44 protein-coding genes are annotated in these 51,045 nt (G+C 67.9%); 17 read left to right on the top strand and 27 right to left on the bottom strand.

The annotated features are described in order from the left end of the window. Positions 1-127: 127 nt before the first annotated feature. The gene (gene hisD, locus ABF821_RS04385; protein ID WP_415529165.1) at positions 128-1,441 is read right to left on the bottom strand and encodes a histidinol dehydrogenase; all 1,314 of its coding nucleotides are present in this window, start codon (positions 1,439-1,441) and stop codon (positions 128-130) included. Continuing rightward, positions 1,438-2,148: an ATP phosphoribosyltransferase gene (gene hisG / locus ABF821_RS04380; protein WP_183008304.1), complete on the bottom strand. Its 711-nt coding sequence runs from the start codon at positions 2,146-2,148 to the stop codon at positions 1,438-1,440. Before hisG ends, hisD begins: the two co-directional genes overlap by 4 nt. 232 nt (positions 2,149-2,380) lie before the next feature. Between hisG and ABF821_RS04375 the strand changes: the two genes are divergently transcribed. The 3 genes from ABF821_RS04375 to eat are packed head-to-tail and all read left to right on the top strand — an operon-like array spanning position 2,381 to position 5,942. After that, positions 2,381-3,766 (top strand): ethanolamine ammonia-lyase subunit EutB, encoded by a 1,386-nt coding sequence (locus tag ABF821_RS04375; RefSeq protein ID WP_415529164.1) that lies wholly within the window; start codon positions 2,381-2,383, stop codon positions 3,764-3,766. A 47-nt stretch (positions 3,767-3,813) separates the two neighbouring features. Further along, entirely contained in the window at positions 3,814-4,566 is a 753-nt protein-coding gene (eutC, locus tag ABF821_RS04370; RefSeq protein ID WP_415529163.1) for an ethanolamine ammonia-lyase subunit EutC, read from the top strand. Then, complete coding sequence (eat, locus tag ABF821_RS04365) at positions 4,563-5,942, top strand: ethanolamine permease (protein WP_415529162.1); 1,380 nt, start codon at positions 4,563-4,565, stop codon at positions 5,940-5,942. Before eutC ends, eat begins: the two co-directional genes overlap by 4 nt. A 58-nt stretch (positions 5,943-6,000) precedes the next feature. Here eat and ABF821_RS04360 read toward each other — a convergent pair whose 3' ends face one another. The 7 genes from ABF821_RS04360 to ABF821_RS04330 all read right to left on the bottom strand — a co-directional run bounded on the left by ABF821_RS04360 (position 6,001) and on the right by ABF821_RS04330 (position 13,250). After that, positions 6,001-7,803: a porin gene (locus ABF821_RS04360; protein WP_415529161.1), complete on the bottom strand. Its 1,803-nt coding sequence runs from the start codon at positions 7,801-7,803 to the stop codon at positions 6,001-6,003. Positions 7,804-7,818: 15 nt separating this feature from the next. Beyond that, positions 7,819-9,069 carry an MFS transporter gene (locus ABF821_RS04355; protein ID WP_183008308.1) on the bottom strand — a complete coding sequence of 417 codons (1,251 nt, stop codon included), beginning with the start codon at positions 9,067-9,069 and terminating at the stop codon, positions 7,819-7,821. A gap of 535 nt (positions 9,070-9,604) precedes the next feature. After that, positions 9,605-10,867, bottom strand: coding sequence for a UDP-N-acetylglucosamine 1-carboxyvinyltransferase (gene murA / locus ABF821_RS04350; RefSeq protein WP_415529160.1), 1,263 nt, complete (start codon positions 10,865-10,867; stop codon positions 9,605-9,607). 10 nt (positions 10,868-10,877) lie between these two features. After that, entirely contained in the window at positions 10,878-11,432 is a 555-nt protein-coding gene (gene dcd, locus ABF821_RS04345) for a dCTP deaminase (protein WP_114725515.1), read from the bottom strand. A gap of 80 nt (positions 11,433-11,512) precedes the next feature. Beyond that, on the bottom strand, positions 11,513-11,707 hold the full coding sequence (locus ABF821_RS04340; protein ID WP_415529159.1) for a hypothetical protein: 195 nt from the start codon (positions 11,705-11,707) through the stop codon (positions 11,513-11,515). A 33-nt stretch (positions 11,708-11,740) separates the two neighbouring features. Next, positions 11,741-11,980 carry a hypothetical protein gene (locus ABF821_RS04335; protein WP_415529158.1) on the bottom strand — a complete coding sequence of 80 codons (240 nt, stop codon included), beginning with the start codon at positions 11,978-11,980 and terminating at the stop codon, positions 11,741-11,743. After that, complete coding sequence (locus ABF821_RS04330; RefSeq protein WP_415529157.1) at positions 11,970-13,250, bottom strand: glycosyltransferase family 4 protein; 1,281 nt, start codon at positions 13,248-13,250, stop codon at positions 11,970-11,972. Before ABF821_RS04330 ends, ABF821_RS04335 begins: the two co-directional genes overlap by 11 nt. A gap of 392 nt (positions 13,251-13,642) precedes the next feature. On the opposite strand from ABF821_RS04330, the gene ABF821_RS04325 reads away from it, so the two are divergent. The 3 genes from ABF821_RS04325 to infC all read left to right on the top strand — a co-directional run bounded on the left by ABF821_RS04325 (position 13,643) and on the right by infC (position 17,789). Next, entirely contained in the window at positions 13,643-14,545 is a 903-nt protein-coding gene (locus tag ABF821_RS04325; RefSeq protein ID WP_415529156.1) for a glycosyltransferase family 9 protein, read from the top strand. Positions 14,546-14,586: 41 nt separating this feature from the next. Beyond that, the gene (gene thrS / locus ABF821_RS04320; RefSeq protein ID WP_415529155.1) at positions 14,587-16,518 is read left to right on the top strand and encodes a threonine--tRNA ligase; all 1,932 of its coding nucleotides are present in this window, start codon (positions 14,587-14,589) and stop codon (positions 16,516-16,518) included. A gap of 749 nt (positions 16,519-17,267) precedes the next feature. Continuing rightward, positions 17,268-17,789 (top strand): translation initiation factor IF-3, encoded by a 522-nt coding sequence (infC, locus tag ABF821_RS04315; RefSeq protein ID WP_114725527.1) that lies wholly within the window; start codon positions 17,268-17,270, stop codon positions 17,787-17,789. A 54-nt stretch (positions 17,790-17,843) separates the two neighbouring features. On the opposite strand, the gene ABF821_RS04310 is transcribed toward infC, so the two are convergent. The 7 genes from ABF821_RS04310 to hrpB form a co-directional block, all read right to left on the bottom strand. Then, entirely contained in the window at positions 17,844-18,347 is a 504-nt protein-coding gene (locus tag ABF821_RS04310) for a YaiI/YqxD family protein (protein WP_182973279.1), read from the bottom strand. A 10-nt stretch (positions 18,348-18,357) separates the two neighbouring features. After that, positions 18,358-19,101, bottom strand: coding sequence for an SIMPL domain-containing protein (locus ABF821_RS04305; RefSeq protein WP_182973204.1), 744 nt, complete (start codon positions 19,099-19,101; stop codon positions 18,358-18,360). After that, complete coding sequence (locus ABF821_RS04300; protein ID WP_114726011.1) at positions 19,098-19,427, bottom strand: hypothetical protein; 330 nt, start codon at positions 19,425-19,427, stop codon at positions 19,098-19,100. The genes ABF821_RS04305 and ABF821_RS04300 overlap by 4 nt, the downstream gene beginning before the upstream one ends. A gap of 20 nt (positions 19,428-19,447) precedes the next feature. Beyond that, positions 19,448-20,989, bottom strand: coding sequence for a sensor histidine kinase (locus tag ABF821_RS04295; RefSeq protein ID WP_415529154.1), 1,542 nt, complete (start codon positions 20,987-20,989; stop codon positions 19,448-19,450). Between the two features lie 124 nt (positions 20,990-21,113). Continuing rightward, a complete protein-coding gene (locus ABF821_RS04290) occupies positions 21,114-21,794 on the bottom strand; it encodes a winged helix-turn-helix domain-containing protein (RefSeq protein WP_415529153.1) in 681 nt (226 codons plus the stop codon). A 111-nt stretch (positions 21,795-21,905) separates the two neighbouring features. Further along, a complete protein-coding gene (locus tag ABF821_RS04285; RefSeq protein WP_415529152.1) occupies positions 21,906-23,027 on the bottom strand; it encodes a S1C family serine protease in 1,122 nt (373 codons plus the stop codon). Between the two features lie 74 nt (positions 23,028-23,101). Further along, a complete protein-coding gene (gene hrpB, locus ABF821_RS04280) occupies positions 23,102-25,660 on the bottom strand; it encodes an ATP-dependent helicase HrpB (RefSeq protein WP_415529151.1) in 2,559 nt (852 codons plus the stop codon). 186 nt (positions 25,661-25,846) lie between these two features. On the opposite strand from hrpB, the gene ABF821_RS04275 reads away from it, so the two are divergent. Then, a complete protein-coding gene (locus ABF821_RS04275) occupies positions 25,847-27,979 on the top strand; it encodes a protein-disulfide reductase DsbD family protein (RefSeq protein ID WP_415529172.1) in 2,133 nt (710 codons plus the stop codon). A gap of 146 nt (positions 27,980-28,125) precedes the next feature. On the opposite strand, the gene ABF821_RS04270 is transcribed toward ABF821_RS04275, so the two are convergent. From ABF821_RS04270 to ABF821_RS04240, 7 genes are all read right to left on the bottom strand, one after another. After that, positions 28,126-29,001 (bottom strand): hypothetical protein, encoded by an 876-nt coding sequence (locus tag ABF821_RS04270; protein ID WP_415529150.1) that lies wholly within the window; start codon positions 28,999-29,001, stop codon positions 28,126-28,128. Positions 29,002-29,070: 69 nt separating this feature from the next. Further along, the gene (locus ABF821_RS04265; RefSeq protein ID WP_182973209.1) at positions 29,071-30,030 is read right to left on the bottom strand and encodes an Hsp33 family molecular chaperone HslO; all 960 of its coding nucleotides are present in this window, start codon (positions 30,028-30,030) and stop codon (positions 29,071-29,073) included. Between the two features lie 39 nt (positions 30,031-30,069). Beyond that, positions 30,070-30,390 carry a hypothetical protein gene (locus ABF821_RS04260; RefSeq protein WP_182973210.1) on the bottom strand — a complete coding sequence of 107 codons (321 nt, stop codon included), beginning with the start codon at positions 30,388-30,390 and terminating at the stop codon, positions 30,070-30,072. Then, complete coding sequence (gene argF, locus ABF821_RS04255; protein WP_415529149.1) at positions 30,387-31,382, bottom strand: ornithine carbamoyltransferase; 996 nt, start codon at positions 31,380-31,382, stop codon at positions 30,387-30,389. The genes ABF821_RS04260 and argF overlap by 4 nt, the downstream gene beginning before the upstream one ends. Then, positions 31,379-32,590 carry an aspartate aminotransferase family protein gene (locus ABF821_RS04250; RefSeq protein ID WP_415529148.1) on the bottom strand — a complete coding sequence of 404 codons (1,212 nt, stop codon included), beginning with the start codon at positions 32,588-32,590 and terminating at the stop codon, positions 31,379-31,381. Before ABF821_RS04250 ends, argF begins: the two co-directional genes overlap by 4 nt. Positions 32,591-32,809: 219 nt before the next feature. Further along, the gene (locus ABF821_RS04245; RefSeq protein ID WP_415529171.1) at positions 32,810-34,306 is read right to left on the bottom strand and encodes a carbohydrate porin; all 1,497 of its coding nucleotides are present in this window, start codon (positions 34,304-34,306) and stop codon (positions 32,810-32,812) included. 339 nt (positions 34,307-34,645) lie between these two features. After that, entirely contained in the window at positions 34,646-34,813 is a 168-nt protein-coding gene (locus ABF821_RS04240) for a hypothetical protein (protein WP_415529147.1), read from the bottom strand. A gap of 606 nt (positions 34,814-35,419) precedes the next feature. Here ABF821_RS04240 and ABF821_RS04235 point away from each other — a divergent pair. Beyond that, positions 35,420-37,849 (top strand): membrane-bound PQQ-dependent dehydrogenase, glucose/quinate/shikimate family, encoded by a 2,430-nt coding sequence (locus ABF821_RS04235; RefSeq protein WP_415529146.1) that lies wholly within the window; start codon positions 35,420-35,422, stop codon positions 37,847-37,849. A 69-nt stretch (positions 37,850-37,918) separates the two neighbouring features. On the opposite strand, the gene ABF821_RS04230 is transcribed toward ABF821_RS04235, so the two are convergent. Further along, positions 37,919-38,872 carry a LysR family transcriptional regulator gene (locus ABF821_RS04230; RefSeq protein ID WP_415529145.1) on the bottom strand — a complete coding sequence of 318 codons (954 nt, stop codon included), beginning with the start codon at positions 38,870-38,872 and terminating at the stop codon, positions 37,919-37,921. 104 nt (positions 38,873-38,976) lie between these two features. On the opposite strand from ABF821_RS04230, the gene ABF821_RS04225 reads away from it, so the two are divergent. The 4 genes from ABF821_RS04225 (at position 38,977) to ABF821_RS04210 (ending at position 41,903) form a co-directional block, all read left to right on the top strand. Next, a complete protein-coding gene (locus ABF821_RS04225) occupies positions 38,977-39,756 on the top strand; it encodes an NAD(P)H-dependent oxidoreductase (RefSeq protein WP_183008323.1) in 780 nt (259 codons plus the stop codon). 162 nt (positions 39,757-39,918) lie between these two features. After that, complete coding sequence (locus ABF821_RS04220; RefSeq protein WP_415529144.1) at positions 39,919-40,224, top strand: c-type cytochrome; 306 nt, start codon at positions 39,919-39,921, stop codon at positions 40,222-40,224. Between the two features lie 51 nt (positions 40,225-40,275). Continuing rightward, entirely contained in the window at positions 40,276-41,124 is an 849-nt protein-coding gene (locus ABF821_RS04215; RefSeq protein ID WP_415529143.1) for an alpha/beta hydrolase, read from the top strand. A 92-nt stretch (positions 41,125-41,216) separates the two neighbouring features. Further along, positions 41,217-41,903, top strand: a complete 687-nt coding sequence (locus ABF821_RS04210) for an extensin family protein (protein ID WP_415529142.1) — start codon at positions 41,217-41,219, stop codon at positions 41,901-41,903. A gap of 40 nt (positions 41,904-41,943) precedes the next feature. Here the strand turns inward: ABF821_RS04210 and ABF821_RS04205 are convergent, their stop codons facing one another. From ABF821_RS04205 to ABF821_RS04195, 3 genes are all read right to left on the bottom strand, one after another. After that, positions 41,944-42,900, bottom strand: a complete 957-nt coding sequence (locus tag ABF821_RS04205; protein ID WP_415529141.1) for an aldo/keto reductase — start codon at positions 42,898-42,900, stop codon at positions 41,944-41,946. A 95-nt stretch (positions 42,901-42,995) separates the two neighbouring features. Then, positions 42,996-44,576, bottom strand: coding sequence for a carbohydrate porin (locus ABF821_RS04200; RefSeq protein ID WP_415529140.1), 1,581 nt, complete (start codon positions 44,574-44,576; stop codon positions 42,996-42,998). 345 nt (positions 44,577-44,921) lie between these two features. Further along, positions 44,922-45,137, bottom strand: coding sequence for a hypothetical protein (locus tag ABF821_RS04195; RefSeq protein ID WP_415529139.1), 216 nt, complete (start codon positions 45,135-45,137; stop codon positions 44,922-44,924). A 224-nt stretch (positions 45,138-45,361) separates the two neighbouring features. Here ABF821_RS04195 and ABF821_RS04190 point away from each other — a divergent pair, with 224 nt between their 5' ends. From ABF821_RS04190 to ABF821_RS04170, 5 genes are all read left to right on the top strand, one after another. Further along, a complete protein-coding gene (locus ABF821_RS04190) occupies positions 45,362-45,985 on the top strand; it encodes a hypothetical protein (protein WP_182973221.1) in 624 nt (207 codons plus the stop codon). A gap of 6 nt (positions 45,986-45,991) precedes the next feature. Beyond that, positions 45,992-46,303, top strand: coding sequence for a winged helix-turn-helix domain-containing protein (locus ABF821_RS04185; protein WP_415529138.1), 312 nt, complete (start codon positions 45,992-45,994; stop codon positions 46,301-46,303). Positions 46,304-46,371: 68 nt separating this feature from the next. Continuing rightward, the gene (locus ABF821_RS04180; protein WP_182973223.1) at positions 46,372-47,802 is read left to right on the top strand and encodes a DUF2252 domain-containing protein; all 1,431 of its coding nucleotides are present in this window, start codon (positions 46,372-46,374) and stop codon (positions 47,800-47,802) included. 3 nt (positions 47,803-47,805) lie between these two features. Next, a complete protein-coding gene (locus ABF821_RS04175; protein WP_415529137.1) occupies positions 47,806-49,509 on the top strand; it encodes a SulP family inorganic anion transporter in 1,704 nt (567 codons plus the stop codon). Positions 49,510-49,605: 96 nt separating this feature from the next. Beyond that, a complete protein-coding gene (locus ABF821_RS04170; protein ID WP_415529136.1) occupies positions 49,606-50,907 on the top strand; it encodes a diguanylate cyclase in 1,302 nt (433 codons plus the stop codon). Positions 50,908-51,045: the final 138 nt, after the last annotated feature.

Here is a 51,045-nt window from a genome sequence, read left to right as displayed (position 1 = left end):
TGGGGGTGGCCGGCCCGGGGCGGGTATGGCGGACCCCGGCCCGGCCCGGGGCGCCCCCATTTGGGGGGGCCCCCGCGTCCGGGCGGATGAAATGCAGGCGGATATGTGCGGTCTGTCGGGGCTGCGGTCAAGCTTTGTCCGTGCCGGGGCGTAGCGCGTCCAGCCGGGTCGACACGCTCAACGCATGGGCATCCAGCCCTTCGGCCCGCGCCAGGGCCACCGCCGCCGGGCCGATCCGCCGCAGCGCATCCGGCCCCGCACCGATGAACGTGGTGCGCTTGAGGAAGTCGAACACCGACAGGCCGGAGGCGAAACGCGCCGTCCGGCTGGTCGGCAGCACATGGTTGGGGCCGCCCACGTAATCGCCGATCGCCTCGGCGCACTGATAGCCCAGGAACACCGCGCCGGCATGGCGGACGCGCGCGAACAGTGCCTCGGGCTCGGCCAGCAGCAGTTCCAGATGCTCGGGCGCGATCTCGTTGATCAGCGCCGCCGCCTCGTCCAGATCGCGCACAAGGATGATGGCGCCATGCGTCGCCCAGCTTGCCCCGGCGATGGCGGCGCGCGGCAGGGTGCGCAGTTCGGCCTCGACCGCCGCCGCCACGCGGTCGGCCAAGGTGGCGTCGGTGGTGATCAGGATCGACTGGGCCAGCGCGTCATGCTCGGCCTGCGCCAGCAGGTCCAGCGCCACGATGCGCGCATCGGCACCCGCATCGGCCACCACCACCACCTCGGACGGGCCGGCGATGCTGTCGATGCCCACCCGGCCGAAGACCTGGCGCTTGGCCTCGGCCACATAGGCATTGCCGGGGCCGACCACGCGATCCACCGGCCGGATGGTGGCGGTGCCGTAGGCCAGCGCCGCCACGGCCTGCGCCCCGCCGACGCGATAGATTTCGCTGACGCCGGCCCGGCGGGCGGCGGCCAGCACCAGCGGGTTCAGCACACCGTCGGGCGTCGGCACGCACATGGCCAGCCGCTCGACGCCTGCCACCCGCGCCGGCACCGCGTTCATCAGCACCGAGGACGGATAGGCCGCCGTGCCGCCGGGCACATACAGCCCCACCGCGTCCAGCGGCGTCCAGCGCATGCCCAGTTCCACGCCCTCGGCGTCGGTATAGCGCAGGTCGGCGGGCAACTGGGCGCGATGGAAGGATTCGATCCGTGTCGCGGCCACGTCCAGCGCATCCAGCAGGGCGGGCGGAACCTGGGCGCAGGCCGCCGCGACCTCGGCTTCGGTCACCCGCAGCCGGTCGGGCGTGATCGCCATGCGGTCGAACCGCTCGGTATAGGCGCACAGGGCCGTATCGCCTTCGGCCCGCACCCTGGCCAGGATCTCCGTGACAGGGGCGTCGACGCGGGCGGTGTCGCCCTCGCGGTCGGCCAGCAGGCGGGTGAAGGCGGCGCGGAAATCGGGCTGGGTGCTGTCGAGGCGTTTCATGCGGGCTGGGTCTCGGCGGTGGTGGGCGTGGCCAGCGCCTGGCGGAAGCGCGCGATCAGCGCGCCGATCCGTTCCGGCTGGGTCTTCAGCGCCGTGCGGTTGACGATCAGCCGGCTGGTGACGGTGGCGATCGTCTCGGTTTCCTCCAGCCCGTTGGCGCGCAGGGTGGACCCGGTATCGACCAGATCGACGATCAGGTGCGACAGGTCCAGCACCGGGGCCAGTTCCATCGCGCCATGCAGATGCACGATATCGGCATTGATGCCGCGCGCCGCGAAATGGCGGCGGGTGATGGCCGGATACTTGGTGGCCACCCGCACGCGCGACCAGCGGGCGGGGTTGTCGCCCTCGCCCTGGCCCTTGGGGCGGGCGACGGAAACGCGGCAGGCGCCGATGCGCAGGTCCAGCGGCGCATAGATTTCGGGATAGTCGAATTCCATCAGCACGTCGGCGCCGCAGATGCCCAGTTGCGCCCCGCCGAAGGCCACGAAGGTCGCGACATCGAACGAGCGCACGCGCACCACGTCCAGCGTCGGGTCGTCGGTAGGGAAGCGCAGGCGGCGGCTGCCTTCGTCCAGGCAATCCGGGGCGGGCAGGATGCCGGCGCCGGCCAGCAGCGGGGCGGCGGCCTTCAGGATGCGGCCCTTGGGCAGGGCGAGGACCAGCTTCGTGTCCTGAAGCGTCGTGTCCTGGGTTGGGGCGGTCATGCGAACTCCGGCTACAAGCGCGCCCCCGTGCGGTGGCGGCAGGTCCGCCAGGGCCGCGTCCAGGCGCCAGGTGCGGTGCGGCTTATCACATTCCCTCCCCCGACAGGAAGGGCCGCGCGGCCACGGCTGGCGGAATACGGCGCTTGCCGCCCTGCCAACGGGCCGCTTACAGAGGAATGACGAGGGGCGCGCCACGCCCTGGCTTAAGGATCTGACGACGACGGACGGCTCCATGGTGTTTCACGCGACCCTTCAGGGCGAACGCTATCGGTTCGACGATCTGCGCACCCTGCTTGCCAGGGCCTCGCCGCTGAGATCGGGCGACGAACTGATCGGCGTGGCCGCCGCCGATCCTGTCGAGCGGGTGGCGGCGCGCGAGGCCCTGGCCAATGTGCCGCTGCGGCATTTTCTGAACGAGGCCGTCATTCCCTTCGAACAGTGCGACGTCACGCGGCTGGTCGTCGAACGGCACGATGCGGCGGCCTTCGCGCCCGTCGCGCATATGACCGTCGGGCAGTGGCGCGACTGGCTGCTGGGCTACGAGGCCGACGCGGCCGCCCTGGGGGCGCTCGCGCGCGGCCTGACGCCGGAAATGGTGTCGGCGGTCAGCAAGCTGATGCGCAACCAGGACCTGATCGCGGTGGCCCGCAAGGTGCGCGTCGTGACCGCCTTTCGCAACACGCAGGGGCTGACGGGGCGGCTGGGGTCGCGGCTGCAACCCAATCACCCGACCGACGATGCGCGCGGCATCGCGGCCGCGCTGCTGGACGGGCTGTTGCTGGGGGCGGGCGATGCGGTGCTGGGCATCAACCCGGCCACCGACTCGATCGAGACCGGGATGATGCTCGTGCGGATGCTCGACGACGTGCGCCTGCGCTACGACATCCCGACGCAGAGCTGCGTCCTGACCCACATCACCAACAACCTGGCGATGATCGAGCGCGGGGCGCCGGTCGATCTGGTCTTTCAGTCCATTGCCGGCACCCAGCGCGCGAACGAGGGTTTCGGCGTCTCGCTGGCTCTGCTGGACGAGGCCCATCACGCGGCACGCAGCCTGCGGCGCGGCAGCGTGGGCGAGAACGTGATGTATTTCGAGACCGGCCAGGGGGCGGCGATTTCCGCCGATGCGCATTTCGGGGTGGACCAGCAGACGCTGGAAGTGCGCGCCTATGCCGTGGCGCGGGAATATGCGCCGCTGCTGGTCAACACCGTCGTGGGCTTCATCGGCCCCGAATATCTTTATGACGGCAAGCAGATCATTCGCGCTGGCCTGGAAGATCATTTCTGCGGCAAACTGATGGGCCTGCCGATGGGCTGCGACGTCTGCTACACCAACCATGCGGAAGCCGACCAGGACGACAGCGACGACCTGATGATGCTGCTGGCGGCGGCCGGGGTGAATTTCCTGATTGCCGTGCCGGGAGGCGATGACGTGATGCTGAATTACCAGAGCCTCTCCTACCACGATATCCTGACCCTGCGTTCCATCTATGGCGTCGCGCCCGCGCCGGAATTCGAACATTGGCTGGACCGGATGGCCCTGCTGGACGGCGCGCGCCGCCTGAGCGCCAATCCGCCACGCGCGCTCCCCGGCTTCATGAATGACGCGCGCGAATGACCCACGCGATGACTGGCCCGCTTGATTGGCCCGCATGAGTGGCTCGCATGACTGAGGGACGCGGGACAGGTCTCGCCGCCGACCCATGGGCCACGCTGCGTGGCCTGACGCATGCCCGCATCGGCCTCGGCCGGACGGGCGACGCCCTGGCGGGCAGGGAGGTGCGCGCGTTGCAGGCGGCGCATGCGGCCGCCCGCCGCGCGGTTCATGCCACGCTCGACCCCGCGCGGCTTGCGCTGGGCGAACCGTTTATCGAGGTGAAAAGCCGCGCGCCCGATCGTGGCGTCTTCGTGCGCCGCCCGGATCTGGGGCGCCGCCTGCGCGCGCAGGATGCGACGCGCCTGCCGCATGCGCCCTGCGACGTTGTGTTCGTCATCGCCGACGGGCTTTCGGCGCTGGCGGCGGCGCGGCAGGCGCCCGGCGTGCTGGAGGCCGGGCGGGTGGCGTTGCCGGAATGGACCATCGGCCCCGTCATCGTCGCCCACAATGCGCGGGTCGCGCTGGGCGACGAGATCGGCGCCCTGATCGGCGCACGCTGCGTCGTCATGATGATCGGCGAGCGGCCGGGCCTGAGTGCCGCGGACAGTCTCAGCCTCTACCTGACCTGGGGCCCGCGAATCGGCCGCATGGATTCCGAACGCAACTGCCTCTCCAACATCCATGCCCATGGCGGCATGAATCATGACGAAGCCGCCTTTCGCCTCGCCGGGCTGCTGCGCGGCGCGCGGGCGCTGGGGCGCAGCGGCGTTGCCCTCAAGGATGACAGCATGTCGGCACGCCTGCCGCCCGCCACGCCATGACGACCGAGGGCGATGCGCTGCCCCGGCATCTGGGCGTGATCCATCTCTGGTCCATCGCCGTCGGGCTGGTCATTTCGGGCGAATATTTCGGCTGGAGCTATGGCTGGGCCAGTGCGGGCACGCTCGGCTTTCTGGTTGCGACCCTCGCCGTCGCGCTGATGTATCTGTCGCTGATCTTCTCCTACACCGAACTGACGACCGCCATGCCGCGCGCGGGCGGCCCGTTCGTCTATGTCACCGCCGCGTTCGGGCGGCGGGCGGGGCTGGTCGCGGGCATCGCCTCGGTCATGGAATTCGTCTTCGCCCCGCCCGCCATCGCGCTGGCCATCGGGGCCTATCTGCATGTGCAATATCCTTCTCTGTCGCCGACCCTGGCGGCGGCGGGGGCGTTCTGCGCCTTCATGGCGCTGAACGTCGCTGGGGTGCATCTGGCCGCGCGGTTCGAACTGTTCGTGACGGTGGCGGCAATTATCGAGCTTCTGGTCTTCATGGGCGTCGTCTGGCCCGGATTTTCGATGGCGCGTTTCAGCGATGGCGGCTGGGCGGGCAGCGGGCACCTGTCATTCGCGGCGCTTGGCGGCATCGCGCAGTCGGTGCCGTTCGCCATCTGGTTCTTCCTCGCGATCGAGGGCGTGGCGTTGACGGCCGAGGAGGCACGCGACCCGCACCGTACCCTGCCGCTGGCCTATGTCGCCGCGATCTTCACGCTGGTTGCCCTGGCGCTGGGCGTCATGGTGCTGGCCGGTGGCGTGGGCGACTGGCGCGCGCTGGCTGATCGCAACGACCCGCTGCCGGAGGCGATGCGGATCGTCGTCGGGCCGCACAGCGGCTATGTCCACATGCTGGTCTGGCTGGGCCTGTTCGGGCTCATCGCATCGCTGCATGGCATCATCATGGGCTATTCGCGACAGATCTATGCCCTGGCGCGTGATGGCGGGCTGCCGCGCCTGCTCGCGCGACGGCACGCGCGGCTCGGCACGCCGTGGGTCGCCACCCTGGCGGGCGGTGCGGTCGGCATTGCCGCCATTCTCTGCGACGATTTCGCCAGCTTCGGCGGACAGTCACTGACGGCGTCACTCGTCACATTGTCCGTATTCGGCGCGCTGATCGTCTATGTGCTGACCATGGCCAGCCTGTTCCGGCTGCGCCGGCGCGACGGCAGCGCGCATCTGGCCTGGACGGTGCCGGGGTTTCCCTACGTGCCCGCGTTCGCCTTGCTGGCGGCTTCCGGCGCCCTGGTGCTGATGGGGGTGTTTCATCCGCTGGCATTGGGAATCGCCGTGGCGTTCGTCGGCAGCGCCATCGCGCTGCCGGGCAGGAGCGACGGCGCCCCGTCGCAGGAAGGACCGTCGCAGGAAAGAACGGGAAAATCCTGATTCCTTCAGGCGTTTCGTCTCGGGGCGTGCGATGCCGCCCGCGCGACGGTTTTTGGCTTCAGAACGTGATCCCCATGCGCATGCCCACGATATTGCCGCCGGTGGCTCCCGGATAGGGGCCGGACTTATTGTTCACATGGGCATGGGTATAATTGAGCATCATCCGCATGTAATTCACGAGGTACCAGTTGATGCCGGCCGTTACGGATGACGAGCGACTGCCGCCCGGTACGGACCAAGCATCCAACCAGTCTCCGCGGAGCGCGACCTCCCAGGCACCCCAGCCGCCATCCGTGACCGGATCGAGAACGCGCGGTGCCGCCCATTGGCCGGTATGGGCGAAATAATTGGGGGTTTCACCGGTCAGGAACAGCCCTGCCTGCACACTCGCGGCCTGGACGGTTCCTGTATGATCGCCGAATGACACGTCCCCGAAGCTGCGACGAAACTGCATGTGGCGTACCCCGTATTCGCCCAGAATCCACGAGGTTTTCCAGATGCCGAACAGTTCCAGGCCGCCGGCTGCGGAGTTTGCCAGGGGGATCGTATTGATCCGCGCGGCAAAGGCGTCGTCGGTGCGGGCCAGTATCCGGATCCGCTGCGAAAATTTCGCGCCGGGTTTGACATCTTCGTAAAAACCCCACGCACCGAGATGGATCAGGCCATCCTTGTTCCGCCACGGAATCCAGTGGGTCCGCAGTTCATAGGTCAGATCGTCCCGCAGGTTCTGGTCGGCATTCGCGGAATTGACGTCGTCGCCGGTAATCTGTGCCGCAACATGCCAGGATTTGCCGAATATCTTGAACGCCCCGCCCAGCCCGTACCAGCCTTTGACCGGCAGGATGGCATTCGCGACGATATCCCGATCCAGGAACACGGATTCCGCCGAGCCCGTCGACCCGTCAAACCCGCGTTCGTTGAATTTGTTGCCCAGGGTATATTCGACCAGATGTCCGGCCATCCGGTCGCTCCATGTGGCGTAGGCGCTGACGACGGTCACGTCATTGTCGGAATAATCGCCTTCGAACACCCATGAAAGCTGCTTGGCTCGTCCTTCGACGCCCAGGCGGACGGCACGCAGGATCGTGCGTGACACATTCTGGTCCTGGTAGCGCGATCCGAAGGCCCCACCATAATCCGCCAGAATCCGGCCGCGCATCTTGAAGGAATACTGGTCGTCCGGCGTCGTGATTTCAGGCAGGCCCTTGCCCCATTTCAGTATGAGGCCACCGACCTTTGTCGTCCGGCCCGAATACGGAATCGAGGATTCCACGCCCATTACCGGCGACGATCCCGACGGCATGGCCGACACGGCCCCCAGACTGCCCGGAGGGGCGGCTTGCAGCGGATAGACCATATGGATCGACGTGCCATCGTTTCCGATGCGCGGCTGGACCCATCCGTCAGGTGTCGCGGCGGCCGTCATGACCGCCGGCGGCGCCGTCCGCCCCTGTTGGGCACCGGTCGGTACGGTCCGTGGCCCCGGCCGTGATGCGGCATCGACCAGCCGCGCAGGGGCCGCCTGCGCTCCCGCCGTGGTTTCGGGACGGTACGAGGCAGGGTGGCTTACGGCGTGTCTTCCCGGTTCTTCCCCATGGCGTGTCCGGGTTTCGACCGCCGCCAGCCTGGCTTGCAGATCATGGATCTGTCTGGCTTGTGCCCGTACCAGATTGGCAAGCGCCACCACATCCACGCCGGAAGGCGATGTCGCGTCTGCGGCATGTGCGCCGCGTGCATGCAGGGCATTTTCTCCGGTCAGTACCAGCATCACGCCTGTCACGGCCAGAAAAGGCCGGTACACCGATCGCCGGCAACGGAGGCAAGGGGCGTGCTCGTTCAGCGGCCCGGTCGGATCCTTCATGATGACGCGACCGTGTCAGCGCGCGTACGGCCGGGAGACCAGGGCCGCGACCAGCCCGCAGATCGCCGCCAGGGACAACCACGCTCCCGGCATGGCCCGGTCGCCGGTCGTATGGATCAGCCAGGTGCAGATCGTGGGTGTAAAGCCGCCGATGCAGGTCGCCAGGCTGTATGCCAGGGAAAACCCGGTCGTCCGGATACGCGGCGGCACGATTTCGGTCAGGTAGACGACCGCGGCCCCGTTATAGGCACTGTAGATGACCGCCAGCCAGATTTCGGCCGCCAGCAGATGTTCGAAGCTCGGGGCGGCCACCAGCCAGTGCATCACGGGCCATGCCGTCAGCAAGGCCAGCACCGTGGATGCGATCAGCAGCCGGCGCCGCCCGATACGATCGGACAAGGCGCCGAAAGCCGGCAGAAGAATGAAATTGGCAAGCCCGACGCACAGCGTGACGAGCAGGCTGGCCCGTGTCGACAGATGCAGGACGCGGCTGCCGAAGGCCGGCGTATAGGCCGTGATGACGTAGAAAGATGTCGTCGTCATCAGGACCATCAGGATTCCCGTCCCGATGATGCGCCATTCGACGAGAATGGTCCGGAGGACTTCGGCCATGCGCGGCGGGGTGCGGGTGTGCTTGAAGGTTTCCGTTTCCTGAAGGTTGCGCCGCAGGAAAAACAGGACGGGAACGATCAGGCACCCGATCAGAAGCGGGATGCGCCATCCCCAGGCCGTCATATGATCGGGGCTCAGGATGGTTGTCAGCGCGACGCCGATCGCGGCCGCCGCCGCAACGGCGACCTGCTGCGACGCCGACTGGAACGACACGACGAACCCCCGGGTCTTCGGCGTGGCGATTTCCGCCAGATACACCGAGGTCGATCCCAGTTCGACGCCAGCCGAGAACCCCTGCAACAGGCGCCCGCACAGCACCAGGAGCGGAGCGAGCAGGCCGATCTGGACGTAGGCCGGGGTCAGGGCCAGCGTCAGCGTGCCGATCGACATCAGTGCCAGTGTCAGGATCAGCCCCTTCCGCCGGCCGATGCGATCGACATAGGCCCCCAGAATCACGGCCCCCAGCGGCCGCATGAGAAAACCCGCGCCGAAGGTCGCGAACGACATCATCAGTTCGGCATACGCATCCCCGGACGGAAAGAACGCACGGCCGATCGCGGCGGCGTAATAGCCGAACACCATGAAGTCGTACATTTCCAGCATGTTGCCGCTGGCAACCTGCGCGGCCGCCCGGATCCTGCCTCGTGCTGTCATCACAGGAGCCCCTGCCGTCCCTTCAGCGGATTCAGTCTTCGTATTCTGAAGGGTTTCGGCGACATGGGTCATGGAGCGGATTCTTCTTCGTTCTTGAATTATGCCAATTGTGCATAGCAAGGATGCGCATTCAAAAAACAAACATGTGTTCGCGCAATTTTGTAATAAAATTACAATGGGTTTACGCCCTGAGAATGATACGCCTCAGTTTATGCACTTTTGAATAATAAATGGGATAATTTCGTATTCTGTTCCCGTGGCTTGAAAGGGCGCCGGTTTCCGACGCTCCCTCGTCCATCCCGCTACGGAACTGACCCCGGTGCCAGTGCCTTTTGGCCTGCGGGTGCGCCATTCGGATGCCCCCTGGTCCCGCCGCTGCCGATCGGAACACGCAGCAGGCTTCCGACGGAAAGGGCGGGGCCACACAGGGTCTTCGGTGGGCAGCGGTCTGGACGGCGGCCTCGCCGGATCAAAGCGGACCGTCGGTCATGGCACGCTTCGCCGGCACCGCGTCATGGGGAAGGTCAGGAGGCCGCTATTCCCGCACCCGTTCGATATGCGCTCCGCACTGCGCCAGCTTGCGCTCCACGGCTTCGTAGCCGCGATCCAGATGATAGACCCGGCTCAGGATCGTCTCGCCATGCGCCGCCAGTCCGGCGAGGATCAGCGAGAACGAGGCCCGCAGGTCCGTCGCCATGACGGGCGCGCCCGACAGCGAATGCACGCCGCGAATGATGGCGGACGAGCCGTGGACGTTGATGCGTGCGCCCATGCGGTTGAGTTCCGGCACATGCATGAAGCGGTTTTCGAAGATGGTCTCCGTCACCATCGAGGCCCCCTCGGCAACCGACAGCAGCGCCATGAACTGGGCCTGCATGTCGGTCGGGAAGCCGGGATAGGGCTCGGTCATGATATCCACGCCGCGCAGCGCCCCGGTGCGGCGCACGCGCAGGGCGTCGTCTTCCTGGAACACTTCCACGCCCGCTTCCTCCAGCGTGCGGACGACCGCGCCCAGATGGTCGGCCCGGCCGCCGATCAGGCGCAGGTCGCCGCCGGTGATGGCGGCGGCGCAGGCATAGGTGCCGCATTCGATGCGGTCGGGCATCACGCTATGGGTGGTGCCGTGCAGGGCTTCCACGCCCTCGATCGTCAGCGTGCCGGAGTCCGAGCCGGTGATGCGCGCGCCCATGCTGTTGAGGCAGGTGATGAGGTCGGCGATTTCCGGCTCGCGCGCCGCGTTGATGATCTCGGTGCGCCCGCGCGCCAGGCAGGAGGCCATCAGCAGGTTTTCGGTGGCCCCCACCGAGGCGAAGGGCAGCACGATGCGATCGCCCACCAGTCCGCGCGGGGCGCGGGCGTTGATATAGCCGCCTTCCAGCGCAATCTCGGCGCCCAGCGCCTCCAGTCCCTTCAGGTGCATGTCCACCGGGCGGGTGCCGATGGCGCAGCCGCCGGGCAGCGACACGCGGGCCTCGCCGCAGCGGGCCAGCAGCGGCCCGAGTACCAGGATCGAGGCGCGCATCTGCGACACGATGTCGTAGGGGGCCACCGTGTTGGTGATGCTGCCGCCGACGGCCAGCGTGCCGCCGTCGCCTTCGATATCCTCGACCGTGACACCGTGCTGTTCCAGCAGGCGGCGCATGGTCGTGATGTCGGCGATGCGCGGCACGTTGCGCAGCACCAGCCGCTCCGAGGTCAGCAGGCCGGCGACCAGCAGCTTCAGCGCCGCGTTCTTGGCGCCGCCGATGACGATGTTGCCGCGCAGCCGGTGGCCGCCGTGAATGATGAAACGGTCCATGGCGGGTGTCCTACATCCGGGGGGTGGCGACGCCGCGCTGGCCCATATATTTGCCCGCGCGATCGGCATAGCTGACCTCGCAGGGCGAAGCGCCCTGGAAGAACAGGAACTGGCAGATGCCTTCATTGGCGTAGATGCGCGCCGGCAGCGGGGTGGTATTGCTGATCTCGATCGTCACCTGGCCCTCCCATTCGGGCTCCAGCGGCGTGACGTTGACGATGATGCCGCAGCGCGCATAGGTCGATTTGCCCAGGCAGACCACCAGCGTATCGCGCGGAATGCGGAAATATTCCACCGTATGCGCCAGCGCGAAGCTGTTGGGCGGGATGATGCAGGTCGGTCCCGTGCGGGTGACGAAGCTGTTGGACGCGAAATCCTTGGGGTCGACCAGGGCGTTGTCGACATCGGTGAAGATCTTGAATTCCTCGGCCACCCGCGCGTCGTAGCCATAGGACGACAGGCCGTAGGAGATCACGCCCTCGCGCTTCTGCTGTTCCACGAAGGGTTCGATCATCCCGCCCTCCTGGGCCATGCGTCGAATCCAGCTATCGGGCATAATGGGCATATGCGGTCCCTTGCGTCGCGTGGGGCGAATGTCTTCTCGTCTCTGCGCAGACCACTAGCGAAGGCCGGGCCTGATCGCAATCAACTCCCGCTGTCCGTGGTCCCGGCGGCGGGGGCGGGCGCGGTCTCGTCGCCGGTGCTGTCGGCGCGGGCGCGGGATTGCTGCTTGCGGCGGCGCAGGTTGGCCCGCAGGGCCGCGGCCTCGCGCGCCAGGCGCTCCTGCCGCGCGACCTCGGCCTTCTGGACCTTGGTCAGGGGGGGAGGGGAGTCGGTCATGACAATAGCCCGTATGCGGAAAGAGCGGAAAGATCAGCGATTGCGGCGCGCCCGCAGCAGAACCAGCGACGCCGCCATCAGCAGCGCGCCGACGATATCCAGCCCCAGAATGGGCCATCCCCGGCCAAACAGTGGCCAGTGCCATTGCGCCTGGCCGAATTCCAGCAGGATGCTGGCACCGAAGCAGAACAGGGCGGCACTCTGGGCCCATGAAACCAGACGCGGCGTGGGGGCCTTGCGCGGCGGGGTGGCGCGGAACGGATCATTGGGCATCGGTATGAAGGATCGCTTCCTGTAAAGGGGCCGGGTCCTGAAGCATGTCTCCGGCGGGCTGGGCATTCTGCCAGGCGAACCAGTCGGCCAGGCTGGACCCCAGGATTTCGTCATAGACCGCCAGCGTCGCCTGCTGCATGGCCTCGGTCGTGTAATGGGCCAGCACATGGGCGCGGGCGGTGGCGCCCAGGGCCATGGCCTCGTCGGGCGTCAGGCGCAGCAGGGTGCCGATCGCCGCCGCCAGCGCGTCGGGGTCGCCGGGGGGGACCAGAAGGCCGGTCTGCCCGTCCGCCACGGTTTCCATCGCCGCGCCGTGTGCCGCCACCACGACCGGGCGGCCCATCGCCTGGGCCTCGACCACCACCCGGCCGAACGGCTCCGGCTCCAGCGAGGGCACGACCACCACGTCCGCCATCGCCAGCGCCGCCGGCATGTCGGTGCAGTGGCCGGCGAAGAACACCCGCCCGCGCAGGGCCGGATGCGCCTGCGCCATCTGTTTCAGGCTGTCGCCGAACCGGTCGCGCCGCCGGCCGGGGCCGACGAAGACGCAGACCCAGGGGCGATTGCCGCTGCCGCCCTCGCCGCCACTCTGGGCCTCCAGCCGCGTCAACGCCTCCAGCAGCAGGGCCTGACCTTTCCAGCGGGTGAGGCGGCCCGGCAGCATGATGATCGCGGCATCTTCGGGCAGCCCCCATTGATCGGCCAGCGCCTGGATGCGGGGGCCACGTACTACGGCAGGGTCGAAGCGCGCCGTATCGGCACCGCGCGGGATCACGCGCAAACGGTCCGGCCCCACCCGATAATCGCGGGTCAGGCGCCGGGCGATGAAGGCGCTGATGGCGATCACCCGCTGGCCGGAGGCCATGACGGCGTTATAGCGCCGCTTGCCCGGTATGTTCTCGCGATAGACGCCGTGCCAGGTGGTCACCAGCGGCACGCCGGTCAGTCGGCAGGCCAGCGCCGCCGACCAGCCCGGCGCGCGCGAACGCGCATGTACCAGATGCACGCCGCGGGCGCGGATTTCCCGCGCCAGTCGGCGGGCGTTCAGCAGGATCGAAACCGGATTCTTGGCCCGCAGGTCCAGCGGAACATGGATGCCGCCACCATAGGTCAGGCGCGGCAGCATGCGGCCGCCCGCACAGGCCGCCAGCGCCACGCCCCCGGCCTGCGTGATCGCCTGTGCCATGTCGATTGTGCCCTGTTCGATCCCGCCGGCATCGAGCGCGGGCAGAACCTGGAGGATGACAGGGCGGGCGACAGGCATGTCCATGGGGGCCTGTCTAGCATGAATGAACCGGCCGCGCATCGGCCGGCGGCCGTCCCTCACCACGATTGATCACGATTACGTGATATGTGATCGTGTAACATCGACATCCGGATCGGGCTTGGGTATAGAGACGGTCAAGGGGCCGAAGCGCCTCCAAGAAGATAGAAGAACAAGAAGAACCAAGAAGACACGGAAACTTTCATGAAGAAGGGCGAGCGTTCGCTGCCGTCCCTTTTCCCGGTGTCGCCCTGTTCGTGATCGACCTGTGTCGGATCGCGGGGGTGGCACCGGGCTATCCCTGTTTTTTCTCCCTGCACGCCTCCGGTCCGCCCTGCCGCGCATGACGCGCGGAGGGGGCTGTTTGCATCGGCCACGTTCTGGATTATCCAGACCCGATGAAGCGCGTTCTCGTGATCAAGCTTGGGGCGCTGGGCGACCTCGTCCTGGCGTTCGCGCCTTTCGCGGCCATCCGCGCCCGCTATCCCGATGCCGACATCACCCTCCTGACCACCGCGCCCTTTGCGGCGCTGATGGAATCCGCCCCGTGGTTCGACCATGTGGTGGTGGATTCCCGGCCCGCCTGGCGGGACCTGCGCGGCCTGATGCGGCTGCGTCGGCAGATGGCGGGCTTCGACGCGGTGTACGACCTCCAGACCTCCGGCCGGTCCTCGCGCTATTTCCGGCTGGCCGGCCGCCCGCGCTGGTCGGGCATCGCGTCCGGGGCCTGCTGGCCGCACGACAACCCGCAGCGCGACTTCATGCACACCCGCGCCCGCCAGCGCGACCAGTTGCGCCGGGCCGGGATCGACCATGTGCCGGACCCGGACCTGTCCTGGCTTGCCGGCGGTGGCCCGGTGCTGCCGGGTGCCTATGCCCTGCTGGTGCCGGGGGCGGCCCCGCACCGGCCCGCCAAGCGCTGGCCCGCCGAACGGTTCGGCGCGCTGGCCCGTTTGCTGGCGGCACGCGGGCTGACGCCGGTTATCGTCGGCACGGCGGGCGAAGCCGATCTGGCGGCAACCGTCCGCGCCGCCTGCCCCGAGGCGGTGGACCTGACCGGCCGCACCAGCCTGACCGAACTCGCGGGCCTCGCCGCCCGCGCGACGCTGGCGGTGGGCAACGATACCGGCCCGATGCATCTGGCCGCCGCCATGGGCTGCCCCTGCACGGTCCTGTTCTCGCGCGACAGCGACCCGGCGCGCACGGCGCCGCAGGGCCGCGCGCCGGGGCAGGTACGGGTGCTGCGGGTTGACGATCTGGCGCTTCTGAGCGTCGAGAGGGTTGCGGCCTCGGTCGCCTGACGCCATTACAGGCTCTTCCTGTTTATCGGAGCATCGACATCATGCCTGCCATCACCCTGCCTGACGGTTCCGTTCGCCATTTCGACGGGCCGGTGACGGGGACGACGGTGGCGGCCTCCATCGGCCCCGGCCTGGCCCGCGCCGCGCTGGCGATGGTGGTCGATGGCAAGGACATGGACCTGTCGCGCGAAATCGCGCACGACGCCTCGGTGCGCTTCATCACCCGCAAGGACGATGCGGCGCTGGAGATGATCCGCCACGACGCCGCCCATGTGCTGGCCGAGGCGGTGCAGTCGCTGTGGCCGGGCACCCAGGTCACGATCGGCCCGTCGATCGAAAACGGCTTCTATTACGATTTCTACCGCAACGAGCCCTTCTCGCCCGAGGATTTCGCGGCCATCGAGGCCCGCATGCGCGAGATCGTCGCGGCCAACGCCCCCTTCGCGCGCGAGGAATGGCCGCGTGAGGAGGCGATCCGCTTCTTCGAGAACAAGGGCGAGCGCTTCAAGGCCGAACTGATCCGCGACCTGCCGGAGAGCGAGACGATCTCGATCTACCGCCAGGGCGAGTGGCTGGATCTGTGCCGTGGCCCGCATATGCGCGGCACCGGCGATATCGGCACCGCCTTCAAGCTGATGAAGGTGGCCGGCGCCTATTGGCGCGGCGACCACCGCAACCCGATGCTGACCCGCATCTACGGCACCGCCTGGCGCGACCAGAAGGAACTGGACGCCCACCTGCACCGGCTGGAGGAGGCCGAGCGCCGCGACCATCGCCGCATCGGCCGCGAGATGGACCTGTTCCACATCCAGGAAGAGGCCGTGGGCTCGATCTTCTGGCACGCGAAGGGCTGGCGGATCTACACCGCGTTGCAGGACTATATGCGCCGCGCCCAGATCCGGGGCGGATATGAGGAAGTCCGCACCCCGCAGCTCGTCGACCGTGCGCTGTGGGAGGCTTCGGGCCATTGGGACAAATACCGCGAGCACATGTTCATCGCGACGGTGGAAGACGAGGACAAGACCCTCGCCCTCAAGCCGATGAACTGCCCGTGCCATGTGCAGATCTTCCGCCATGGCCTGCGCTCGTATCGCGAACTGCCGCTGCGCATGGCCGAATTCGGCGCCTGCCATCGCTACGAACCGTCGGGGGCGCTGCACGGCATCATGCGCGTGCGCTCCTTCACGCAGGACGACGCGCACATCTTCTGCACCGACGACCAGATCGCCGCCGAGACCGCGCGCTTCGTGCGCATGCTGGCCGAAGTCTATGCCGATCTGGGCTTCGAGAGCTTCCGCGTGAAGTTCGCTGACCGTCCGGAGCAGCGGGCCGGCACCGACGAGACCTGGGACAAGGCCGAGGGCGCATTGATCGAGGCCTGCCGCCTGGCGGGCGTGACGTATGAATACAACCCCGGCGAGGGCGCCTTCTACGGCCCGAAGCTGGAATTCGTGCTGCGCGACGCCATCGGCCGCGACTGGCAGTGCGGCACCTTGCAGGTCGATTACGTGCTACCCGAGCGGCTGGATGCCAGCTATGTCGGCGAGGACAGCGCCCGCCATCGCCCGGTGATGCTGCACCGGGCGATCCTGGGGTCGTTCGAGCGGTTCCTGGGCATCCTGATCGAGCAATATGCCGGCCGGTTCCCGCTGTGGCTGGCACCGGTGCAGGTGGTGGTGGCCTCGATCGTCACCGATGCCGCGCCCTATGCCGATCAGGTCGCCGCCCGACTGCGCGCGGCGGGCCTGACGGTCGAAACCGATACGCGCAGCGACAAGATCAACGCCAAGATCCGCGAGCACAGCCTGGCGCGGGTGCCGGTGATCCTGGTCGTGGGCCGCAAGGAGGCCGAAGAAGGCACGGTGGCCATGCGCCGCCTCGGCGGCGCGGCCCAGGAGGTCCTGTCGCTGGACGCGGCGGTGGACAGTCTGGCGGAGGAAGCCCTCCCCCCCGACCTGCGCCGCAAAGCCTGATTGTAAATGCGCGCTGGTGGCGATCCGGCGCGCGTTTCCTGCGCTCCGATGCTCACGGCCCATAAGGCCGTTCCGCTTCGGTGCTCGGAAACGCACGACGGCCGCGACCCTGCGGGCCGCTCTCGCTCACCAGCCCCCATTTCCAATCAGGCTTTCGGGTGTAACCGGGGTATGAATGCGCGCTGGTGGCGATCCGGCGCGCGTTTCCTGCGCTCCGATGCTCACGGCCCATAAGGCCGTTCCGCTTCGGTGCTCGGAAACGCACGACGGCCGCGACCCTGCGGGCCGCTCTCGCTCACCAGCCCCCATTTCCAATCAGGCTTTCGGGCGGACCGGGGAGTGAATGCGCGGCGCGGGAGGCGATCCGGCGCGCATTTCCCGCCCTGCGGATCGCCCTCGCAGCCATCGTTTCCCGTCTCGACAGGGCCGTGACCTGCTGCATTCAGGGGGCAACAGCGGGGCATCTGCTGCCGGTGCATGGCTGAATCGAACGGTCATGCGACGAGAATGCTTGATCTGCATAGCCTGTTTGGGTCAATAACGGCCAGTCCGGAAAGCCATCGCGCCGTTCCGGCCCTATAGCTGGAACAGGCCCTGGGGATGGAAACCGCCCAGGGCGCGGGATGCGGCCACGCTTCATCCCGCAGACGCGGGCGCGACAGGCGAACGCGCCGGTCCTGGCGGGCTCGGGCGACAGAATGCCCCGGACATGAAGACAAATACAGGAGCCGACCATAGCCAGACCTCCGATGCCCACTCCGCCTAACCGCGAGGGCCCCCGTGTCAATGAGGAAATCCGCGTTCCGCAGGTGCGTCTGATCGACGCGGAGGGCGAGATGCTCGGCGTCATGCCCACGCGCGATGCCCTGGCACGGGCTTATGCCGTTGGCCTCGATCTGCTGGAAATCAGCCCGAACGCCGAACCGCCGGTCGCCAAGATCCTCGACTACGGCAAGTTCAAGTACGAGCAGCAGAAGAAGCGGAACGAGGCCCGCAAGAAGCAGAAGGTCATCGAGATCAAGGAGGTCAAGGTCCGGCCGAACATCGATGAGAACGACTATCAGGTGAAGATGCGCGCCATGAAGTCGTTCATCGGCGAGGGCGACAAGGTCAAGGTGACGCTGCGTTTCCGTGGCCGCGAGATGGCCCATCAGGACCTCGGCATCAAGGTGCTGGAGCGCATCCGCACCGAGATGGACGAACAGGCGAAGGTCGAGCAGATGCCCAAGCTCGAAAACCGCCAGATGATCATGGTGCTCTCGCCCCGCTGAGCGGCGTGGCACTCTGAACGGAAAAAAAGCCCGGACGGCGCGTCCGGGCTTTTTTTATGCCGCGCCGGTATCCGGCGGCGGCCTCCATTGGGGCCGCACGGCCGCCGCGCCGCCCTTCCTGGCCCGGACCACGGCGGTATCCAGCGCCGAGAGGAAGGTCGAGCGATCGGCACGGGTGAACCCGCGCCCGCCCTGCATGATCGCCCCGGTGGAGCGCAGGTCCTCCATCAGGTTGCGCATCGCCAGCGCCATGCCGATCGCGTCCGCGTCCAGCACCCGGCCGCGCGGGTCCAGCACGCAGGCCCCGCTCGCCACGCACCGCGCCGCCAGCGGAATATCGGCCGAAATGACGATATCCCGCGCGCCGGCCTGCTCGGCGATCCAGTCATCGGCGACATCCATCCCCTGGGTCACCACCACCCGCTCGATCAGGGGCGAGGACGGAATCGCGATCAGCCGGTTCGACACCACATACGTGCGCAGCCCATGGCGCAGCGCCACGCGGTAAGTCTCGTCGCGGACGGGGCAGGCGTCGGCGTCTATGAAGATCCGGGTCAGAACGCCCCCCTCACGGCATCAGCACGAACGTGGCCGAAGCGCTGGCCGAGACATCCTGCTGTTCGGCCGGCGCTTCGGGCGCCACGGGGGCCGAAGCGGCGCGGGCCATCATCATCATCGGCATCGGGCGCGGCATGCCCCGGTCGGAGAGCGAGATCGAGCGGATCGAGGCGACTTTCAGCCCCAGCACCTTGGCGGCGGCGTCGGCCCGCTGCCGCACATCGGTCAGGGCGGCGGCCTCGGCCTGGCGCATCAGGCTCTCGCGCAGGTCGGGCGACAGCGACCAGTCGAGGCCGCTGAGGGCCAGCCCCTTGGCCTGAAGCTGGCCGACCAGCGTCAGCAGCGCCGCGCCGTCGGCGCCCGTCAGGCGGATGGTCTGGCGCGCCGTCCAGGCCGGGGCCTTGCCGCCGTCGTTATGATCGGCCGAATAATTCTCGGTCACGGTCGTGAAGTTGCCGGCCTTGCCGGCCTCGATGGCCGTGTTGGCCAGGGTATTCACATGCGCCTGGGCCGCGGCGGCGCTGGCGGCGCTGGCCTCGGCGAACAGGGTGGCCGTCAGCTGGTCGGGCGCGGCATGGACGGTGCCGGTGCCCGACAGGGTCAGCGCGGTGCCGGCCGGGGCGTGGCGGGGGAGCATTTCCGGCATGCCCGGCCCCTGGTCGGGCGGCATGTCCTGGGCGGAGGCGGCGAGCGGCACGAGGGTCGCGGCGGTCAGGGCGCAGGCCCCAAGAGCAAGGCAACGGAACGCGGTCATGAATGCGTATCTTCTTTCAGCGCCATCAGGGCGCGGCGCAGTTGAACGATTCCCGAACGGACTTTCCCTTCCTGGCACAGATGCGTGCCCTGGGCGCGCAGATCGTCGACATCGTGCCGCAGGGGCGGTCCATAGGCGTCGATGGCGGCGGCCAGTCGGTTGCAGAAGGCGCGGCTGTCGCTGGTGACGACGACCGGATGGCTGGGCTGCGCCGCCTCATGGTCGCCTGCTGTCATCGAGGCTTCCATGTCGGGTGGGGGAGCCTGGCCGCACAGGCAGAGGCTCATGACCGCCAGCGCCGTGATCGCAAGGGGCTGTGAATTCATGAAATCGAGCCTAGGGTTCGTCATGTGTCCCCCTCATGGGGCGATCGTGAAGTCTCCGTTACCCGAGACGGAGCCGGGGTCGGGGCGGCGTTTCGCCGGGGCAGTCGGCTGGCCCGCGGGGCTTCGCGCGGCACCGGCATCACCATCCGCACCGCCAGCCCCGGCTGGCGCGGATACAGGCGCAGCGTGCCGCCATGCAGTTGCACGATCGCCTGCACCAGCGACAGGCCCAGCCCGGCGCCCGGCGTGTTGCGCGCGGCTTCGGCACGGAAGAACCGTTCCGAGGCGCGGGCAAGGTCGGCCTCGTTCATGCCGATCCCTTCGTCGGTGACGGCGATGGATACCACGTCGCGGGTCGGGGTGGGCATGGCCAGGCCGGGCATGGCAGGACCCAGCGCGGCGGCCAGGGTCACGGTGCCGCCCGCGGGCGAGAATTTGATGGCATTGTCCAGCAGGTTGGCCACCGCCTGCTGCATCATCGCCCGGTCGCCGTAAAAGGGCACGCTGGGCGGCAGGCGCAGCACCAGATGGATCTGGCGTTCCTCGGCCACGGCTTCGTACAGGTCGCCGATATCGGCCAGCAGCGGCACCAGGTCGAACGGCGCGAAGGCCGACCGGCGGGACCCGGCCTCGATCTGCGCGATGCGCAGCAGGGCCTCGAACACCGAAGTGACATTGTCCAGGTCGCCCACCGCGCGCTCCACCGCCGCGCGCAGTTCCCCGGTGTCGCGGGCGTGCAGCGCGGCATCCTCAAGCTGGGTGCGGGCGCGGGTGATGGGCGTGCGCAGATCGTGGGCGATGGCGTTGGAGACCTGCCGCACGCCGTCCATCAGGCGCACGATGCGGTCCAGCATCTCGTTGATCGCCTCGGCCACCTGGTCCAGTTCGTCGCCGTTGCCCACCAGCGGCATGCGGCGCGACAGGTCGCCATGCGCGATGGCCTGCGTGGTCTGCGCCACCGATTTGATCATACGGCGGAACATGCTGTGCACCAGCGCCGCGCCGCTGATCGCCAGCAGCGTGACCATCATCCACGCCCACAGCAGCGAGTCCGTCAGCAGCCGCCGCAGCACCGCGCGGGCGCGGATATCGCGCCCCACCAGCAGGCGAAAGCCGCCGGGCAGGTCGAAGGCATGGATCTGCGCGGTGTCGCGCATGCCCGCGCGGGTGACCTCCAGCGAATACCACCGGTCGCTGCGCACCACCTGGGCCGGCCATTCCGACAGGTTCCCGGCCAGGCGGTGGCCGGTCGGGTCCACCATCAGATAGATCGCGTCGTCATCCAGATTCTGTTCCAGCCGGTCGTCGATCGTCAGCGCCAGCGTCGGCAGGCCGCCTTCGGTCCAGCGCTGGCTCAGGGCGCGCGCGTCGGCATTGATCGCGGTTTCCACCTGCCGTTCCAGAAAGCCGATGGTGCCCCACCAGATGAACGACATGAACAGGATCGACGACAGGGCGAACAGCAGCCCATAGCCCAGCGAGAAGCGCAGGCCCGCCGAACGCGGCAGCCGGAAACGCCGCCGCTCTCCGCCGTCCGGAAATGTCTGCCCGGCAGACGCCATGACGGGTCGCGCGACCCCGCCCCTAATGCCCGCCGGTCCGGGACCGGAGCGATCCGGCGCGTGCGGCGGTTTTCAGGGCGCGGGGGCGGTGCGGGGCGTGGATATGCATGTGCCTTGTCCTGCCTCAGTCCGCGCGCAACATGTAGCCGGCGTTGCGGATGGTATGGATCAGCGGCGAATCGAAGGGCTTGTCCACCTTCTGGCGCAGGCGCGAGACATGGACGTCGATCACGTTGGTCTGCGGGTCGAAATGATAGTCCCACACGCCTTCCAGCAGCATGGTGCGGGTCACGACCTGGCCGGCATGGCGCATCAGATATTCCAGCAGCCTGAATTCGCGGGGCTGAAGGTCGATCCGCTGGCCATTGCGCCGCACGCTGCGCGACAGCAGGTCGATTTCCAGGTCCGCCACGTTCAGGCGCGTCTGGGGCGCGTTCTCGTTGCGGCCGCGCCGCGACAGCGCCTCGACCCGCGCCAGCAATTCGCTGAAGGCGAAGGGCTTGGTCACGTAATCGTCGCCGCCCGCCTTCAGGCCCTGCACGCGGTCGTCCACATCGGCCAGCGCCGACAGCAGCAGCACCGGGGTGGTGTTGTTCTGCGCGCGGATCGTCTCCAGCAGCCGCAGCCCGTCGATGCCGCCCGGCAGCATACGGTCCAGGATAATCAGGTCGAAATTCTCGCTGACCGCCAGAAACAGCCCGTCCTTGCCGTTATCCACCGGTTCGATCAGATGCCCGGCCTCGCGCAGGCCCTTGGCGACGAAATTGCGTACGGTCGGATCATCCTCGACGACCAGGATATGCATGTCGGTCCCGCTCCGTTCTGGCTGCGCATCGGCACGGTCGAAGCATGCTTCTCCGCACCAAACGAAGACCTTACCCGCCCAGCGGGGGGCTGGCCAGTGCGACGGAGGTTGCTAGTCGTCCATGTCCGCCGGACGATGGGCGACGATCACGGGCACCGTCAGTTCGCTACCGTGCCGGCTGATGCGCACCAGCACGGTCGATCCGGGCCGTTCCGCCGCCACCGCGCGGATCAGGGTGCGGGCGCTGTCCACCGGTTCCTCGCCCACGGTCAGCACGATGTCGCCGGTTCGCAGCTTCGCTTTCGCCGCCGGCCCGCCCCGGTCGATATCGGTGATGCGCACGCCGGCATGGCCCTCGCCATCGGCCAGGGTCACGCCCAGCCAGCCGCGATCGATATGCCCGCTGCGGCGCAGTTCGGCGACGATGGGCGCCACGATTTCGGAGGGAATGCCGAAGCCGATCCCCACCGACCCCCCGGTGGGCGAAACGATGGCGGTATTCAGCGCCACCACCTGCCCGCCGAGATTGAAGGACGGCCCGCCCGAATTGCCGGGATTGATCGGGGCGTCGAGTTGCAGGAAATCGTCGAACGGGCTGGCGCCGATATCGCGCCCGCGCGCCGAGACGATGCCCGCCGTGACCGAGGAGCCCAGCCCGAACGGGTTGCCCGCCGCCATGACCCAGTCGCCCACATTCACCTGCCGGCTGTCGCCCCAGGTGACGAAGGGCAGCGGATGCGGCGCCTGGATGGTGATCACCGCGATATCGGTCAGGTCGTCGCTGCCGACCAGCCGGGCCGGGTATTCGGTGCCGTCGGACAGCGAGACGGTGATGCGGTCGGCCTCGCCCACCACGTGGGTATTGGTCACGATCACGCCGCTCGGGTCGATGATGAAGCCCGACCCGGCCCCCAGCATTTCCTCGCCGCGCGAGCGCATCCGGTCGCGGAACCGGTGCTCGAAGGGCGTGCCCTTCACGCCCGGCGGCACCGGCTGGTGCTTGCCCGGATTATCCGCGTCCTGCGTCACGGCGATGTTGACGACCGCCGGCACCACCTTGCGCACCAGCGGCGCGAAGGTCAGCGGCCCGGAGGCCACGATCGCCGGCACCGGCGGCGCGAACAGCGCCGTATCGTCGGCCCGCGCGGGGTCGGCCCATGGCGGACACAGCACCAGCGCGGCGGCGAATGCGGGCGGGGCGAGAAAGAGAGGCCGGCTTGCCGTCCGCCGCATGGGCTGGAAATCCTGGTCAGGGCGCATGGTCGGCGCGTTGCAAGGTACCACGTTATATCAGGATCGCGCGGCCGTCATGTCCGCGCGGGCCGTCGCGACCCGGTCGATGGCGCGGCCTCGGCCGGGTTCTCGGGCCAGTCGTGCCGAGGGTAGCGGCCGCGCATGTCGCGGCGCATGTCGGCCCAGCCGCCGGTCCAGAACCCCGCGAGGTCCGCCGTGATGGCCTGCGGCCGCCCGGCCGGCGACAGCAGCGCGATCTGTAGCTTCACCTGCCCGTCGGCCAGACGCGGCGTCGCGCGCAGCCCGTAGAAGGTCTGCGCCCGCGCCGAGGCCGTCGGCACAGGCTGGGTATAGTCGATCGGCACCCGCCCGCCGGGCAGGTCCAGCGCCGTGGGCAGCGCCCGGTCCAGCCAGGTCAGGCGCGGATGGTCCAGCCGCGCCCGCAGCATTGCCAGCACATCCAGCGCCGCGACCTCCGACAGGCGGCTCAGCCCGCCCAGCCACGGGGCCAGCCAGCTTGCCGCCTCCGCCGCCAGTGCTGTGTCCGACAGGTCGGGCAAGTCCTCAAGGCCCGGCAGAGCGCGCGCCAGCATCACGCGGGCCTGGAACTGCCGGGCGGCCGGCGTCCAGCCCAGCGTGGTGTCCAGCCGGTCGGCCGCCTGACGCAGCAGCAGGTCCGCCACCTCGTCGGCCGCCGCCGTCACCGTGCGGTCGCGCAGCACCAGCGCCCCCAGCCGCAGGCGCCGCCGCGCCAGCACCGATCCGGTCACCGGGTCCAGCGTCGTTTCCACCTGCTCGGTGGCGCGGCGGCGGATGGTCTCGGGCAGGTTGTCCGGGTCCAGCTTCGCGGCCAGCCGGATTTCCGCCGCCGTGCGCACATGCAGCGTGGCCACCGCCAGCAGCCCGGCATCCGCCAGCCTGTCCGCGCGCCCCAGCTTTGCGCCGCCGCCGCCCGACAGGCGGAAACTGCCGGCCTCCCCCCGCCGCTGGGCGATACGGTCGGGGAAGGCGGCGGCCAGCAGCGCCGCCGCGTCGCCCTGGGCGGCGACGGTGCCGCGCAACCCCAGCCGGCGGCGATACTGGTTCGCCGCCTGACGGATGCGCACCAGCGCGCCGCGATCGGCATCCGCATGGTCGCCGCCGGCGATCAGGTCCAGCCGCAGGGCGATATCGGCGGGCGGCACGGCGGGGGCGCCCCCCCTGCCGCCCGGCGCGGGTCGGGCGCGCAGCGGGTCGCGTTCCTCCAGCAACGCGGCCAGATCGGCGGCCAGCGCGGCCTCGCTCGCATCGCGCGCCGACAGCATCATCGCCGCCAGACGCGGATGCGCGCCCAGCGCGGCCATCCGTTCGCCGTCGGGGGTGACGCGCGCATCCTCATCCATTGCCCCCAGCGCGACCAGCAGGGTACGCGCGGCCTCGAACGCCCCGTTGGGCGGGGCATCGGGCAGGGGCAACTGCTCGGGCGGCGTGCCCATGGCGGCCTGCCACGCGGCGGTGTCCAGCCGCAGGCCGGTCAGTTCGGCGTCCAGAATCTCCGGCCGGTCATGCGGGGCCATGCCGCGCCCGGTGGCCTCGCTCCACAGCCGGATTCCCACCCCCGGCGCCTCGCGCCCCGCGCGGCCGGCGCGCTGGGTGGCGGCGGCGCGCGAGATGCGCACCGTGTCCAGCCGCGTCAGGCCGGTGCCGGGGTCCAGGCGCGGGCTGCGCCGCCAGCCGCCATCCACCACCACCCGTACGCCCGGCACGGTCAGCGAGGTCTCGGCGATCGAAGTCGCGAGGATCACCCGCCGCCCGGCCTCCGGCCGGGGACGCAGCACGCGGTCCTGCTCGCCCGGCGGCATCTCGCCATACAGGGGCAGGATCTCGGCCGGCGCCCCCGCCAGTGCCGTCTGGGTGCGGCGGATCTCCCCCACACCGGGCAGAAAGGCCAGGATATCGCCCTCATGCTCGGCCAGCGCGGCGCGAATGGCGCGCGCCATCGCGTCGGGCAGGTCGCGCAGATGGGTGATGTCGCGCGGGGCGTGATGGATCGTGACCGGAAAGGCCCGGCCGGCGCTTTCGATCAGATTGGCACCCATCAGCGCGGACAGGGCGGCGCCGTCCATGGTGGCCGACATTGCCACCAGCCGCAGGTCCGGCCGCAGGCTGCGCTGGGTATCCAGGCAGAAGGCGAGCGCCGCATCGGCATCCAGCGAGCGTTCGTGGATTTCGTCCAGGATCACGCAGGCCACGCCGTCCAGCGTCGGGTCGGACAGCAGGCGCCGCACCATCAGCCCCTCGGTCACCACCTCGATCCGCGTGCGGTCCGAAACGGCGGATTCCAGCCGCGTGCGGTAGCCCACCAGCCCGCCGGCTTCCTCGCCGATCAGCGCCGCCATGCGCTGTGCCGCCGCGCGGGCGGCCAGCCGGCGCGGCTCCAGCATCACGATCCGCCCGTCGCCGCGCCAGGGGGCATCCAGCAGCGCCAGCGGCACGGTGGTGGTCTTGCCCGCGCCGGGCGGGGCCACCAGCACGGCGGAGGGGGTCTGCATCAGGCTGGCGCACAGATCGGGCAGGATCGCGCTCACCGGCAACTCGGCCGGAATCGAAACCCTGGAATGGGCGGGGCTTTGCAGGGCGGGATCGAATTCCATATCCTGCTTATGCGTCCATGGCCTGGAACCGGCAATCCACCGGCTTGCACCGCCGTTCCGTCCTTCGCCTTTCCTGATTTTCCGGAGCCTCCGTTCTTGATCCTGTCCCGGTCCCTGTCCGCGTTCGCGGCACCCCGCCAATTCCGGTCGTCCCTGTCCGGTTCGCTGCTGTCGTGGCTGGTGCCGATGCTGGTCGTCCTGTGCCTCGCCCCCACGCCGCATGCCCTGGCGGCGGAAAGCGCCGCGCAGACCAGCGAGCGCGATATCGCCACCCTGGTGACCGATACCGACCATTATCGCCCCGGCACGACGCTACAGGTGGGCCTGCGGCTGCGGCTGAAACCCGGCTGGCATACCTACTGGATCAATCCCGGCGACGCGGGCGAGGCGCCGACTCTCGCGGTGCAGGCCAGCGGCGGTGCCACGGGTACTTCGGGCACCATCGCGTGGCCGGCGCCGGAGCGCCTGCGCGACGGGCCGCTGATGTCCTACGGCTATACCGGCGACGTGCTGCTGCCGGCCATATTGACGCCTTCCGGAGCGGGCGACGCCCCGATGGTGCTGAAAGCCACCGCCGAGTGGCTGGTCTGCGCCTCGGTCTGCGTGCCCGAACAGGGGACGTTCACCCTGACGCTGCCAGCCGGGGAGCCGACGCCTTCCGCCGAGGCGCCCCTGTTCGCCCACGCGGTCCAGGCGCGCCCCATGGAGTCGCCGTTCGCCGCCACGATCGCGCCTGACGGGATGCTGAGCCTGACGGGCGAGGGCCTGACCCCGGCCGCCGTGCGCGATGCCTGGTTCATGCCCCTCGTGACCGGCGCCATCGACCAGGACGCCGACCAGCCGCTGAAGGTCGCGGACGGCACGCTGACCCTGGCGTTGAAACCGGGCGATGCGTTCCATGCGGCCCCCACGCTGGACGGCGTGCTGATGCTGAAGGACCCGGCGGGCGAGACGCGCGCGCTGTCGATCGCCGCCCGCCCCGGCCCGGCGACGGCCGCCCCCGCCACATCTCCAGGCACAGCCTCAGTCGCAGCCCTGGCCGTTCCCGCCGTGGCGGCGCCCCGACCCGCGCCGGAGGGGGCCGCGGGCGACCTGCGCATGTTGCTGCTGGCCTTCGCGGGCGGGCTGATCCTGAACCTGATGCCCTGCGTATTCCCGGTCCTGATGATGAAGGCGATGGCGCTGACCCGTCTGGCCGGCGCGCATACCATGGCGCGTCTCGCCGGGGCCGGTGCCTATGCGGCCGGCGTGGTCGGGGCGTTCATGGTGCTGGGCGGCATCATGCTTACGCTGCGCGCGGCCGGGGCGGTAGCCGGCTGGGGCTTCCAGTTCCAGTCCGCCGCCTTTGTCGCCGCCGTGTGCTGGCTGCTGTTCGCCGTGTCGCTCAACCTGCTGGGCGTGTTCGGCATGGGCAACGGCGTTGCGGCACTGGGCGGCGCCGGGGTCACGCGCGGCAGCTATCTGGGGGATGCGATGACCGGCGTGCTGGCGGTGCTGGTCGCCACGCCCTGCACCGCGCCCTTCATGGGCGCCGCGATCGCGGGCGCGCTCACGGCGCCGGCCTGGGTGGCGATGGCGGTGTTCATCGCCATGGGCGCCGGGCTGGCCGCGCCCTATCTGGTCCTTGCCGGCGTGCCCGCGCTGGCGCGCTTCCTGCCGCGCCCCGGCGCGTGGATGGATATCCTGCGCCAGGGGCTGGCTTTCCCGATCCTGGCCACCTGCGTCTGGCTGATGTGGGTGCTGGCGTTGCAGGCGGGCGCGACCGCGATCGCGGTGCTGGGCGCCGGGCTGGTGCTGGTCGGGCTTGCGGCGTGGCTGACCGGTCTGGCGCAGGGCATGGCCATGCGCGACGGGCCGGTGCGGCGGATCCGCCTGTGCCGCGCCCTGGCCCTGATGGCGCTGGCGGTGGCAATGGCGATGCTGCCCGGCCTGCGCGGTGGCAGCGCAGGGGCGGATGCCGGTCTGGTCGCGTCCGGCCCTGCCGGCACCGAGGCTTTTTCACCCGCGCGGCTGGCGGCGCTTCAGGCGCAGGGGCGGCCGGTCTTTGTCGACATGACGGCCGCGTGGTGCATCTCCTGCCTGGTGAACGAGCGGGTGGCCCTCTCATCCGCCCCCGTGCAGGCGGCGTTCCGCGCGCGGCATGTGGTTTACATGAAGGGCGACTGGACCAATCGTGACGCCACGATCAGCGCGTTTCTGGAAGCGCATGGTCGGGCGGGCGTGCCATTCTACATCTATTACCCGCCAGGGAACGGGCAGAAGAAAATCCTGCCGCAGATCCTGACCAGCGGATTGGTGCTGGATGCGCTGAAAGGATGACACGGCGGCTGCCAAGGCCCGTCGATCAACAAATGCGTTTCCAAAGGCGCAGCCTTTGGCGGGTTTCAGGGCAGCGCCCTGAGACGTGCCGCCAACATGGAACGCACGAGGGCGGCGGATCACCTCCGCCGCCCTCATACGTAGGCTCAATAGCCGTTGCTGCTGCCGGCCGTGCCGGTTGCCGTGGCCGTTCCGGGCGGTAAGGTCAGGTAACCGGGCTGCGGCGACTGCACGCGTGGAGCCGGGGCGGCGGCGTCGGGTGCCGGGCCACCGGTCGGGAAGATCGCGTTCGGTTCGCTGGGCACGGCGGCCGGTGCCGGAGCAACCGGCGCGGCGGGGGCCGCTGCCGCCGCTGCCGCTGCGGGGGCAGCCGCGACCGCGCCTGTCGCCGCCGCGTCGGGGCTGCCGGGCGCGCCGAGCTGTTGCTGCTGGATCGCGCTCGGCGACGTGCCGGCGGTATCGACCAGCCAGTCCGTCAGATGATGCCGGATCTGGAATTCCAGTTCGACATTCATGTCCTTCATCATCTGCGACGTGATCGCATAGAGATTCGCCGGCGAATCCGCGTTGCCGTCGCTGTCCGACGCGGTCGAGCCGAACGTGCGCCGCACATGGGCCTCGGCATAGCCCGCATGCTGGCCGTTGGGGCTGGAGACGTCGAGATGGACATCCATCTGCCCTTCCAGCGTGCCCCCTGGCTGATGCAGGATCGAGGCCCGGTCGATGGTGAAGACGGCGGCGCCGGTGGTGCCGGCCGCCATCAGCCGATCGGTCGCCATCTGGCGTAGCGCCTGGTCGGGCGGCGTGGGCGCGCGCCCCGAAATATCGCCCGGCACCGTGCCCGGCTGCCCGTTATCGACAATATTGATCGTCGCCACATTCAGGCGGAGCACCGGCAGGTAGTCGTAGCGCAGCGGCGCGAAATTCGGCGGCGGCCCGTCGCTGCACGCCGCAAGCGGCAGGAGCGGACAGGCGAGCAGAAGCAGCATGGGCAACCGGGCAGCCCGGCGGGACGGACGCATGAAGGGGTTCTCCGACGGTGGGGTCGATACGGGACATCGCGAGAAAACTGCCGTTCCGTGCCCGCCCGGTCAATCCGTTACGGGGCCGCCCACCTCATCGCGGCCGAAACGGAAACTGATATTGCAGAACGCGCAATGCATGCTGATGGTGCCGTCCTCGGCCATATGGTCCAGATCCTCGCGGCCGAAGGTCTCCAGAATGCCCGACAGCCGCGCCCGGCTGCACCGGCAGCCGAAGGCCAGCGCGCGCGGACGGTCGGCGCACACATCCTCGGCATGGAACAGGCGATAGAGCAGGGCCTCGGACGACAGGTCGTCATCCAGCAGTTCCGCATCGGTCACCGTCGCCGCCAGCGTCATGGCGGTGGACCACATGTCGTCCTCGTCGCCTTCCGGCGGCGTGATGGCCGCGATGCCGCCTTCGGTCGCGATGCGCTCCAGGATCAGGGCGGACGCGCGCCAGCCGGCATCGGTATGCGCGCAGGCCAGCCGCACCCAGCAGGCATGCTGCTCGCTGGTCTCGAAATAATGGGCGGCCATCTCCGACAGCGACGGGCCGGTCATGGCCACGATGCCCTGATGCAGGTCGGTGTCCGGCCCCTGATCGACGGTAAAGGCCAGATAGCCGCCGCCCAGCAGCCGGGCCGCGTCGGCATCCGGATCGGTCGCCGCCAGCGCGGCCACCGCGTCGTCGTCGGAATGGGCATGGAAGCGCAGCGCGCCGGCATGGGTGCAGTCCGCCACCAGCAGCGAGACCGGGCCGTCCCCCTTGGCCTGGAGCGAGAACGACCCCTGAAATTTCAGCGCGGACGCCAGGCCGCCGACCAGCGCCAGCGCCTCGCCCGCCAGACGCAGCACGATGTCGGGGTTGTCATGCCGGCTCAGCAGCGCATCCGCCAGCGCCCCCAGCCGCACCAGCCGCCCGCGCACCGGCCGGCCGGCCAGATAGAATGGCGTCACGCCCTGGGGGATCACCAGGTCGGGAACATCCGGCCGGTGGGCATCGAGAAAGGCGGGGGTATCGATCATACGGGGGCTTCCGAACGGAGGGCGTGTCAGGCCGTCCTCTTAAATACGGGCGCTGATTTCGGCTTCCAGGGCTTCCAGCCGGAGTTCGAAGGCGCGCAACGCCTCCGGCCCGATCTTCTCACGGGCCGCCAGGGCCTTCAGCAGCGCCTGCCGGCAGCGATCATGCGCCGCATCCAGGTCTTCGGTGCGCGGCGCGGTGGCCAGGCAGTCCAGATAGGCGTTGCGCAGGACCATCACCCCCGGCCCCGAACAGGGGAGGGTGGCGAAGGCGGCCTCGACGCTGCCTTCCACCCAGCCGGGGGTGGACGGAACGTCCTCGGTGGTCGTCGGGTGGGCGGGCGTTTCGGCCGGTCCTGTCATCGCGACGCGTCCTCTTCTCCGTAATCCTGCCAGTGCTCGCCGCCCAGCGCCCAGACCAGCAGGCCCTTCTGCGCGTGCAGGCGGTTCTCGGCTTCGTCGAATACCACCGAGCAGGGGCCTTCGAACACGTCCTCGGTCACTTCCTCGCCGATATGGGCGGGCAGGCAGTGCATGAACAGGGCATCGGGCGCGGCCAGGGCCATCAGCCCGGCCGTGACCCGGTATGGATCGAAGGCCAGCAGGCGCTGGGCGGACTCGCTGTCGGACATGCTGACCCAGGTATCGGTCACCACGCAGTCCGCCCCCGCGACGGCCTCGCGCGGGTCGGTGGTCAGGGTGATGTCGGCACCGCCCTGCCTGGCCCAGGCCACGGTTTCGGCCGGCGGGGCATGACGGTTCGGCGAGGCGAGGCGCAGGCGGAAGCCGAACAGCCGTGCCGCCTCGATGAACGAGGTGGCGACATTGTTGCCATCGCCGATCCAGGCGATCGTCCGGCCGGCGATCGGCCCGCGATGTTCCTCGAACGTCATGATGTCGGCGAGGATCTGCACCGGATGCGAATGCGGCGTCAGGCCGTTGATCACCGGCACGCTCGACCAGTGCGCCAGCTCGTGCAGCGCCGTCGCGTTGCCGGTGCGCAGCACGATGGCATCGACGAAGCGCGACAGCACGCGGGCGGTATCGGCGATCGTCTCGCCCCGCCCCAACTGCATGTCGGCCGGCGAGAGCAGGATCACCTCGCCGCCCAACTGGCGCATCCCGACCTCGAAGGAGACGCGGGTGCGGGTGGAGGGCTTGGAGAGCATCAGCCCCAGCGTGCGGCCTAGCAGCGGCAGGCGCGGATGCAGCGGGCGCGCCCGCCCGTGCTGCATGTGCTTGATGCGGCTGCCCACATCCAGGATGGCGCGCAGGGTCGCGCTGTCGAAATCGCGCAGTTCCAGGAAATGGCGCGGTGCGGCGTGCGTGGCGGGGACGGCGGACAGGGCGTTCATGCCGCGTTCTCCGCATTCTGCGCGATGGCGGCCTGATGGGCGCGCAGGCGCAGCGCGGCGCGGCGCAGCCGGCGACCGGCCTCGGCGCAATCTTCCTCGGTCAGCACCAGCGGGGGCACCAGACGCAGCACGTTGTCGCCGGCGGTAACGGTCAGCACGCCTTCATGCATCGCCGCATCCTGCATCAGCGCGACCGGGGCCAGGCAGCGCAGGCCCAGCATCAGGCCGATGCCGCGCCACTGGGCGAACAGGTCGGGGAATTCGCCGGCCAGCGAATCCAGTACCTCGGCCAGTTGCGTGCCGCGCGTCTGCACCTGGTTCAGGAAGCCGGGGGCCAGCAGCACGTCCAGCACCACGTTCGCCGCGGCGCAGGCCAGCGGGCCGCCGCCGAAGGTGGTGCCGTGCGAACCCGCCGTCAGATATCGCGCCACGGCCTCGGTGGCCAGGACGGCGCCCATCGGGAAGCCGCCGGCAATGCCCTTGGCGGTCGAGAGCACGTCGGGCGTCACCCCCGACCATTCATGGGCGAACAGCCGGCCGGTACGGCCCATGCCGCTCTGCACTTCGTCCATGCCCAGAAACAGGCCGAATTCGTCACAGACGGCGCGCAGTTCCTGCATGAAGCGCGGATCGGCGATGTTGACACCGCTTTCGCCCTGCACCGGTTCGATCATGATGCCGGCGGTCTCGGGCGTGATCGCGGCGCGCACGGCGTTCATGTCGTTCATCGGCACATGGTCGAATCCTTCGACCACGGGGCCGAACCCGTCGAGATATTTCGGGTTGCCGGTGGCCGACAGCATGGCCAGCGTGCGGCCATGGAAGGCGCCGTTGAAGCAGATGATCCGCGTGCGCTCCGGATGGCCGCCATGGGCCTGCGCCCGGCGGATCATCTTGACCATGCCTTCGTTGGCCTCGGCGCCCGAATTGCAGAAGAAGACGCTGTCGGCAAAGCTGGCGGCGACCAGCCGCGCGGCCAGCCGCTCGGCCTGCGGCACGCGGTACAGGTTCGACACATGCATCACCCGCGCCGCCTGCTGGGCGATGGCCGAGACCAGTTGCGGATGGTCATGCCCCAGCGACGAGGTCGCGATCCCCGCCCCCAGATCCAGGAATCGTCGCCCGTCCACCGCGTACAGCCAGCAGCCTTGGCCCCGCTCGAAAGCGAGATCGGCACGGTTGTAGGTGGGCATCAGGGCGGGGATCATGGAGATCGGAACCTTATCGTTTCGTTGTCCGGTGTCGTCGGATATCGGTGTGGTTGGCCATAATGGAACGCGAAATGGCCCACGCGCCGCGGCGGGTGGGCCATTTCGCCTCCACCCGCATGATGTGGGCGGGTGAGGCATCAAGTCAAATTCTCTGTGGCCCGCCGGCCGCGTGGCGGCCATGCGGCCGGCGGGCCGGCAGGGGTCCGGAAGGGGATTTTACAGCGACGCGACCACCTTCAGGCCCACCACGGCGGCATCGGGGATATGCCCCGTTTCGCCGGGGCGGATCATGTACTGGAACTCCGGCTGGATCAGCAGCCCAGGGCAGGTGTCGATCCCGTAATACGCCTCGATGACGTGGGAGTCCGTCTGCGGCCCGGTCACCTGTCTGCCCAGCGACAGGCCGGCATCCTGGGCGATGGTCTGCCCCTCCCGCTTGCGGTCGCTGACATGATACCAGGAATACAGAATACCCAGCCGGTCGGTCGTGCGTCCCGGAATCAGCCCGTTGAACGAGATGCCGCCATAGGCCTGGTCGGAAATCGACGCGACATGCGGCGTATTATGGATATAGCCGGCCATCAGGTATCCGCCGGCCATCTGGCCGGGGCCGCCCTTGCGATAGATCATCTGCTCGCTTTCGAACCAGAACATATCCATCGGCGCGCTGCGCTCACGCCCCGGCTGCGCGACCAGATAGGACGGCTTGGTCCCCAGCGCGTCCGGGTAGCGCGTGGTGTCGTGGGCGTAGCCGAGCACATAATGGCCGGGCAGCTTGTCGCGCGTCAGATAGGGCTCCCAGGTGAATTCCGCCGGCAGCATCAGCCCGGTCGCGTTTTCACTGGCCCACGCCCAGCCGCTGGGGCCGTCGGCCAGCGGCTGCACCTCGTAGGCGCCCACCTGGATGGCGGTATCGCGCGTGGGGCGGAAGCGCGCCCGCGCGCCCCAGGTCGCCTTCGGATACACGGCGAAGGCCGGATCGACCTTCAGCGCCACGGGCGCCGAGCAGGTGACCATGAACGAACAGAGCAGCGGCGAGGTCGCGAAGACGTGGGTCAGCGCCATACGGCCGAAGGCAACGTCGAGGCGGTTGTCGAACGCCTTTTTCTCGGCATAGAAATCGACGAGATGCGCCACGACATGGCCCGACAGGCCATAGACCTCCATCAGGTTGATATAATAATCGCCGATAAGATCGTGCGAAATCTCGCGTCCGGCGCGGTTCATGACCAGCGTATGCACGGTCCAGCCATCCAGCGAGCGCGACATCTTTCCCAGGTCGAAAACCATCTGGAGCGTGAATTCGTGCACGTAATCCATGCCGCGCCGGATGCCGCCATTGATGTTGCCCATGCCTTCCGCCTTGTAGGTCAGCGAGAAGGTGAAGCCTTTATCCTGCAGGCGTTTGCGAAACGGCATGATCTGCGGCACCAGATGCCCGGCGGCACCGGTCGGCACGTAATAAGGGTCCGACATGTCGGTGCGCCGCTGCGCATCGACTTCGGACGGCAGCAGCCACGACAGGCCCTCCTGGTCGGTCAGGGCATCCAGTTCGATCGCATGGTGATGATTGCTGCGATCATAGCCATTCGCGGCGTTCGTGCCAGGATCGGCCTTTTTCGCCGACACGGTGCCCTTTGGCTGGACCAGGACCCCCGGATGCGACGCATCGGCACCGCTGTCGATGCCGGTCTTCGCTGCGGGGGCCGTCACCGGAGTGGCGGCGTGGGCGGCGGAGAGTGTTCCGGCTTCGCCCGCCAGCCCGACAAGGGCGGCGAGCCACAATTTGCCGAGAGCCAGGCGGCGTAATGCAGGAGGGAGTGAAGTTTCGCCGTTTGTTCTGGCCGTGAAAGTTCTCACAACGACCGGGCTCCATTTTTGTTATATAGTTATTAACGAGGACAAGAACACTACAATTCCTCTTTTTTCAAGAGGAGGGGGCGCCCATTAATGGCGGGGTTCCTGTTATTACATGAAGTGATCGATATCGACGGGATGATGACGGCATCCTGCGGTCGATGACTGCGGGACAGGCCGAAATACCCCGCAGGATCACGGTTTTTCAGCGAAAGGGAGGGGCGCGCGCAGTCCGGTCGGGTCGGTCGGAAGACGCAACGCCGCCATTGCGGGGAATGACGTATCGAGCGTTTGTTCCGCGCAATTTAAATTAAATTTTATCCATGTTTTACAGCCAAAAATAAACTGGAAGTCATTTTTCATCGTCTCATTCCAGGTCGGGTTTTTAACCCGTCCTGGGCGCGCCTATCGGCATGAGAAGACGAAAATTTCTCCAGTACACAAAGGGTTCGTTTTTCCTGACGTGAAAAACAGATCAATCCGAGGACGGTGTAAAATACTTAAACCGTCATTGATTGATACCCAATCGGTATTGAAACTCTACGGCGTGCGGACGGCACCAGCGTGTTGAGAGGCGGAATCTAAAAAAATAATTATAAAACAGGCAGATGCTATGTAAGCTCTTGTGTTTGAATACGAAGGAATGCCCGCGGATGCCCTTCCGGACGACGATATTCCTGTTCATCACAAGCCTGTGACCGGGGTCAGGGATCCTCTCTCTGGCGGTCATCGTCGGCGATGAGGCAGCGCGGCAGTCGGAAAAAAGCCAAACAGGTATTGATTAAAAAATATTAATCAAAATCGTGGCAAAGTTTGCTTTCACGTTATGGAAAGCCTGGGGGAAGAGGCGTAAGCATCCCAAAGTTTATCGGGCGACGGATTCAGGCATTCGCATGCTTCTGACCCCGGTCCGGCTTGGCCCGAACGCGCCACGTGTGACAGCGAAGCCTCCAACCTTGGAACGGTAGAATGGATAATACAGCGAATCATCGATCTAGGATCAGTGACGGATGCCGGATTGCATTCGTCCTGATCAGCCTGGCCGTCGGGCTGGCCCTTGTCGCCGGCGGGTTCCAGCTCGTCACACTTGGCGGCTCGTTCTATTATTTTCTGGCCGGTGTCGCCTATGTGGCGCTGGGTGCGCTTTTCCTCGTCAAGGGGCGGGCGTCCTGGGCTCTTTCTCTCTCGGTCGCGATTTTCGTCGCAACGGTCCTCTGGGCGCTTTATGACGCGCCGCAGTTCGCCTTCTGGCCGCTGCTGCCGCGCCTGATGGTGCCGGCCATCATGTTCATGCTCAGCCTGCTGGTCACGGCGACTCTGCCGTCCATGCCGTCTTCCACGCGGCAGATCAGCGCGGGCGGTGGCGTGGCGCTGCTGCTCGGCGTGGTCGTGACCCTGGTCGAGATGTTCTCGCCCCATGGCGGCATCCAGGGCGAGGCGCTGGACAAGGCCCGCGTGGCCTCCGCCGTGCCGCCCCAGCCCGATGACTGGCAGTTCTACGGGCGCAATGTCAGCGGCACGCGCTATGTGCCCTACACGCAGATCACCCCGCGCAACGTCACCGACCTGAAGGTGGCCTGGGTGTATCATACCGGCCGGCGCACCAGGGGCCCCGGCGCGGGCGTGGATGAGAACACGCCGGCACAGATCGGCTCGGTTCTGTATTCCTGCACGCCTGAAAACGTGATTTCCGCGATCGACGCCGACAGCGGCAAGCAGATCTGGCGGTTCGACCCGCACGCCCACACCGCCGAGCACGTCTCATGCCGTGGCGTCGGCTACTACGACATCACCAAGGATGACAGCCTGACCGACGAGGACAGGCAGGCCGCGGCGGACCAGCCCTGCCAGCAGCGCATCCTGGTCTCCGCCGTCGATGCCCGCCTGTTCGCGCTGGACGCCCATACCGGCCAGCTCTGCCCCGGTTTCGGCGACAATGGCTATGTCGACCTCAAGAAGAACATGGGGCCGACGGAAAACAGCAAGCGCTATCATCCGACGGCCCTGCCGGTCGTCATGGGCCATCTGGCCGTGATCGGCGGCTGGGTGCGTGACATCGTGCATGGCGAGCCCTCGGGCGTGGTCCGTGCCTATGACACCCGCACCGGTGCCCTGGCCTGGGCGTGGGACGTCGGCGATCCCGACAGCCCGGTTCCGCCCGATGCCGACAAGCAGTTCACGCTGGAAACACCGAATGTCTGGGCCGTCCCGACCTACGACAAGGCGCTGAACCAGGTCTATCTGCCCACCGGCAACGGCCCGCCCGACTATTGGGGTGGTGACCGCGACGCGGTGAAGAACAAGTTCGGCGCGGCCCTCGTCGCCGTCGACGCCACGACCGGCAAGACCAAGTGGGTCCGTCAGTTGATCCATCACGACGTGTGGGATTTCGATCTGCCGTCGCAGCCGGTGATGTATGATGTAACCAATGCGAAGGGCGAGAAGATCCCGTCGCTGATCCAGACCACCAAGACCGGCCATATCTTCGTCATCGACCGCCGCACCGGCGACTTCGTGACGCCGGTTGAAGAACGCGCGGTCCCGACCACGCCCGCCGCGCAGGGCGAGCATCTGTCGCCGACGCAGCCGTTCTCGGTCGGCATGCCCACCATCGGCGCCGATCCGCTGTCCGAGCAGTCGATGTGGGGCGTCAGCACCTTCGATCAGCTCTATTGCCGCATCATGTTCAAGAACTCGGTTTACGAAGGCCCCTTCACGCCGCCTGGCGAGAAGCCCTACATCGAGTGGCCCAGCCTGCTGGGTGGCATGAACTGGGGTGGCATCTCGATCGACGAGGCGAACGACATCATGTTCGTCAACGACATGCGCATGCCGCTGCGGATGATGCTGGTGAATCATGAAGACGCCAAGCATTACAAGATCTCGACCGACGAGGTTCCGGGCTTCATGGGCACGCTGCGTCCCCAGATCGCCGGCCCCTATTCGGGCGTGCGGATCGACATCCTCCAGTCGCCGCTGCAAGTGCCGTGCAACACGCCGCCTTTCGGCACCATGAGCGCCATCGACCTGCGCACCAAGAAGCTGCTGTGGCAGGTGCCGATGGGAACGGCCGAGCAGCTTGGTCCGATGGGGATCAAGAGCCACCTGCCGATGCCGATGGGCATGCCCACCCTGGGCGGCCCGACGACGACGGCCTCGGGCCTGCTCTTCTTCGCCGGCACGCAGGACTACTATCTGCGCGCGCTGGACAGCATGACCGGCAAGGAACTGTGGAAGGCTCCGCTGCCCGCCGGCGCGGTCGCGGCTCCGCTGATCTACAAATCCCCCAAGACGGGCAAGGAATATGTCGTGATCTCCGTCGGCGGTGCCAGCCACTCGCCTGACGTGGCCGACGACGTGATCGCCTACGCCCTCCCCGAGGGGACGACGGCCCAGTAAGGACGCGACCCGTCGCGCCAGCGACTGGCATTTCTACGACGCCCCCGCCGTTCCGACGGCGGGGGTTTTTTATGATACGCGAGGCTTCGGTGCTCGTGCCGTTCCCTGCCGGGTTATGCCCGATATGGATGCGATTCCGCTCGCAAGAAAATCGGCGCACAGCCGTATGCGGGCGATGCCGGACCGCTCCGGCGCGATCAGCATGCTCAGCGGCGATGCCGCAAGTGCGTAATCCGGCAGAATGACTTCCAGCCGTCCATCGGTCAGGCAGTCTTCCACCAGCCAGCGATGGGCGGGGCCGAAGCCCCGTCCGGCCAAAAAGGCTTCCCGCGCCGCCAGGCCATGGTCGACGGTCAGCCGTTCGCGGAAAGCAACGGTGTGATGCGTGCCGTCGGGGGCCTGCAGATGCAGCCGCTCCGACCCCTGCACCCGCGACATTCTCACACCTTCCAGGCCCGCGAGATCCTGCGGGTGGCGCGGCCTGCCATTGGTTTTCAGCCACGCAGGAGACGCGACCAGCACGCGGTGACTTTCTCCCAGCAGGCGCAGTTTCATCGAACTGTCGTTCAGCGGCCCAAGGCGAATGGCGATATCCACGCCCTCGCGCACAAGGTCGATGCGCTCGTCCGTCAGGCCGAATTCGATCCGGATAGCAGGGTAGCGGTCCTGAAAGGCATGGACCAGCCTGCCGACATGCAGCGTACCGAGCGCCCCGGTGCAGGAAATCCGGACCGTGCCGGAAACCGCCTGCCTGGTCTCTCGCATTTCCTGGCTGGCCTGCTCGACCAGTCCCAGGATACGCAGGCAGTGGGCGTAATAGCGCGCGCCTTCGTCGGTCAGCGTCACCCGGCGCGTGGTGCGGGTAAACAACGGTACGCCGAGCGCATTTTCCAGTTCGTGCAGATGGCGCGTGACGGTCGACTGGCCGATTCCGAAATCACGCGCAACGGCCGTCAGGCTTCTCCGTTCGGCAATGCGTACGAAGGTTCGGATGCGGTCGAGAGTAATGTCAGATTGTTCCATTATCCGGCATAGTCCTATCTGGACACGATCTATAGAGGAACAATGGAGGGCTGCCTATCATGGCCCGGCGTCTCCCTCCTTTCCGATCGCAATGGAAAACGCCTATGAATGTCCTCATCGTCTATGCTCACCCTGAGCGGCAGTCGCTGAACGGCGCCCTGCTCGACTGCGCCATCGGCGCGCTCGAAGAGCAGGGCCATACAGTAAGGGTTTCGGACCTCTATGCCATGCGGTGGAAAGCCGCTGCCGATCATGCGGATTTTCCCGACCTTGCGGAAGGAGAGCGGCTCCGGGTCGCCTCCGCCTCGGCGCGGGCCTTCGCCGCGCATGACCTGACGGACGATGTCAGGGCCGAACAGGAGAAGCTGGTCTGGGCCGATACCGTAATCCTGCAGTTTCCCCTGTGGTGGTTCACCATGCCCGCGATCCTCAAAGGCTGGGTAGACCGTGTCTATGCCTGCGGTTTCGCATATGGCGTTGGCGAGCACAGCGACAGGCGGTGGGGCGATCGCTACGGCGAGGGCGTCATGGCCGGCAAACGGGCCATGCTCGTCGTCACCACCGGTGGCTGGGCGGAACATTATTCGCCCAGGGGGATCAACGGCCCGATCGACGACCTGCTGTTTCCGATCAATCACGGTATCCTGTTCTATCCCGGCTTTACCGTGTTGCCGCCTTTCGTGGCCTATCGCGTCGACCGGCTGGACGATCGGGCATTCGCTACCGTGGCGGCGGCGCTTCGCACGCGGATGCAGGCACTGGGCACCATCGCCCCGATTGCCTATCGGCGACAGAATGATGGCGATTACCGGATTCCGGCCATGGAACTGAAACCCGGCCTGGAAAAGCCAGGTGCGACCGGCTTCGCGCTACATTTGGACTGAAAGCACCCCCCCGGAAGGCGCACTCGGCCCGCCCTCCGATGACGGGGCAGGCGGGCAGGGCGCCCGTTACACGGCGTCGTCAATGCCGCCGCCGCCCGTCCCTGGGTCCGACCAGAGCCCGCCGGTCCAGGAGGCCGGGCTTCGCAGGCATACGCCGCGATCATGACGGCCCGCTCGCGCTACGTGCTTCGCGTCGTCGCGGCCGGGCGGGTCCGGTCTGGCAGGGCGCTGTATGCCGAGCGCTGTCGCCCCTGTCATGATAACAGGGCGGGAAACCTCGACGAGGCCCCGCCGCTGGCCGGGCGGAATTTCCGGGAAAAATGGAGCAATCGTCGGGATGCGCTCGATGCGAAGATAAAAATGTCCATGCCGAAGGACGAGCCGGGTGTACTCTCCGCCGCGGCGGTCTCGGACATCGTGGCCGCGCTGTTCGCCGGGCATACCGCGAAAGCCGATGTCGCGAACTGACGGAAACGGGTAGAAAGGTTGTTTCTTCAGGGCGCAGGCCGAGGTGCGATCATGTCCATAAGGCTCTGGAGGAATGCCCTGCTCCTGTCGGCGGTCGTCCTGATCGCGCCGTCAGCCTGGGCAGGCCCGGCGGGAACGGAACCGGCGGGAGGCCTGCCGGCACCGCGTCTCGCCGCAGATCCGGTGTCCAATGCGCGGTTTTTCACGTTGATGCTGGGTGACGGCGCGCGTCAGCGGGTTCTTTTCAGTGCGCCCCCCGATGCGCGGGGCACGCTGGTCATGCTGCCGGGCGGGTCCGGGCAGATCGGCCTGGAGGACGACGGGCAGATCCGCCACGGCGATAATTTCGTCGTGCGGACCCGTACGCTCTGGCTCCGGCGCGGTTACGCGGTGCTGCTCGCCGATGCCGTCGATGGGATGAACCTGCGGGGCCTGCGCAGTTCGCCGCGTTACGCGGCGGTCGTGGAGGCGCTGGTCGATTTCGCCCATGCGCACATGGCCGGTCCGGTCTTTCTGCTCGGCACCAGCCAGGGGGCGATCGCGGCCATGAACGGTGCGGCCCATGCGCCGACCGGCCGCGTGGCCGGCGTGGTGCTGACGGAATCGGTGTCGGTGATGGGCGGCAGTCGCGAGACCGTCTTCAGTGCCGATCCCGGCCAGGTCCGTATCCCGGTCCTGATCGTCGGCAATCGTGACGATCGGTGCAACGTCGCGCCACCCGGTGCCGTGCCGGACATCGCCGCCGCGCTCGACCACAGCCCGGATGTGCGGGTGCTGTCCGTGTCGGGCGGTCAGACGCGAAGCCGGAAAAATTGCGGCTCCCTCACGCCCCATGGCTATTATGGTATCGAGGTCCCGACCGTGGATGCGATCATCCGCTGGCTGGACGGCCATCGCTGACGGCACCCGCCGCCCGGCAATGAGGAAGGAGACGGCATGCCGAGGATGCGGCCACGCGCCATCGGTTCCATCGGTCGACGCCGAAAAGATCCATGCGTTTAGGCCGTCTTTTCATCCTGTCCCTCTGTGCGGCCATGGTCGCGTTGGCCGTGTTTCACCGACGCTGGCTGCCGCCGGCCTACGATCCCACCCAGCCCCTCGATCTCGCGGCGGCATGGACGTTCATGACGCCCCTGAAACTTCGCCTGCTGTCCGTGTCTCCCGAATTGTGCCGCGCAGCCCTCATCACATCCCGGCTGCCTGTCCGGGAACACGCGCACAGCGGCACCGCGGCCTGTCCGCTGGAGGGCGTCTATACGGTCGGTGGTGGCGCGGTCTCGCTCCTGCCCGCCAGTTTCCTGGCATCGTGCAGCCTGGCGGTGCGCTGGTCTCTGTTCGAACGCCAGGTCGCGGAGCCGGTGACGCAGGCCGTGTTCCATACCGGCCTTTCGCGTATCCGGCATGTCGGCAGCTTCGCTTGCCGCGATGTCCGCGATCGCCCAGGCGCGCAGAGCAGCCATGCCACCGCCGACGCGATCGACGTGTCCGCGTTCGTCCTGGCTGACGGCAGGGAAATTCCGGTCAGCGCATGGAACGCGTCAGCGCCCGTCGGCCTTTATCTGCACCGGATGCGCGACCGGGCCTGCCGCGTGTTCGGTACCGTCCTGTCGCCCGACTACAACAGCCTGCATGCCAGCCACTTCCATCTCCAGGCCACCGGCTTCGGTCTCTGCCGCTGACCGGCTCGCGCCTGCCCCGCATTGGAGCAGGCCGGCCGCGTCAGGGCGCGCTCGCCTGGTCCAGTTCCACGATATCCCGTTCCTCCAGTACCAGCGCGGCGGCTTTCGCGAAGCTTTCCACATGGCTGCGCCTGGTGGCGCTGGCGATCGGTGCCGTGACGCCCGCGCGGGCGATCAGCCACGCCCGCGCCACTTCCGCGTCGCTGGCGTCATGGCGGGCCGCGACGGCATCGAGCGCGGCAAGAACGCGCATGCCCCGCACGTCGAGATATTTCCCGATCCCTTCGCCGCGCGTGCTTTGGCCCAGATCGTCCTTGCTGCGATATTTCCCGGACAGAAAACCCGAGGCGAGGCTGTAATAGGTGACGACCCCCAGCCCTTCGCGGATGCACAGGTCGCGCAGCGCCCCGTCGAAGCTGTTCCGGTCGTAGAGGTTATACTCCGGCTGGAGCACCTGATAGGCCGGCAGGTTCTGTGCCCGCGCCACATGCAAAGCCTCGTCCAGTTGCGTGGCATCGAGGTTGGAGGCTCCGATGGCGCGGATCTTGCCGGCCTTGAGCAGCTTGTCATACGCACCCAGTGTTTCGGCATAGGGCGTGTGCAGGTCCGGCCAATGGGAGAAATAAAGGTCGATCCGCTCGATCCCCAGCCGGGCGAGCGAGGCATCGACAGCCTGGAGAATCCAGCTTTCCGACAGGCCCTTGTGGCCCGGCACGCCCATGTCGGAGCCGACCTTGGTAAAGATCTTCACCTTGTCGCGCATGCCGGGGCGCGCCTTCAGCCAGTTGCCGATGATCGTTTCCGACTCGCCGCCCCTGTTGCCTGGCGCCCACGCCGAATAGACATCGGCGGTGTCGATGGCATCGAACCCGTGATCGACGAAGGCATCGAGCACATCGAAGCTCGCCTTCTCGCCGATCGTCCAGCCGAAGACATTGCCACCGAAGACGATCGGCGCGATCTCGAAGCCGGTCCGGCCCAGGGAACGTGTCTTCATGGCGCAGGCTCTCCTGTCTTGCCGTTTCAGGGCGGCGGATGGCCGCGCGCATCCGTCGCTTCCCCGGCCGCGCGGTTCCCCGCCGCGGCCCGGCGTCAGAACAGCACGTTGAGCGCGGTGCTGAGAACCACGGCATCCTTGAACACCGTCGTGCCGCCCACATGATTGACATACTGGAAGTCGGGCTGAAGCGACACGCCGGTCATCACATGGACCGAATAGAAAGCCTCGTAGATGCTTTCATGCCCCTGGATACCATAGGGCGTGCCGAAATTGGCGCCCCGGAACGGTACCCCATAGGCGGCGGCCGCTTCCTGCGACTGGATGGCGCTGCGGCTGAAATTGGCCCATTGGAAGTTGATTCCCACGCTGTCCAGCGGCCGGCCCCACAGATAGCCGGTATCGAGCAGGGCGGCGACCAGATGATGATTCATCTGCGATGTCTTGCCGTCCGCATAGGAATATTGCCCGGCCAGCACCAGCCCGTTCGACTCGCCCGGCCCATGGCGCACCAGCATCTGGTCCGCCAGCACCCAGACCGAGGTCTGCCCGCTCTGCCGACGGGGTGGCAGCCCGGTGACGATCCAGGGCTGGCCGTTGCCATCCGCGTACAGATTGTCATAGCGCGAATTGTCGTACAGCACGCCGACCTTGTAATGGCCGATCAGATGATCGGGGCCGAATTCCGGCAGCCAGCCCACTTCCACTTCGGTGCCCAGCTTGCCCAGATTGTCCTGCCCCCAGGCCCAGCCGGAAATACCGCCGTTATAGGAATGCGGCGACACGGCAAACAGGCCGCCCATCACATAGAAATGGCGGGTCGGCATCAGGCGCAGCACCGTGCCGATATTGCCCGACGGCCAGTCGCGCCCCGATGCCAGGTATTTCGTCGGCGTCACGTTGCCGCACAGCCAGACGTTCATGAAGCTGCACACCCAGGGCGAGTTGTTGAAGAACGTCCCGGTCGGAATCCAGCCGACGGCCAGCTCGACCTTGTGATGCAGCCACGATTTCTCGAAATAGGCCCAGACCAGATGCGCGACCACGTTGCCGCGCGCGCCATAGATCTGCTGCACCTGGTTGCCGTTATCGCCGAAGAGCCGGCTGAGATTCTGCCCGTTGCCGTTGACCGCCAGCGTATGCAGCCACAAATCCTCGGACCACGCGCCCGCGCCCAGCAGCTTCTGCCAGTCGATATCGACCGTGGCGCCGACCTGGCCCGCCAGGGTGTAGCTCTGCCGCTTGCCGCCCGCGACATTCCCTGAAATGCCTTCATAGAGGGCGAGGGCGGCATAGATGCCGTGGTTCTGGAGCCAGGGCTGCACGCCGCCCCAGTCGCCGAAGGCGTGGGTGGTGCCGTAGGGCGGCCCGAAAGATGGCGGACCATAGGCCGATTGCAGGAAGCCGGGGATCGTCTGTTCCAGATTGCCGATCGGCGGGGTTTCTCCCGCGGTCTGGGTCGGTCGGGCGAGGGGCGAGGCGGCCGGAGCATCCTCATCGGCGGCGCGCGCCGGCAGTGCGCCGGGCACGATAAAGGCGGCCGCCAGCGCCAGGGCGGCCAGGCCGGCACGGGCGCGCGTGGTCCTCATCCGGCGGGAGAGGGCACGCGCCCCGCTGCGGGCCGTCTCGATCAATGAAATGGAGAGCGTCGGCCGGGTCTCGGAAAGATTGGTCACACTTTCGTATCTTTTCGTGGCCGATTGGGCAAAAGAACAGTCCTTTTCAAGGAGAATGGAGGTGGGGTGCATTGCGGATGGGGCATTGCCGCGTGATTTTGTCCACATCATCTGTATTTTCTATTTATTTTTATTCAGAAATTCTACCAAAAAGCTCAAGTCTGGCATTTCATGCCTTGGCGAACAGGGCGCGGAGCCTGCGATACGACAATTTATGTTGTCCGATAAGATGCGTGGAAAAATTTTATCTTCTTGGACAATGGGCAGGATTATGATTTCCATCTGCGCGCGCCGTTCACAAAAACGTGATAATGACGCGGGGAGGGGCTGCCGGCGTCTTACGCGTCATAAACACACATGGGCAGGCGTGGTTCCGTAGGACGCCGCGTGGCGTCCGGCCATGCCGTCAACCTTGTACAGCGGGCAGGCTGTTGCCCCGTTCCACGCTGTCGGTCCGCCCCCCGACCGGTGCCGCGCGCTGTTCCAGCGGCCAGAGGGCGGCAATCTGGCGACGATCGCCGCGTTCTGCGGTCCGGCCACCATCAGCACATCGTCCTCCATGCCCCGCCTCCTGCCCCACGCGCCGGGATGGAAGGTCGCGCATGGTCAGCAGACAGGACGGATAGCGCGCGACGGGCATCGCGCGCCGCAGAGTTGGAGCCATGGCGGATGGGGGGAATCTTCATAAAAAATAACTTTGAAATAAAAAGTTGTTTGTTATAGCTTTGCCGCTGTCCCCGCCGACACACGGCGGACCCTGACCAAAGCACTATTGCGAGGCTCCCATGACCCCCCAAGCCGACACGTCGCTGCATGACGACCTGACCTTCATGCGTGCCCTGGCCGAGGCCGGCCGCAACGCGCCGCTGACCAGCGGTCCCTATTTCCTCACGGCCGGCCTCGTGTTCGGTCTCGCCAGCTTCGTCGCCTGGGCGGTCGCGACCGGCCACACGCTCCTGCCGCCGCAGGCGCAGGTCTGGGTGTGGCTGGCGGCGATGGTCGTCTATCTGCCGGTGATCTGGTTCCTCAACCGCGCGCAACTGGGCCGCCCCGGCAGCGTGGTCATGGTCAACCGCGCCATCGGCATGATGTGGAGCGGGCTGGGCAGCGGGATCGGCATCATGTTCCTCGCGGGTATGGTCCTGGCGTGGCGGTGCGGTACGCCTGTCGTCTGGGCGATGTTTCCCTCGCTGATCCTGGCGGTGTACGGCGCGGGGTGGAGCGCCACCGCCGTCATCGCGGGCCAGTCCTGGCTGCGGGGCGTGGCGGCGGGGGCCTTCGCCGGCGCGCTGGCCGTGGCCGCGATGATCGACAGTCCGGTCCTCCTGCTGCTCTACGGGCTGCTGATCCTGCTGCTGGTGGCGCTGCCGGGCTGGGTCCTGCTGCGCCGGGAAGGCCGGGCGGCGTGACGGACCATGGATAATTTCGATATCGGGCAGATCGACGACGTGATCCATGGTCGCGTGCGGCTGGGCATCATGGCCTATCTGTCCTCGGCCGGGATGGCGGATTTCACGGCGCTGCGCACCCATCTGGGCGTGACCGACGGCAACCTGTCCACCCATCTGCGCAAGCTGGAGGATGCGGGTTACGTGGTGCAGGACAAGGGCTTTGCCGGCCGCCGCCCCCTGACACGGCTGGTCCTGACCGACAGCGGCCGGGCCGCCTTCGTCGCCTATCTCGATGCCATCCGGCGGCTGGTGGACCAGGGCGCGCCGCCGGGCTGAAGGCCCCGCAGGGCCGCTGCCGATGTTTTGCGCGTGACGGCGGCCCTCCGACTTGCGAAAACCGGGCGATGACCGCTCGTCCTGCCTATCCCGCCGATTTTCCGACCCTCAGCCGGGCCGCCGCGCTTTCCACGCGGCGGGAACGCCATGCCGGCGGGCGCGCGCTGCGCCACAGCCTGCCGCGCGGCGCCCATGCCGACTGGGCGCCCCCGTCCGGCCGGGCGGACCCGGTCACGATCCTGGAACGTCAGGGTCAGGACCGCATCGCCGGCCTGCTGCCGATCCGCTACCGGCGCATGGCGGCGTCGCCCTTCGCCTTCCTGCGCGGGGCGGCGGCCGTCATGGCGATGGATCTGGCGCAGACGGTCTGGACCGGTCCGCGGGTGCAGTCATGCGGCGACTGCCATCTGGCCAATTTCGGCGCCTATGCCTCGCCCGAGGGCGCGCCGGTCTTCGACATCAACGATTTCGACGAAACCCTGCCCGCTCCCTTCGAGTGGGACATCAAGCGTCTGGGGGCCTCGCTGGTGCTGGCGGGGGAGGAGTCCGGCCTGGCGGACGGCCCGGCGCGCGCCCTTGCCGTGCTGGCGGCAAGGGCCTACGCGGCCGAAATGGCGCGTCTGGCCCCGCTGACGCCGCTGGAAATCTGGACCAACCGGATCGACCTCGCCGCCGCGATCGACGCTTTCGCCGATGGGCGGGCGCGACGCCGGGCGCGGACCCTGCTGGCCGAACGCATGGACAGCGCCCGCCGCCATTTCGGTCTGGTGGCCGATAATAGCGGCACGCCCGCCCTGCGCGAAAAACCGCCGCTGGTGATGCGCCTGCCCGAGCATGACGGGATCATCCGCGACGCCTTCGCCCGCTATGTCGCCACCCAGCCGCCCGAGCGTGGCATCCTGCTGGCGCAGTACCGCCTGCGTGACGTGATCTTCAAGGTCGTGGGGGTGGGCAGCGTCGGCACGTTCTGCGCCATCGGCCTGTTCACCACCGCTGATGGCGACAGCCTGCTGCTCCAGATCAAGGAGGCGCAGGATTCGGTGCTGGCGCCCTATGCCGGGGTGTCGGTCTTCCGCAACCAGGGGCAGCGGGTGGTCACCGGCCAGCGCATGATGCAGGCGGCATCGGACGCGTTCCTCGGCTGGACCCACACGCAGGGACGGGACGAAGCGGAAGACACCCGCCACGACCTCTCGGGCGCCGGACGGCAGTTCTATGTCCGCCGCCTCAAGGATTCCCGCCTCGCTGCCGTCGGCACCGAGGTCGCGCAGGAGGGGCTGGTGGACTATGCCCCGCTTTGTGGCCGCACGCTGGCCCGTGCCCACGCCCGCACCGGCGACGTGGTGGCGCTGGCCGCCTATCTGGGGCGGGGCCGGGCCTTTGCCGATGCGATCGGCGGCTTCTCGGTCCTGTATGCCGCGCAGACCCGCCGCGATTGGGAGGCATTCCGCAAGGCGATCGCCGCAGGGCGCCTGCCCGCAGGGGATGGAGGAATCTGAGGCATGGCGGCCGGAGCCAGGCGGGGCCTGAAGGTGTCCCTTCCACTCAGGGGGCTGCTGGGCCGCCTGCATGCGCCGGGCGGCTGGAGCGACGCGCTGGCCGGGCTGACGCTGGCCTCGATGAACATTCCCCAGGTGCTGGGTTATGCCGCCATCGCCGGCATGCCGGCGGTCACGGGCCTGTATACCGTGCTGCTGCCGCTGGTGGCCTTCGCGGTGCTAGGCTCGTCGCGGCACCTGGTGGTGGCGGCCGATTCCGCCACCGCCGCCATCATCGCCAGCGGCCTGGCGGGCATGGCGGTGGCGGGCAGCCCGGCTTATGTGGCGCTGGTCGGCGTGGTGGCATGGCTGGCGGCGGCATTCCTGCTGGGGGCGCGCCTGTTCCGGCTGGGGTTCCTGGCCGATTTCTTCTCGCGCACCGTGCTGGTCGGTTTCCTCACCGGGGTGGGGGTGCAGGTGTGCATCGCCATGTCGCGCGACATGCTGGGCGTGGCGGCCCCGGCGCATAATCCGCTGGCGCAACTGGCGCAGGTCGCGCGCGGGCTGCCGACAGCCAGCGGATTATGCGCCGGCCTCTCGCTGCTGGTGGTGATGCTGATCCTGGCGGGCGGGCGGCTGCTGCCGCGTGCGCCGATGGCGCTGGTCGCGGTGGTGGGGTCCATCGCCGCCAGCCGGGCGTTCGACCTGGCGGGTCACGGGGTGGCGGTCATCGGCCCCATCGCGGGCGGCCTGCCGTCGCTGGTCCTGCCCGACGTGACGTGGAACCAGATGCTGGCGCTGCTGCCGGTCGCGGGCTCCTGCGTGGTGGTGATCATCGCGCAGAGTGCCGCGACCTCACGCGCCTTCGCCCTGCGCTGCCACGAACGCGTGGATGAAAACGCCGACATCCTGGGCCTGTCCGCCGCCAACGCCGTCGCCGCGCTGACCGGGGCGTTCGTGGTCAATGGCAGCCCCACCCAGACGGCGATGGCGCTGCGGGCCGGTGCGCGCAGCCAGCGCGCGCAGCTTGTGTTCGCGCTGGTCACGCTGGTCGTGCTGCTGGTGCTGACCGGGCCGCTACGCGACCTGCCGCGCTGCGTGCTGTCCGCCATCGTCTTCAGCGTTGCGGCGGGGATGATCGACTGGCGGGGCCTGCTGGCCATCCGGCGCGAGAGCCCCGGCGAATTCCGCCTGGCTGTGGTCACCGGCGCCGCCGTGGTGGGGGTGGGGGTGGAGCAGGGCATCTTCCTGGCGATCGCGCTGTCGCTGTTCCGCCATGTCCGCCACAGCTACCGGCCGCACAGCATGGTGCTGCGGGTGGACGACGCCACCGGCATGCTGGAGCCGGTGCCGGTGGGGCGGGGCATCCAGACCGAGGCCGGGCTGGTCATCTATCGTTTCGGCGCGGACCTGTTCTACGCCAACTGTTCCCGTTTCGCCGACGACGCACGGCTGCTGGTCAATAGCGCACCTACCCCCCTGCGCTGCCTGATCGTCGATGCCAGCGCGATCACCGATCTCGATTTCTCGGCCGCCGGCATGTTGCGCGACCTGCTGGCGGAACTGCGCGGGCAGGGCGTGCGTGTGCTGTTCGGCCGCGTTTCGCCTTATCTGCGCGCCGACATGGACCGGCACCGGATCACGGCGACGGCCGGCGCGGATTCCTATTTCACCGCGCTGCATCCCGCGATCCGCACCGGCCGCGCCATCGTCCAGGCAGAAGGATAGATCGTTCCATCGTACGAACATGGCAGTCCCCCTGTTTCCGAGACGGATAAGGTCGGCTATGAGTGTGATGGGGGATATACGGGGTTTTGATGGCGCGTGGTGGACGATTTTCATGACGTCATGGCACTGGCGATCGAAGGGAGCGGAACCGGCATCTGGGACCGCGACGTGGTTACCGGCACGATCAGGTATTCGACCGCATGGCTCGAAATATTGGGCTATGACCGTGGCGAGAGCTCCCAGCAGATAGAAGACAGCTACGACCGCATTCACCCCGACGACCGGGCCTATGTCCAGACGACCATGCAGGACCATTTCGACGGGCGAACCTCGGTCTATGAGGTCGAGCACCGGCTGCGCTGCAAGGACGGCAGCTACAAATGGGTAATGAGCCGCGGCATGGTCATCAGCCGCGACCCGCAGGGCCGCGCGCTGCGCATGGTCGGCACGACGGCAGACATCACCTCGACCCGTCTCATGGCGGAACGGCTGCGGCAGAGCACCAATCTGGTCGCCAACCTGACCAACCAGATCCCGGGGATGATCTTCGAATCCCGGCGCGCGCCCACCGGCGAGGCCCGCATGACCTATGTCAGTTCCGGTATCGGCGAGATCTTCGGGCTCACGGCCGCGGACGTGGCGACCAGTACGGCTTCCATTCACGCGCGCATCTATCCCGACGACCGGGCGATGTACCATGCGTCGCTGGACGCGTCGCAACGCGACCTGGTGCCCTGGCAATGCATCTTCCGCGTCGATCTGCCGACGCGGGGATTGTGCTGGCGGCAGATCGATGCCCGGCCGGCCCGTCTGCCGAACGGCGACACGCTGTGGCACGGCCTGGTGACGGACGTGACCGAGCGCATGGAAATGGAGCAGCAGCTTCATGATCTGGCGCGACTGGATCATCTGAGCGGCCTGCCGAACCGGCGCGCATTCCTCGAACGGATGGAAAAGACGTGGTCCGGCCTGGTGCAGGCGCGGCTCGACCGGGTGGCCGTGATGATGATCGACGTCGATCACTTCAAGTCGATCAACGATCGCTACGGCCACGCGGCGGGCGACGAGGTGATCCGCCACGTCGCGGCGATGATGTCGTCCGTCCTGCGGTCCAATGACATCACGGGGCGTATGGGGGGCGAGGAGTTTGCCGTCTGCCTCCCCAATGTCGGGATGGCCGAAGCCGGCCGCATCGCCGACCGCCTGCGTGTCGAAATCGCGGAGACGCAGGCGTGGTTCGAGGAAATCGCCATTTCGCTGACGGTGAGCATCGGCATTGCCGCGATGCTGCCCACCGACAGGAATGGCGAGCAGGTTCTGGCGCAGGCCGACAAGGCTTTGTACATGGCCAAGCAGGCGGGCCGGAACAGGTTGGCCTTCGCTCAGGATTCAGACTGAGCGCCTGTCTGGAAACGGCCTCCGGCGCCGATCCGGCGCGCGCCGCCCGTGCTGCGCTCCGATGCGCGGAAACACACCATGGGCAGGGTCGTGAAGGGGCGCGCGCACGCACGGGGGCCGGGTACGGCTCATGACGGC

The organism is Gluconacetobacter sp. (genome assembly GCF_047721585.1).
Classification (GTDB): domain Bacteria; phylum Pseudomonadota; class Alphaproteobacteria; order Acetobacterales; family Acetobacteraceae; genus Gluconacetobacter; species Gluconacetobacter dulcium.
Note: the sequence above shows the minus strand (reverse complement) of the source record. Positions and strands in the feature narration are given on the sequence as shown.

Coding starts and splice junctions, on each gene's coding strand:
- hisD (WP_415529165.1), bottom strand. CDS start 1,441: ATGAAACGCCTCGACAGCACCCAGCCCGATTTCCGCGCCGCCTTCACC.
- hisG (WP_183008304.1), bottom strand. CDS start 2,148: ATGACCGCCCCAACCCAGGACACGACGCTTCAGGACACGAAGCTGGTC.
- ABF821_RS04375 (WP_415529164.1), top strand. CDS start 2,381: ATGGTGTTTCACGCGACCCTTCAGGGCGAACGCTATCGGTTCGACGAT.
- eutC (WP_415529163.1), top strand. CDS start 3,814: ATGACTGAGGGACGCGGGACAGGTCTCGCCGCCGACCCATGGGCCACG.
- eat (WP_415529162.1), top strand. CDS start 4,563: ATGACGACCGAGGGCGATGCGCTGCCCCGGCATCTGGGCGTGATCCAT.
- ABF821_RS04360 (WP_415529161.1), bottom strand. CDS start 7,803: ATGAAGGATCCGACCGGGCCGCTGAACGAGCACGCCCCTTGCCTCCGT.
- ABF821_RS04355 (WP_183008308.1), bottom strand. CDS start 9,069: ATGACAGCACGAGGCAGGATCCGGGCGGCCGCGCAGGTTGCCAGCGGC.
- murA (WP_415529160.1), bottom strand. CDS start 10,867: ATGGACCGTTTCATCATTCACGGCGGCCACCGGCTGCGCGGCAACATC.
- dcd (WP_114725515.1), bottom strand. CDS start 11,432: ATGCCCATTATGCCCGATAGCTGGATTCGACGCATGGCCCAGGAGGGC.
- ABF821_RS04340 (WP_415529159.1), bottom strand. CDS start 11,707: ATGACCGACTCCCCTCCCCCCCTGACCAAGGTCCAGAAGGCCGAGGTC.
- ABF821_RS04335 (WP_415529158.1), bottom strand. CDS start 11,980: ATGCCCAATGATCCGTTCCGCGCCACCCCGCCGCGCAAGGCCCCCACG.
- ABF821_RS04330 (WP_415529157.1), bottom strand. CDS start 13,250: ATGGACATGCCTGTCGCCCGCCCTGTCATCCTCCAGGTTCTGCCCGCG.
- ABF821_RS04325 (WP_415529156.1), top strand. CDS start 13,643: ATGAAGCGCGTTCTCGTGATCAAGCTTGGGGCGCTGGGCGACCTCGTC.
- thrS (WP_415529155.1), top strand. CDS start 14,587: ATGCCTGCCATCACCCTGCCTGACGGTTCCGTTCGCCATTTCGACGGG.
- infC (WP_114725527.1), top strand. CDS start 17,268: ATGCCCACTCCGCCTAACCGCGAGGGCCCCCGTGTCAATGAGGAAATC.
- ABF821_RS04305 (WP_182973204.1), bottom strand. CDS start 19,101: ATGACCGCGTTCCGTTGCCTTGCTCTTGGGGCCTGCGCCCTGACCGCC.
- ABF821_RS04300 (WP_114726011.1), bottom strand. CDS start 19,427: ATGAATTCACAGCCCCTTGCGATCACGGCGCTGGCGGTCATGAGCCTC.
- ABF821_RS04295 (WP_415529154.1), bottom strand. CDS start 20,989: ATGGCGTCTGCCGGGCAGACATTTCCGGACGGCGGAGAGCGGCGGCGT.
- ABF821_RS04290 (WP_415529153.1), bottom strand. CDS start 21,794: ATGCATATCCTGGTCGTCGAGGATGATCCGACCGTACGCAATTTCGTC.
- ABF821_RS04285 (WP_415529152.1), bottom strand. CDS start 23,027: ATGCGGCGGACGGCAAGCCGGCCTCTCTTTCTCGCCCCGCCCGCATTC.
- hrpB (WP_415529151.1), bottom strand. CDS start 25,660: ATGGAATTCGATCCCGCCCTGCAAAGCCCCGCCCATTCCAGGGTTTCG.
- ABF821_RS04275 (WP_415529172.1), top strand. CDS start 25,847: ATGCTGGTCGTCCTGTGCCTCGCCCCCACGCCGCATGCCCTGGCGGCG.
- ABF821_RS04270 (WP_415529150.1), bottom strand. CDS start 29,001: ATGCGTCCGTCCCGCCGGGCTGCCCGGTTGCCCATGCTGCTTCTGCTC.
- ABF821_RS04265 (WP_182973209.1), bottom strand. CDS start 30,030: ATGATCGATACCCCCGCCTTTCTCGATGCCCACCGGCCGGATGTTCCC.
- ABF821_RS04260 (WP_182973210.1), bottom strand. CDS start 30,390: ATGACAGGACCGGCCGAAACGCCCGCCCACCCGACGACCACCGAGGAC.
- argF (WP_415529149.1), bottom strand. CDS start 31,382: ATGAACGCCCTGTCCGCCGTCCCCGCCACGCACGCCGCACCGCGCCAT.
- ABF821_RS04250 (WP_415529148.1), bottom strand. CDS start 32,590: ATGATCCCCGCCCTGATGCCCACCTACAACCGTGCCGATCTCGCTTTC.
- ABF821_RS04240 (WP_415529147.1), bottom strand. CDS start 34,813: ATGAAAAATGACTTCCAGTTTATTTTTGGCTGTAAAACATGGATAAAA.
- ABF821_RS04235 (WP_415529146.1), top strand. CDS start 35,420: ATGGATAATACAGCGAATCATCGATCTAGGATCAGTGACGGATGCCGG.
- ABF821_RS04230 (WP_415529145.1), bottom strand. CDS start 38,872: ATGGAACAATCTGACATTACTCTCGACCGCATCCGAACCTTCGTACGC.
- ABF821_RS04225 (WP_183008323.1), top strand. CDS start 38,977: ATGAATGTCCTCATCGTCTATGCTCACCCTGAGCGGCAGTCGCTGAAC.
- ABF821_RS04220 (WP_415529144.1), top strand. CDS start 39,919: ATGACGGCCCGCTCGCGCTACGTGCTTCGCGTCGTCGCGGCCGGGCGG.
- ABF821_RS04215 (WP_415529143.1), top strand. CDS start 40,276: ATGTCCATAAGGCTCTGGAGGAATGCCCTGCTCCTGTCGGCGGTCGTC.
- ABF821_RS04210 (WP_415529142.1), top strand. CDS start 41,217: ATGCGTTTAGGCCGTCTTTTCATCCTGTCCCTCTGTGCGGCCATGGTC.
- ABF821_RS04205 (WP_415529141.1), bottom strand. CDS start 42,900: ATGAAGACACGTTCCCTGGGCCGGACCGGCTTCGAGATCGCGCCGATC.
- ABF821_RS04195 (WP_415529139.1), bottom strand. CDS start 45,137: ATGGAGGACGATGTGCTGATGGTGGCCGGACCGCAGAACGCGGCGATC.
- ABF821_RS04190 (WP_182973221.1), top strand. CDS start 45,362: ATGACCCCCCAAGCCGACACGTCGCTGCATGACGACCTGACCTTCATG.
- ABF821_RS04185 (WP_415529138.1), top strand. CDS start 45,992: ATGGATAATTTCGATATCGGGCAGATCGACGACGTGATCCATGGTCGC.
- ABF821_RS04180 (WP_182973223.1), top strand. CDS start 46,372: ATGACCGCTCGTCCTGCCTATCCCGCCGATTTTCCGACCCTCAGCCGG.
- ABF821_RS04175 (WP_415529137.1), top strand. CDS start 47,806: ATGGCGGCCGGAGCCAGGCGGGGCCTGAAGGTGTCCCTTCCACTCAGG.